We start from the raw sequence: 57,671 nt of genomic DNA on the forward strand, positions 1-57,671 counted from the left end.
CTTGATTTTTTGATCAGCTGATTGCCTGCAACCACTCCAATAAAAACAACACAACCCCTACAGGAATCGACTCATGATCCGAAAGACCCTGACTCTGGCCCCCTTGGCACTCGTAGCGACCCTCGGCCAGGCGGCCGAAACCGTCAAGATCTACAACTGGTCGAGCTACATCGCCCCGGACACCACGAAAAACTTCCAGAAGGAAACCGGCATCGGGTTCAGTTACGACGTTTATGACAGCAACGAAACCCTCGATGGCAAGCTGATGACCGGCAACTCCGGTTACGACGTGGTGTTCCCGTCCAATCACTTCATGGCGCGGCAGATTCAGGGCGGGGCGCTGAAGACGCTCGACAAGAGCCAGTTGCCGAATTGGAAAAACCTCAATCCGGTGCTGCTCGACGCCTTGCAGACCAACGATCCGGGCAACGAGCACGGGTTCCCGTACCTGTGGGGCAGCACCGGCATCGGCTACAACATTGCCAAGGTCAAGGCGGTATTGGGTGATGACGCGCCAGTGGATTCCTGGGACCTGATCTTCAAGCCGCAGTACATGGAAAAACTGCAGAAGTGTGGCGTGGCCATCCTCGACAACGGCCCGGAACTGCTGCCGGCAGCGCTGAACTACCTGGGGCTGCCGCATCACAGCAAGCACCCGGACGACTATAAAAAGGCCGAAGCGCTGTTGATCAAAGTCCGGCCGTACGTCAGCTACTTCCACTCGTCCAAGTACACCGGCGACCTGGCCAATGGTGACATCTGCGTGGCCGTCGGTTTCTCCGGCGACATCCTGCAAGCGGAAAGTCGTGCCAAGGAAGCCAACAACGGCATCGAGATCGGCTATTCGATTCCCAAGGAAGGCTCGGCCATCTGGTTCGACATGGTGGCCATGCCTGCCGATGCTCCGGATGAGAAGGCCGGCTATGCCTTCATGAATTACCTGTTGCGGCCGGACGTCATGGCCAGCATCAGTAACCATGTGCGCTATGCCAACGGTAACCAACAAGCCGATAGCCTGATCGACCCGGCAATCAAGAACGACACCAAGGTCTATCCGAGCCCGGAGATGATGGGGAAATTGTTTGCGCTGGAAGCGATGCCGCTGAATGTCGACCGGATTCGCACGCGTGTCTGGAACAAGATCCGGTCGGGGAGCTGACGATCGCGTACACCATCGAAATCCCGGTCGGCCGTCAGACCGCCATCGCTGGCAAGCCAGCTCCCACAGGTAATCGGGTCGTACACCAATCCCGAGGCCGGCAAAGGTGCGCTGTGGGAGCGCTTGGCATCAGCAAAAGGGACCTGCGGTTGTCTTCAAGCGATCAACGCCGATCCAGCCACACCGTCTGGGCATTGCAGAACTCGCGGACGCCGAAATGCGACAGCTCCCGGCCAAAGCCGCTTTTCTTCACGCCGCCAAAGGTTACGCGCGGGTCGCTGGCACAGTAGCCATTGATGAACACACCGCCGGTTTCCAGTTCTCCGGCCATCTGCTGCGCCAGCTCGACGTTGCGCGTGTAAATGGTCGCGGCCAGTCCGAACTCACTGTCGTTGGCCAATGCCAGGGCATGGGCGGCATCTCGCGCGGTAATGATCGAGGCGACCGGGCCGAACAGCTCCTGTTTGAACGAGGTCATCTGGTCGGTGACATCGGCGAATACCGTAGGCTCGTAATAGTTGCCAGGACCTTCAGCCTTCTTGCCGCCCATCAGCAAGGTCGCGCCTTCTTCCAGGGTGTCGCGCACTTGTTGATCCAGTTCGTCGCGCAGATCAAAACGGGCCATGGGACCGATATAGGTCTCGGCCGCCAATGGATCGCCGACCACCAGTTGGCGGGTGGCTTCGACGAACTTGCGCGTGAATTCCTCGACGATGTCCTGCTCGACAATCAGGCGCTTGGCCGCCGCGCAGACTTGCCCGGTGTTCTGGTAACGGCCAATGACGGCGGCTTTGACTGCTTCATCCAGGTCGGCGTCGTTGAGCACGATGAACGGATCTGAGCCACCCAGTTCCAGCACGCACTTCTTCATGGCGGCACCGGCCTGGGCACCAATGGCCATGCCGGCGCGCACGCTGCCGGTGAGGGTCACCGCGGCGATGCGGGGATCGGCGATCGCCGTGGAGACACCGTCCGGCGTGACATTGATCACCTCGAACACGCCTTGCGGGAAGTTGGCGCGCTGCAAGGCATCACGCAGCAAATAGGCTGATCCCATTACGTTTGGCGCATGCTTGAGGACGTAGGTGTTGCCGGCGATCAAGGCTGGTACCGCACCGCGCAGCACTTGCCAGATCGGGAAGTTCCACGGCATCACCGCCAGAATCGACCCCAGCGGGCGATATTCGATGCGCGCCTTGCCGCCTTCGACCAGCGTCGGCTCGGCGGTCAGCATGGCCGGGCCGTGTTCGGCATACCATTCACACAGCTGTGCGCACTTTTCGATTTCGCCGCGCGCCTGGGCGATGGGCTTGCCCATCTCCACGGTGATCATGTTCGCCATTGTGGCGGCGTTGTCGCGCAGTGTCCGGGCGAGAACGACCAAGGCCTGGGCACGTTGCTCGACAGGCGTACGGCGCCAGATCGAGTATCCGGCCGCGGCGCGGGCCAGGGCGGCGTCCAGGTCCGATGCGGATTGGAATGGGTAGTGGCCGACCTGCTCGCCGTTGGCGGGGTTGATCGAAATGGCATGGGTGAGGCTGGAAATCTGGCTCATGGCACCGTCCTGCTGGGTGGGTATAGGCTCAGATTAAGCTGGCGAGCTGGTTCTGGAAACTGAATAATACTGAGTATATCGTTCACGTTTGGAGAATGACTTGGATCTGGTACAGCTCGAGATTTTCAAAGCCGTGGCCGAGCACGGCAGTATCAGCGTGGCCGCCCAGCACATACACCGGGTGCCTTCGAACCTGACGACGCGGATCAAGCAGCTGGAGCTGGACCTGGGCGTGGACCTGTTTATCCGCGAGAAGAGCCGTCTGCGCTTGTCTCCGGCCGGGTGGAGTTTTCTCGACTATGCCCGGCGTATCCTCGACCTGGTCCAGGAAGCCCGTGCCACAGTGGCGGGCGAGGAGCCGCAAGGCTCGTTCCCCTTGGGCTCGCTGGAGAGCACCGCGGCGGTACGCATCCCCGAACTGTTGGCCGCCTATAACCAGCGCTACGCCAAGGTCGAACTGGATCTGTCCACCGGACCTTCCGGGACCATGATCGACGGCGTGCTGTCGGGCCGGCTGGCCGCCGCCTTTGTCGACGGTCCGGTGTTGCACCCGGCCCTGGAAGGGGTGCCTGCCTTTGAGGAAGAGATGGTGCTCATCGCGCCGCTGAACCATGGCCCCATTCTTCGCGCGCAGGACGTCAACGGCGAGAGCATTTATGCATTCCGCTCCAATTGTTCCTATCGGCATCACTTCGAAAGCTGGTTCGCCAAGGATGCAGCGGTGCCCGGGCGGATTTTCGAGATGGAGTCTTATCACGGCATGCTGGCCTGCGTCAGCGCCGGAGCCGGCCTGGCGCTGATGCCCCGCAGCATGCTCGAGAGCATGCCCGGGTGCGCCACGGTGAGTGTCTGGCCATTGTCGGAGTCGTTCCGGTTCCTGCGCACCTGGCTGGTGTGGCGCCGGGGCACGGTGTCGCAAAGCCTGACCATGTTCGTGCGCCTGCTGGAGGAGCGAGGGGTGGTGCGGGAAGAGGCGTAAGCAAACGGGAGCGGGTGCTGCTCCCGTTGGTGAATAACCTTGTGCTAATTCGCGCGCCCGAGGATCGCTTGAGCGCGCGCAATGACCGGCGCATCGACCATTTGCCCATCCAGCACGAAAACCCCTTCGCCCAAGGTCGCGGCCTCCATGATGCGCTGCGCCCAGTGCCGTTCTTCAGGGCTGGGTGTCAGCGCTTGATGGATGATCGCCACCTGGCTCGGATGGATACACAGCGCGCCGCCAAACCCCATGTCGCGGGCAAACTGTACGGCGTCATGCAGACCTGCGGTGTCCTGGATCGAGGGGAAGACACCGTCCAGCGCCGGGGCCAGGCCGGCAACCCGGGTGCCGAGCAGTACCGCGTAGCGGGCATGGCTGAGGAACGCTTCGGCGGCGCGGCTACCGGTGGTCAGGTTCAGGTCCAGGCCGAGATCAAGGCTGCCGAACGATAAGCGCTCGACACCCGGGGCGCCGGCAATGTCGTGGAGTGCAGCCAGGCCTTTGGCGCTCTCGATGATCGGCCAGACCGGTTTGCCAGTGCTGGCCGCTGCATGCACCTGTGCCGCGCTTTCGGCCTTGGGCAGCAAGACTCCGATCACGCCGGCATGCTGGCGGCATAGCTGCAGGTCCGCAGCATGCGCCTGGTGATCCGGGGCATTCACTCGCACCAGAATCCGCGCCTGCCGGTTTTCACTCAAGAAGCGCTGCAGATTGTCCCTGGCCTGATCCTTGAGGTTTTCCTGCACGGCATCTTCCAGGTCGACAATGACCCGATCCGCGCCAGTCGCGATGGCTTTGGGGATGCGCTCGGGGCGCGTGGCCGGGACAAACAGGGCGGAGCGAACGATCGACAGGTTCATGGTGTTTCTCCCTCGCTGAACTCGACTTCCCCGATCTGCGCGGTGCCGTCCTGATTCCCGGCCCAGACCTGCGCCTTGCCGTTGCCGAGCAAACGCCCGCCGACCTCGAAGGGCTGGGGTGCAAACAGCGGTCGAAGCCCTCGGAAGGTAAAGCGCTCCAGTCGCGCGCGAGGGTGCGCCCGGGTAAAGGCACGCAGGTTCAGGGTAGCGATCAATGGCCCATGCACCACCAGCCCCGGATAGCCTTCGGCCTCGGTGACATAGGGCCAGTCATAGTGAATCCGGTGGCCATTGAAGGTGACTGCGGAATAGCGGAACAGCAACGTCGGGGAGGGTTCGACCTGCTCCTGCCATTGGCCTTCGGGGAGCACTTCGGTGCCGATCAGTTTGGGTGGAGTCGGTTCGCGGTAGACGATGTCCTGCTCGTCCTGCAGGGCGCGCTGGCCGTCCTGGAAATACTCATGGCGTACCGTGACGAACAGCAACGACCCGGTGCGGCCGTGCTTCTCTTCGACATTGATAATGGTCGAGACACAGGTCACCTGCGCCTCCACCTTCAGCGGCTGGTAGAACTCGATACGGCTGCCGGCCCACATGCGATTGCGGTTGTGGGCCGGCGGCAGGAAGCCGCCGAGCGCGGGATGACCGTCCGGGCCCAGCTCGCTGGCTGCCACCGGTTCCTGAAAGAACGCCCAGTGCCACAGGGGTGGGAGCGGTTCGCCGGGCTGCGGCGTCATTTCGTTCAATGTCGCGGCAATGCGTTTCACCAGGTTCAGACTGATCCGGTCCTGGCATTCCTGGCGACGTCCAATCCAGGCTGAAAAATCTAAACGGCTCATCGCTAATTTTCCTGTCGGTCAGTGGTCGTGGTCGCGGCTAGATCGCCCCGGCTGCACGCAGTTGTTCGATGCGGTCCGTCCCCCATCCCAGCTCCCTGAGCACCTGTTCGGTGTGTTGGCCAAGGCCCGGTACGGCATCCATGCGTGGCTCGAACGCACTGTTGCTGCCCGGCGGTAACAGGCTAGGCACCGCGCCGGCAGCGGTCTCGACTTGCCGCCAGCGCTCACGGGCCCGGAGTTGTGGATGATCCCAGACCCCTTGCATGTAGTTGACCCGGGCGTTGGCAATCTGCGCATGGTCCAGTCGATCAATGACCGCATCGAAGTTGAGGGTCGAGAACGACTCGACGATCAAGTCCCGCAACGCGTGACGGTTTTCGACCCGTTTGAAGTTGGCACAAAAGCGCTCGTCCTTGGCCAGTTCCGGCGCCAGCAGCACCTTGTCGCAGAACAACTGCCATTCACGTTCGTTTTGCAAACCCAGCATGACCGTGGTGCCGTCACCGATGGGGAAGGGGCCATAGGGATAAATCGTGGCATGGGCGGCGCCGGCGCGTGGGGGCGGCGGCGCACCGTCGTAGGCGTAGTACATCGGGTAGTTCATCCACTCGACCAGGCTTTCCAGCATCGACACATCGAGGTGACTGCCTTCACCGGTTCGCCCGCGCAGCAGCAGTGCGGAGAGGATGCCGGTGTAGGCGTACATGCCGGCCGCGATGTCGGCGATCGAGCATCCGGCCTTGGCCATTTCTGCTTCGCCCGAGCCGCCGGTCACCGACAGAAAGCCGCCTTCGCTTTGGATCAACAGGTCGTAGGCTTTTTTCTTTTCATAGGGGCCTCCCGCGCCATAGCCTGAGATGTCACACACAATCAGCTGCGGAAAACGTTGATGCAGCGCCTCGAACGAGAGGCCCATTCGCGCAGCGGCACCGGGTGCGAGGTTCTGCACGAACACATCGGCGGTGGCCAGCAGACCGTCCAGCACCTCGGTAGCCGGGTCTTGTTTGAGGTCGAGGGTCAGGCTTTCTTTCGAGCGGTTGGTCCAGACGAAGTGCGAGGCCAGGCCGTTGACGCGCTGGTCGTAGCCCCGGGCGAAATCGCCGACGCCTGGACGTTCGACCTTGATCACACGGGCACCGAGATCGGCCAGTTGTCGAGTGCAGAAAGGCGCGGCAATGGCATGCTCGAGACTGACGACGGTGATGCCATCGAGTGGGCGGATGCTTTTGGGCTGGCTCATGATTTATCTCTCTTGTTATCAGAAAGAGCGCGGCAGTTCGAGCAGGTGTTCGGCAACGTACGACAGGATCAGGTTGGTGGAGATGGGGGCGACCTGATACAGGCGGGTTTCGCGGAACTTGCGCTCGACGTCGTATTCGCAGGCGAAACCAAAACCACCGTGGGTCTGCAAGCAGGCGTTGGCGGCTTCCCAGGAGGCCTTTGCCGCCAGGTACTTGGCCATGTTCGCACTGGCTCCGGCGTTCTCGCCGTTGTCGTATTCCTCGCAGGCACGCCAGCGCATCAGGTCGGCGGCCTCGATCTCGATATGCGCTTCGGCAATGGGGAATTGCACGCCCTGGTTCTGCCCGATCGGTCGGCCGAACACCACGCGGTCGCGGGCATAGGCACTGGCCTTCTCGATAAACCAGCGACCGTCGCCGATGCACTCGGCGGCGATCAGGGTGCGTTCGGCATTCAGGCCGTCGAGGATGTACCGGAAGCCTTTGCCTTCCTCGCCGATCAGGCTGTCCACGGGGATCTCCAGGTTGTCGAAGAACAACTCGTTGGTCTCGTGGTTGACCATGTTCGCGATCGGTTGCACGGTCAGGCCGTTGCCGATGGCTTCGCGCAGGTCGACCAGGAAGATCGACATGCCTTCGGACTTTTTCGTCACCTCGGCCAAAGGCGTGGTGCGCGCCAGCAGGATCATCAGGTCGGAATGCTGGACCCGCGAGATCCAGACCTTCTGGCCGTTGATCACGTACTTGTCGCCGCGCTTGACCGCCGTGGTCTTGATCTTGGTGGTGTCGGTGCCGGTGGTGGGCTCTGTCACGGCCATCGATTGCAGGCGCAATTCACCGCTGGCCAGTTTCGGCAGGTAATAGCTTTTCTGCGCCTCGCTGCCGTGGCGCAGCAGGGTGAACATGTTGTACATCTGCCCGTGAACGGTGCCGGAATTGCCGCCGCAGCGGTTGACTTCCTCGAGGATCACCGAGGCTTCGGCCAGACCGAGGCCGGAGCCGCCGTATTCGACAGGGATCATCGCCGCCAGCCAGCCAGCGTCGGTCAGGGCCTTGACGAAGGTTTCAGGGAAGCCTTTTTCTTCGTCGACCTTGCGCCAGTAAGCCGCATCGAATTCAGCGCACAGGGCACGTACGCCCTCGCGGATGGAAGTGAGTTCTTCAGAGTTACGGTCAGTCATTATTATTCTCCTCAGCGCGTCACGCACGGTTTCTGCCCTGCGTGAGCGGGTCCGGGCAAAGAGCAATCAGATCGGGTTGAAACCCAGGGCAGCACGAAAGCGATTCTTGATGTAGTGCCCGTCGCGCGGTGGCAGCACCCGTGGCGGGTTTTGCGCTTTGATCTTGATCGTCGCGAGCTTGACGCCATCGCGGGTTGCGAAGCGCTCGCGCAGGTCGTGCACGCCCTCCATGTCGCGGATTTCATTGGTCCAGCTGAAGCCGCAGGTTTTCGCGACCTGGTCCAGGGAAATACCGAAACCGGCGTGACTGACCTGCATGCCGGTCTCACCAAAATGCCCGTTATCCAACACCGCGATGGTCAGGTTGGCAGGCTTTTGCAACGCGACGGTTGCCAGAGCGCCAAAGCCCATGAGCAGCTCGCCGTCACCGGTGACCACCACCACCGACTTGTTCGGCTGCGCATTGGCCAGGCCCAGGCCCACCGTGATTGCACTGCCCATGGCGGCCCACAGGTAATAATTCAGAACGTTGTCACCGGCGGCCATGACGTCGTAAGACGCCGAGCCCAGACCGGTCACCACCAGCACGTCTTTGCGGTCGGCCAGCAACGCCTTGACCACTTCACGGCGGCACAGGGTGTGGTTTGCGCTTACTTGACCCATTTCTTTTCTCCAATCAGGCGCTGACCGAGCAGCAGGGCAGTGGCGCAATCACCGTTGAAGGCCATGGTCGCGGCACCGTGCAGCAGCGGGGCTACATCTTCAGGGGCGTCCGCGCGCCAGGTCAGGACCTTCATCAGGTTCAGCGAGGCTTCGGTGGCCTGGCCCATCGGGTTCTGCCAGGCGTTGAACTCCGCCCAGTCGCCGCGCATGGTGACCACCATCAGCAATGGGAAGCCGGCACAGACTTGAAGCGCCAGGGTGTTGATGCAGTTCCCGACGCCACTGGACTGCATCAACAGCGCGCCGCGCTCTCCGCCCAGCCAGGCGCCGGCGAGGTAGCCGATGCCTTCTTCTTCGGTGGTGAGGACGACGGCCTTGATGTCCGGGTCTGCATACGACATGCGGATGGCCGCCGAGTGGCCTGCATCCGGGACGAAGACCACGTGTTTGACGTCGTGGGCCTTGAGCACGCGGAACACGTCCTCCTGCCAGTCTTGCCCTACGGTGTGTTCAGCTTCTGTTGACATGCCCATCTCCCAAGCAGTGCTGCTTTTGTGTTTTCACACATTCTGGGAGTGCTGGAAGTGAACTGCGACTACCGTTTTTGTCTTTGAGATATGCCCGTTTGGTATAGCTGGGCGGTGATGGGAACGAGCCTGAATTTAAATGTGGCGAGCATCTGTGGCGAGGGAGCTTGCTCCCGCTGGGGCGCGCAGCGGCCCTAAAACCTGCGTGCCTGTTGTGTCAGGCGTACCGCATTCTCAGGTTTTACGACTGCTGCGCAGCCGAACGGGAGCAAGCTCCCTCGCCACAGGTTCTGTGTTCGGCATGTCTACGCACTGTCGGAGCGAGCTAGCTCCAGGCGGTGTTCCGACGATGGACGTCAACGATAACGCGTGTTTTTTGGATAAACGCAGCGCTCTCCGGTTTATCCCGAGCAATAGGGAAAGAGAGGGTTCAACGCAGAACAGAGCAGGGCAGTTCCTTCTCACGTTAGGGTTTTGCCAAATCCCATTGACACTCTTTCAACCTATCTATGTCAGTGCCGCTCCCTCCTCGCATATCAATGTTGCCGTCGGCGTCAAGGTATATGTGCATGTTGGGCCATTGCGGGGTGATGCTGATGCAGTGCCAGCGCTCGTTCTCGGCAGCCCAAGAAAACTCCATGAAGAACTCGGCATCAGGGAATAGAAATCCGTGGTCACTAACGGCGCCACCGGGGGACATCCGTGCCCTGTATATCCGGTCTTGGACGTTCCATGTGTACCGCAGCTCCTTCACCGCATCCTTGGGGTAATGGACGGTTGCAGTGGGTAGTACATAAATATTCCAGAGGACCATTAACTGCAATACCAGCAGCGGCAGCAGTAGTGGCAACAACGGAATCCATAGCCACCACATGCACCGTATACGGGGTTTATTTACAGACAGGGACACGAACTTTTTCCTACATTTTCATCGGAGTGGCGGACAACACTTCATTCGTGATTTTCAGCCTTTTGCATCTTTCAAGGGGGCGCGGTGTCCGTGATGCATTGTTTCAGTCGATCCGAATCCGTACCGCTGCCTTCGCTGTGGTCAATGTCGCCGTTGGCATCGAGGTAGATGTGCGTATCGGGCCACTTCGGGGTTATGTTGACGCAGTGTCGGAGAGCGCCATCGTTCCACCAGGAAATTTCCATGAAGAACTTCTCATCTGGAAACAAGAAGCCATGATCCCTTGTGCTGGTGCCTGGGGGCAGGCCGCCTTTGTATATCCGGTGTTGCACGTTCCAGATGAACCGCAGTTCGTCTACGCCATTCTTGGAGTAATGGATGGTTGCCGTGGGCAGCACAATGATTTGCCAGAGGGCGATTAGCAGAAGCACCAGCAGTGGCAGCAGTAGCGGTAACAACGGAATCCACAGCCACCGTATATAACGTGATCGAGGTTTATTTGCAGACGTGGACACGGACACCATCTCCCCAGTTTTCTGGAGCAACTGCCAACACTTCATTCATGATCATCTGCGCGGTTATTCCGCCATTGGGGTGCTGGTTGGCAAGCTTCGTGCCGATGCTGATCGATACTCTATCAGCCACATCATCCCATGATCGCAACTTCGTCCAAGGACTGCCTGTAGGACGGGGGCCGAGGCGTTTTCTTTCTTCTTTGGGTTTTGTTAGTAACTCATCAACCTTGCGCAGGGAGTCCGAGGCGATTTGTTCAGCCCCGGCACCGTCCAGTAGCAAACTTTCTGAAAGCCCTCCTGCAATGCCAATGTACCCATAGTGAATGTTCGACCAGATATCGTAGTAGTACTCGTACTTCCCTTGCTTGTGACGCACGACACCGTTGTACATCGCCTCCAGCTTCGGCTTGTGATCCCACTCCATATTTTGACCCACTTGCTTAGTCCAGATCGCCATCGCCTCCAGCTTTTTCGCCAATGCGATGCTGTTGAAATTCGGTGGCCCGGCCAGTCTGGCGTACCAGGGTAACGCCTGAAATTTCCTGGCCTGTGCGCTGCTGTCGTAGTTGATCAGCTCCTTCATTTTCAACACGGCTGGATGCTGGATGTTTCGATTCATCTCGCCAGCGATGTAGGCGGCAAGTTCTTCCATCTGGTCAGGATGATTGCAGTCCGCAGGACTTGTTGCTGCGCCGGAGTTGGCGAAAGGAGCAGCGGCTTTCTCTGCTAGCGTTGAATCGGCCGGTTGGGCCCTTGTCGTTGGGCTGCTATCTGGCTGGGCTGCTGAGCGAGCGGCTGCCCCTGGAGCTCGCGATCGTTCGATCGGTGCAATAAGCCGGTTGCTGCCTGGCGGGCAGTCGCAGTGGATTAGCGCCCCGTCCAGTACGGTCGGTATCCCATTCCATTTCATCGCGGGCAGACTGTCGATGATGACGCCGGCTTTGCCGCATTGCTTGCAAGGGGTGGTTTTATCCCCGAGCCGCAACACCCCGCGTCCGCCTTGTGCCGCATTGGGCAAGCTGCTGATGCACACCGCTCCGGTGGTCGTCAGGTCACCGTGAAGCCCTTGTCCAATTCCGTTGGCAGCGCCACGTCCCATCATTCAGTCCTCGATGGGAGCTGTTCGCTGAAGCCGGCAAGCTGCTGCGAGAACGGTGATTTATTCAGAGTGAGGAGCAATGCAGAGGAGACTTCGTTGGTATACGACAGGTGCGAGGGTGAACTCATTTCCATGATCCTGATCCTTGGGAGTTTTGGCTGCTTTTCCCTTATCGCCTGGGCGTGCGTGCTGTGGCGCTTGCCTGTCAGGGCAATGACATTGAATAAGAGGATGGAAAATCAGCAGGCCGTACCCTAGAACCATGGTCATCGGAAGTAAGTAGGGCGTTTCCCAAAACCACGTAATCCCAAAGAATTTAACGGGTAGGAATTTTCAGTTCGCTTTGGCGCTGTTACTCAGTGACGCAAGAAAGGGCCCATGGATGACAGGGGCCCTTTCAAGTTACACCATCGGGCATCGTCAGGCCCTGACAGCGTCCGGCCTTGCACATCCCTTCAACCCGGTCCGCTCTTCGATCTCCCCGGAACCGCTGATGTATCCATAACGCGACAGGTTCGGCATCAGCATCGAGGCGATGAACGTAATGGTCACGATTGCCGCGACATAGAAGAAGAAATACTCCTCGATCCCCTGGGATCTAAGCGACAAGGCCACGTATTCCGCTGTCCCGCCGAACGCCGCATTGCCTACGGCATATGGAAAGCCCACGCCCAGTGCGCGCACCGCAGGCGGGAACAGTTCGGCTTTGACGATCCCGGCAATCGGGGTGTAGAGCGACGCAATGGCCAGGCCGCCGAACACCAGCAAGAACGCCATGAACGGACTACTGACCGACTGCAGCGAATAGAGCAGGGGGATCACCAGCAGCATGGCCAACCCGGAAAACATCAGCATGTGCGCCTTGATCCCGATGCGGTCGGCGAGCAAGCCAAACAGGGGCTGGCAGAACATGAAGCCGACCAGGGCGGCGGTCATGATGAAGCTCACCGTCTCCGGGCTGAAGCCGGCGGAGATCACCAGGAACTTCTGCATATAGGTGGTGAAGGTATAGAAGTACAGTGACCCGCCGATGGTGAACGCCACCACCAGGGCAACAGCGCGCTTGTGCTTGAACATGCCGCGCAACGAGCCGGCATCTTTGCGGTTCATGTCTTTCTTGGTCGCGGTTTCATGCATGGCGCGCCGCAGATACACCACGACGATCGAGCTCAGGGCGCCGATGAAGAACGGAATCCTCCAGCCCCATTCGCGCAACTCCTCACCCGTGAGGGTTTGCTGGAGAATGACCACGGTCATCAAGGCCAGCAGTTGTCCGGCGATGATGGTGAAGTACTGGAAGGAGCCATAGAAGCAGCGCCGACCCGGTGTGGCGATTTCACTGATGTAGGTAGCGCCGGTGCCATATTCCGCACCCACGGACAGCCCTTGAATCAACCTGGCGACCACCAGCATCACTGGCGCTGCGACCCCGATCGTTTCATAGGTCGGCATGACGGCGATCAGCAACGAGCCGGCGCACATCATGAACACCGAGATGATCATCGAGACCTTGCGGCCGCGAGTATCGGCAATCCAGCCGAAAATCCAGCCGCCGAGAGGGCGCATGAAAAAGCCGACAGCGAAGACGCCGGCGGTGGCGAGCAACTGGGTGGTTGTATCCCCCTTGGGGAAAAACGAAGCCGCAAAATAGATGGCGGTGTAGGCGTAGATGAAAAAGTCGTACCACTCCACCAGATTGCCTGAGCAGGCGCCCATGATGGCCCTGACGCGATTCTTACTGGTCAACGCACCGGTCGTGGAAGCGTGGTCGGTTGAGTTAGTAGTTGATGCGGACATGATGTTCACCCTTTTCTTCAAGGCGAGACGATACGAGGAGCACCCTGGGGCGTCTGCGACGTTGCTGGCTCGATGGGGTAGATACGCTTAGCGTCGCGGCATTGACCCATTGACGATCAAGGCTGAAGAGGGGGGATGCAAACGAGCGATCAGCTGCTCGCTGACCGGATGAGCCAGATAGCTCAGGCAAAGAGTAACGGTGTAGATCATGGCGCAAGCCCTCGAATCTTATTCTTGTAGTAAGTCGAGCGCTCTGGCGTCGACGTTGAATGCACGCTACCGCAGAGTGAGGAGGTTAATAAGCCGTCAGCCAGGCCTAACTGATATACCGAAATTTTATAGCTGGCCTTGCAACCCCAGTGGGCGGGGGTTACAGCCGGCTCGAAAGTCGCAAAGGCCCCGGCGATGCGGGTCCCTTGGCATACCAGACAACGCCATTGCGTTTACACTGACGCCACGTTCGACACATTTCGCGCCGAACCCGACTTTGACTGGCCAGGTAATGGATGTCGTTCAACTCAAAACCCTGATTCACGTGGCCGAACTGGGCAGTCTCAGCAAGGCCTCCGACCGGCTGCACATCGCGCAACCGGCACTTAGCCGCCAGATTCGATTGCTGGAAAAAGAACTCGGCACCTACCTGTTTGACCGACATGGGCGCGGCATGGAAATTACCGATGCCGGCCGCGAAGTGTTGGCGCATGCCACCCGGATCATGGAAGAAATGGAGTCCATTCGAAGCTCGGTGGTAGGGGGAAAGGCTTCTTTTCGCGGAACGGTGGTCATCGGTACGACACCGACGGTAGCCGAAATCGTCACCGTGCCCCTGGTGCGCAAGATCAAGGAGGCGCACCCGGATCTCGCCATCAGGTTTTCCTCTGCCTTCAGCGGCTACCTGCTCGATTGGGTGCAGCGTGGCGAACTGGAGCTGGCGATATCCTACGATCCGCAACCGTTGCATACGCTGCGGATCGTGCCGGTGATGATGGAAAACCTGCTACTGGTAGGTCCCGCCAGCGCCAGCCTGCGGCTGGATACGCCGGTGACGTTCGAGTCTTTGGCCGAGCAAGCATTAGTGTTGCCGAGCGCCAGGCACAGCTTGCGGGTGATTCTGGATAATTGTGCGCGTGAAGTCGGGATCAAGCTCAACACCAGCGTTGAAGCCGACTCCTTCGGCGCCATGATCGACCTGGTCGGCAATGGCTTTGGTTTCACCGCGTTGCCTCTGGCATCGATTTACCGGCAGATCGAAGCGGGCGTGCTCAGTGCCGCGCCCCTGGTCGACCCCGTTCCGATGCGCAAGCTGGTCCAGGTCTTTCCCGCTGACAGGCGAGTCAGTCCGGCGGCAAAATTTGTCGGCGATGCGTTCATCGAGATTGCCGCCGATCTGGTCAATCGCAACATCTGGGCGGGGCACCTGCTTTGAACATGCTGCCAATTACGCTGATAGGGCTGCAGAGTTTGGGCGGTGGAGGGATTGTTGTCGCCCGAGGGTGATGCGGTGCCCGTAAGGGCCTCATCTTCGGAACGCCGCCCGGGGCAAGCCCGCGATGAACGATAACGCGGTCTCAGTCTTCCTTGCGCACCGTGGCCACTTCAGCAGCCCTGACCTTCACCTTCGCCCCGGAAATATCTTCAAACTCGTAAAAACCGTACTTGGTCTCGGTGTCCGGCATGTCCTTGGTCAAATACTGGGTGCCGTTCTGCAGGGTCACCACCGTCGGCGTCGAGCAACCGGCCAGGGCCAGAAAGGCCGCCACGGCCAAGGGCAAACCCAGAGTCTTGATATTCATACCCACCTCTCATCCTTTTAAAAGAAAACAGCCCACGGTCTCGTTCGAGCGTTATCGCAACTGTACCTCTAAGGCAGTTGGTGCGATGGATCGGCAGAAAGTTCGACAGGCGGCAAAAAAACACGCCGATTGCCCGCCGCTGATCCTTTTCCATTTGCACCGCACCGGCTGTAGCTGGTATCTGTACGCATAACCAGTACTCGCTCGCCATGGCCCTTTTTCCTGTGACTGCAAATCCCCTCGACGACCCGTTCTACTACTTGAACAACTTCATGCAAGTGCTTGATTGGCTTGAGCATCGCTATGCCGATGTGTTGAGTGTCGAGGAGCAGCGGTTCATCGGCGATTTCTATCAGCTGCCCCGGCCCTCCAGGGCGCTGCTGGTGCGGATGGTGATGCGCAGGGGCATACACTTCCGGGCGAGCAAGCTGCAGTACGCCGAGATCGGCGACACCGCGAGCGCTGCCGGCCCGTTGCTGGCGCTGGGCTGGATCGACGAGCAGGCGCCGCTGTCGGTCGCGGAACTGTTCGAGGTGCTGCTCAAGGCGGAAATCCTCCAGTGCCTTGGCGCGGCCATCGATCAGCCCAAGGGCAAGAAGACCGATTGGCTGCCGGCATTGAGCGAGCAGTTTGCCGAAGCCCGATGCTTCAGCCACTGGTGCGAGGCATTGGATGATCGACTGTTCAGCCTGACCATCATGGGTCTGTGTGATCGCCTGCGCCTGATGTTCTTTGGCAATCTCTACCAGGACTGGTCGGAGTTCGTGCTGGCCGACCTGGGAATTTTTACTTATGAAAAAGTCGAGTTCTGCGCCGACTCCCGGGGCTTGCGCAGCCGCGAGGATGTGGATGCCTGCGTTTTCCTGCATGACTGTCAGCAGCGTTTCGAAGCGGGCGAAGCGCTGGCCGGCATTGTCGAGCAGGTCAACGGGCTGGCGCTGGACAATCCCTGGCTGCAACGTCGTCGCGACAAACTGCTATTTCAGATGGGTCAATATTGCGAACGCACCGCCGATTTCGCCACGGCCCTGGGCATCTACCGCGAGTGCGCCTGGCCCGGCGCGCGGTTGCGCCTGATTCGCGTGCTGGAGCGCTGCGGCGAGTATCAGTTGGCGCTGGACCTGGCCAGCCATGCCGAGCAATCCGCGCAAAGCGCCGCCGAACAGCAACACTTGCTGCGGGTGTTGCCCCGACTGCGGCGCAAGCTCGGCGGGCCGCCCATCAAGCGTTCGTCCCCGCGGGAAATGCTGCGCCTGGACCTGCAACTGCCCAGGACCGATCCGGCGCTGTCGGTGGAATATCATGTCCAGGCTCACCTGGCACACGCATCGGCACCGGTGCATTACGTGGAGAACAGCCTGATCAACTCGCTGTTCGGGCTGCTGTGCTGGCCAGCGATCTTCGCGCCCTTGCCGGGAGCGTTTTTTCACCCGTTCCAGCGGGGGCCGGTGGACCTGCTCAATGAAGACTTCCATGTGCGTCGGGCAGACCTGTTCCAGGCCTGCCTGGCCGAACTCGACGACGGACGTTACCGCCAGACCATCCGTGACCGTTATGCCGCCAAGTGGGGCGTGCAATCACCGTTCGTGTTCTGGGGCGTATTGAGCGAGGAGTTGCTCGATCAGGCCCTCGATTGCCTGCCGGCCGATCACCTCAAGCACTGGTTCCATCGCCTGCTGCTGGACATCAAAGCCAATCGCGCCGGCATGCCGGACCTGATCCAGTTCTGGCCGCACGACAAGACCTACCGCATGATCGAAGTCAAAGGCCCCGGCGATCGCCTGCAGGACAACCAGTTGCGCTGGCTGGAGTTCTGCCATGAGCACCAGATGCCGATTGCCGTGTGCTACGTGCAATGGGCGGAGCAGAGCGCGTGAGCTACAGCATCGCGGTGCGCGCGTTGTGCGAGTTCACCGCCAAGGTCGGCGACCTTGACTTGCGCTTCACCCCGTCGCCGACCGCACTGGAAGGCATCGTCGGGCATCGCACCGTGGCGTCCCGGCGCAGCGAGGGTTACCAGAGTGAAGTCGCGCTCGAAGGCCGGTATCAAACGTTGAAGATCAAGGGCAGGGCGGACGGCTACGACCCGGTGCAAAATTGCCTGGAAGAAGTCAAAACCTATCGCGGTGACTTGAGCAAACAGCCCGCCAACCACCGCCAGCTGCACTGGGCGCAGGCGAAGATCTACGGCTGGCTGATGTGCCAGAAACTGGAACTGGCGCAGATCAACCTGGCGCTGGTGTACTTCGACATCGTCAGCGAAAAGGAAACCTGCCTGGTCGAGGCCTTCAGCGCGCCAGAGCTGGGACTGTTTTTCGAGCACCACTGCCGCCTGTTCCTGCAGTGGGCCGAGCAGGAAATGGCGCACCGCGAAGGACGCAATCGTGCGGCGCAACAACTGGCGTTTCCCCATGCCGACTTTCGTCCGGGGCAGCGTCATCTGGCTGAATCGGTCTTCAAGGCGGTCAGTACCGGTCGCTGCCTGATGGCCCAGGCACCTACGGGGATCGGCAAGACCGTCGGCACCTTGTTTCCAATGCTCAAGGCCCTGGCGCCGCAGCAACTGGACAAGGTGTTCTTCCTGACCGCGAAAACCCCGGGCCGCAAACTGGCGCTGGATGCCGCGCAAGTCATCCTCGACAGTGCCGAAGCGCCACCCCTGCGGGTTCTGGAAATGATCGCCCGGGACAAGGCCTGCGAGCATCCGGACAAAGCCTGTCACGGCGAATCCTGCCCGTTGGCCCAGGGTTTCTATGACCGCTTGCCCGCGGCGCGCCAGGCCGCCAGCGAGCTGACCCTGCTGAACCAGAGCGCCTTGCGCGAGGTAGCACTTGAACATGACATTTGCCCGTATTACCTGAGCCAGGAAATGGCCCGCTGGGCAGACGTGGTGGTTGCCGACTACAACTATTATTTCGATTTCAGCGCGCTGCTGTTCGGGCTGGCCCAGGCCAACAACTGGAAAGTCGCGGTGCTGGTGGACGAAGCGCATAACCTGGTGGAGCGGGGGCGGCAAATGTACAGTGCCAGCCTCGATCAATCGACCCTCAACGCTGTGCGCAAAACCGCCCCGCCAGCGCTGAAGACAGCCTTGCAGCGGGTCAACCGGCAATGGAATGCCCTGCATGACCTGCAGCTCGGCGCCTATCAGGCGTACGACAAGGCGCCGGAAAAATTGCTCCAGGCCCTGTCGTCCTGCAGTGCGAGTATCGGCGATTACCTGAACGATCATCCGCAAGGCCTGGACAGCGCCTTGCAGGGTTTTTACTTCGACATGCTGCAGTTTTGCCGGGTCGCCGAACTGTTCGATGAACAGTTCCTGTTCGACATCAGCAAGCGCGACCTCGAGCGCAAGAAAAACCTTTCACAGCTGTGCCTGCGCAACGTGGTGCCCGCTGGCTTCATCCGCCCGCGCCTGACGGCTGCGCGCAGCACCGTGTTGTTTTCCGCGACCCTGAGCCCGCGCCATTACTACGCCGATCTGTTGGGCACGCCGGCGAACACGGTATGGATCGATGTCGAATCACCCTTTCACGCCGATCAGCTGCAAGTGCACATCGTCAGCCAGATCTCCACCCGGTTCGTTCATCGCCAGTCGTCCCTGGCGCCGATCGTCGAGCTGATCGCCAGGCAGTTCAGCCAGCGTCCCGGCAACTACCTGGCGTTTTTCAGCAGCTTCGATTATTTGCAGCAAGTGGCGCAGTTGCTGGCGCAAAGACATCCCCATATCAACCTGTGGGCGCAGTCTCGAGGCATGGCGGAAGGGCAGCGCCAGGGTTTTCTCGATCAGTTCACCGCCGACAGCCAGGGCATCGGTTTCGCGGTGCTGGGCGGGGCGTTTGGCGAAGGCATCGACTTGCCCGGGGCGCGCCTGATCGGTGCGTTCATTGCCACCCTCGGGCTGGCGCAACTCAACCCGGTCAACGAGCAGGTGAAACATCGCATGGCGGCGATTTTCGGTGCCGGGTATGACTACACCTACTTGTTCCCCGGGGTGCAGAAAGTGGTCCAGGCGGCGGGCCGGGTGATTCGCACCCAGCAGGATCAAGGGGTCGTCATGCTGATCGATGACCGGTTTGGCGACAGCAAGGTCAAGCAACTGCTGCCGCGCTGGTGGACGATTGCGCCCGCGACTTATGTCGCGCGGCAACCCCCCGAGCAAGCAGTCATCCAGGACACCGCCCAGGGTTGCGCACAGCCCGCGTTGTTTTGAGCTTTCCAAATTTTCCGTTTGTCCCATAATCCACAGAAACATCCACGACGTGAGTGATCAATGAGCGAAGATCGAAGCAAAGCCACCGCCATCGATGACAGTCGTTTTCGCCTGTTGATCGATGCTGTGATTGACTATGCGATCTACATGATTGATCCCGATGGCATCATCACCAGCTGGAACGCCGGCGCCAGGCGTTTCAAGGGGTATGAGGAGGCCGAGATTCTCGGCCAGCACTTCTCGCGTTTCTACACCGAAGAGGATCGACGCGCGGGTATGCCCCAGCGCGCGCTGAACACGGCAATCAACGAAGGGCGTTTCGAAGGCGAGGGCTGGCGGGTGCGCAAGGACGGTACGCACTTCTGGTCGCACGTGGTCATCGATCCGATTATCGACCCGTCGGGCAAGTTGCTGGGGTTTGCCAAGATCACCCGGGACCTGACCGACCGCAAGATGGCCGAAGAGACCCTCAAGCAAAGCGAGCAGCAATTCCGCCTGCTGGTGCAAAGCGTCACGGACTACGCGATCTATATGCTCGCCCCGGACGGCCGCGTGACCAACTGGAATCTCGGGGCCCAGCGCATCAAGGGCTACTTGCCCGAAGAAGTGATCGGGCAACATTTTTCGATGTTTTATACCCCGGAGGACCGCGAGGCTGGCGAACCGCAACGGACCCTGTCCGTTGCCACCCGTGAGGGGCGATTCGAAAACAAAGGCTGGCGCGTGCGCAAGGACGGTACGCGGTTTTTGGCGCATGTCGTGGTCGATCCGATTTGGGGTGAGACCGGCACGCTACTCGGCTTCGCCAAGATTACCCGTGATATCACCGAAGTCACCCAGGCCCAGCAGGTCCTCGAGCAAACCCGCGAGGCGCTGTTCCAGGCGCAGAAGATGCAAGCCATCGGCCAGCTCACCGGAGGCATTGCCCACGATTTCAACAACCTGTTGACGGTGATCCTCGGTAACCTGGAAATTGTGCGCAAGCGCGTGGGTGACGACCCGCGCATTACCCGGCTGGTGGATAACGCCACCCAGGGCGCTTTGCGTGGCGTATCGCTGACCCAACGCATGCTGGCGTTTGCCAGGCGCCAGGAACTCAAGGCCGAACCCGTCGAGATACCAGCGCTGGTACAAGGTATCTCCGGCTTGTTGCGCAGCTCCCTCGGACCTTCCGTGGTCCTTGAAACCCGCTTTTCCCCCGAACCTGAACCGGTCCTGGCCGACGTCAATCAGCTTGAACTGGCAGTGCTGAACCTGGCGACCAACGCCCGGGATGCAATGCCCCATGGCGGGAAGATGGTGATCAGCGCCAGAACGGAAGAGGTTCACGACCAACTCCAGTTCACCCCGATGAAGGGCCGCTATGTCTGCCTGAGTATCAGTGACACGGGGGAAGGCATGGATGAGACCACGCTGGCCTCGGCGATGGACCCGTTCTTCACCACCAAGGGGGTGGGTAAAGGCACGGGCCTGGGGTTGTCGATGGTGCATGGTTTTATCGAACAACTGGGCGGGCGCTTCATACTCAAGAGCCAGAAAGACGCGGGCACGACGGCAGAACTGTGGATACCCGTTGCCACGACCGGTTCGGTTGCCATGCCCGCTACCGACGAAGAAACCGCACCGCCGGTGCCTCGCCTGTGTGTGCTGGTGGTGGACGACGACAGCCTGGTGTTGACCAGTACCTGCCTGTTGCTCGAAGACCTTGGGCACCGGGTGGTCAGCGCGGTGTCCGGGGCGCTGGCGCTGAAAGCGCTCGATGCCGAGCCCGCCATCGACCTGGTCATTACCGACATGGCCATGCCGCAGATGAATGGCGCGCAACTGGCGCAGGCCATCCGAACCCTGAAACCAGACCTGCCGATCATCCTCGCGACCGGCTACGCCGAACGACTGGAAGGTTTTGCGATGCAACTCCCGCGCCTGTCCAAACCCTATACCCAGCTCAATCTGGTGGAGATCATCGCCTCGACCATGAAATGATCACCGCACGACCTGCATACCGCTGGATTGTGGAAAACGCCAAACCCCTTTGTAGGAGCCGGCTTGCTGGCGAAGGCGTCTGCATGGGCGATGCATGGCTTGAGGCCGTTTTCGCTGGCAAGCCAGCTCCTACATGGATCACCGGTGTACCGAACATCAGGTCGCGGAGTGCGCATTCTTCCTGAAGCCGCGCAGGTTCATGGCGCACAGGCAAAACTGCAACACGATCAGGGCATAGGCCTGGGTGTGGTAACCCCATATCACCCACAACACATTGCTCACGATAAAACAGATGAAGCCCGAGACCCGGCGTTCGGGGTTTTGCGAACCGATCAGCCACGCGGCCAGCACCGTGACCACCATGGCTGGCCATTGCACCCAATCGAGATAGTCCATTGCTGACCCCTTGTGTTGTCAATCCGGCTGAACTTGTCGGCAGCGGTTTCTTCTAAAGGTCTTTGTAGCCCTCGGGTGATTCCTGTGCCAAGAATACTGACCGAGGCCCCGGCCGAAGAAACCCTCACCGAACACAATGCCAAAATGTTTGGTTCGCCCAAGGAGCGCCTGGATTTCTATCGCCGGGAAATCCAGTACGAAACCAGCATTCTGGCCAATCGCACCGACGCCTACCTGGCCGCGCAATCGTTTTTGCTGATCGCCTTTGCCTCCTGCATGTCCAACCTCAATCCGGAATGGGGCAAGCTCTTCACCCTGGTGGTGCCGCCATTCCTGGCGTTGTTGGGGCTGCTCAGTTCGCTCAACGCCTGGCCGGGTATTCGAGCGGCCTACGACATTATTGATCATTGGCATTTCAAGCAGAGTGAGTTGTTGCGCAGCGAGCCCTTGATGGGCCTCGCCTACGATGAATCGCCGTTGTTCAGTGAGATGGAATCGTCCCATAAGGGCTATCGCAAGTCCCTGTTGTTTTCGGTGCGTACGCCGTGGATTTTCGCCACGTTCTGGGTGTTGCTGGGCAGCTATGCGGTTTATATCCAGGTGACCAATCCCGGTGGGTGAGTCAGTGGCAAACCTGTGGCGAGGGAGCTTGCTCCCGCCTGAGTGCGTAGCACTCACAAAAAATCGGCATTGTTGCCATATTTTTGGGGCCGCTACGCAGCCCAACGGGAGCAAGCTCCCACGCCACAAAGGTCGGTGTGCCGCAGTGTCGCGCTAGACCCGCATCAAGCAGCCATGTTGCCTGCACTCATTTCTTTCTTGTACTGAGCCTTCAAGGTTTCCATCTGCGCCCCCAGTTCTTCGAGGGTGGCTTTACCCAACAGCTTTTTCGCCTGAGGAAACATTTCCGTCTCTTCCTCTTCGATATGGTGCTCCAGCAGTTCCTTGACCACTTTCACCCGACCGGCGAATTCCGGAGTGGAGGGGTCGGTGACTTTCAAATCGGGCAGCACCAGCGAATCGACCGTGCGATGTTCTTCCTTGGCTTCGTAATACATCACGTCCTGCTCCTTGCCCCCGGCTTTCTTGTACGCCGGGTACAAGACTTCTTCTTCAAGACGGGTATGAATGGTGATTTCCATTTCCAGCTTGGCCAGCAGTTCGCCGCGTTTTTTGATACCCCGCTCGGTGGATTCGCTTAATTGAGTCAGGATGCCTTTTACGCGTTCATGGTCAGCTTTCAACAGGTCTATGGCGTTCATGGTCGAGTCTCTCAACTAGTCAGGGAATGAGCGCGAACGGTCTCAAGGCCGAAGGTCGCTCCTCGTTCAGGAGCATTTGTCGTGCCGGTTCTTTCGCTGGAACAACATCCATATGAATCAATAGCTTGAGATCCTTGATGGCAAACCGGAGTCGTGCAGGCTGCATGAGTCTGGACATTGACTCATGCAGTTCGCGGCGTCGCCGTTTACCCTGTGCAATACCTCGATTTTCAGCCTTGACCGCTGATCAGATTCGCCCCGCATGCAACTGAACTCGCGGTTCTGCCTCGTTCCCTTAATACAGACAATCGATGTCTTTATTGACCAGTGAGGATGCAGCCATGCGTGCAATGACTTACCACGGAGCCCATGACGTCAAAATCGAAACGGTGCCCGATCCTGCTATCGAAGCAGCCGACGACATCATTTTGCGGGTGACGGCTACCGCCATTTGCGGATCGGATTTGCATTTGTATCGAGGCAAGATTCCAACCGTGGAGCACGGCGACATTTTTGGTCATGAGTTCATGGGCATCGTCGAAGAAACCGGCTCGGCAGTGACGGCCGTGCAGCGCGGTGATCGGGTGGTGATCCCGTTCGTGATCGCGTGTGGCGAGTGTTTTTTTTGCCAGCGTGACCTGTTCGCCAGTTGTGAAACCACCAATACCGGTCGTGGCGCCATCATCAATAAAAAGGCGATTCCACCACCCGCTGCCTTGTTCGGCTTCAGTCGGCTGTATGGCGGCATCCCGGGTGGGCAGGCCGAACTGGTCAGAGTGCCCAAGGCCAACACCGGGCCTTTCAAGATTCCCGGGCTGCTCGCGGACGAGAAAGTGCTGTTCCTGTCGGACATCCTGCCCACGGCGTGGCAAGCGGTACTCAACACCGGGATCGGGCCGGGTTCCAGCATTGCGATCTATGGCGCCGGGCCGGTGGGGCTATTGAGTGCGGCGTGCGCGAAGATGTTCGGTGCCGAGCAAATCTTCATGGTCGACCATCACGACTATCGGCTGGCTTATGCCCAGCGCACCTATGGCGTGATTCCGATCAACTTTGATGACGATGATGATCCGGCTGACACCATCATTCGCCAGACGGCGGGTAGCCGTGGGGTGGACGCGGTGATCGATGCCGTAGGCTTCGAAGCCAAGGGCAGTACCACGGAAACGCTGCTCGCCACGCTGAAACTCGAAGGCAGCAGCGGCAAGGCGTTACGTCAGTGCATCGCCGCCGTGCGCCGTGGTGGGGTGGTGAGTGTGCCGGGCGTCTATTCCGGGTTTATCCACGGTTTCCTGTTCGGCGATGCGTTCGACAAGGGCCTGACGTTCAAAATGGGCCAGACCCATGTGCAGCGCTATTTGCCGGAACTGCTCGGGCACATCGAAACTGGACGCCTGCAACCGGAGGCGATCATCACTCACCGCATGTCCCTGGAGCAGGTGGCCGAGGGGTACAGGATTTTCGACAAGAAACAGGAGGAGTGCCGCAAGGTGATTCTCACGCCGGGTTCCAGTGATGTGCCTCTGACCGAAACTGTGGAGACTGCGCCTATCCCGGCGTTATAGACCCCGTCAGCTCCAGGTACTGATCACCTGTGTAATTGGATGGACTCGCCCAAGCCGAGGCGTCAATGCGCCACGGTGTCAGTCGCTATAGATGTCGACTGTGCAGCCCTCATCGCGGGCAAGCCCGCTCCCACAGGAATCGTGCCATGCACGAATTGTGTGCCCGGCGCAACACCTGTGGGAGCTGGCTTGCCTGCGATGGCGTCCTTTGGATCGCTGCCGCATGCACCTGCTGTTACACCCTGGATTCAGCTTTCTGGTGCAAACGTTGCGCGTTTTGCGTAGACATCGACACCGGAGGGAAATCGGCGTTGAGTACGCGCAAGTGTTCGATCGCTTCCTTGAACTTCAGGTTGGCCTTCCTGCGTATGTCCAGATAGCGATCAAACAGTTCCCCATCCATTTCGCTGCCATCGAGCAGCTCGAAGGCGCTGCGGCTGAGCGCCTGGGCCTCGGCAAACATCTGACGGTTGCGTTCCAGGGCGAATGCCCGGCAGGCTTTGATTTCTTCGCAGGTTGAATAGTGAATCATGACCAGCACCTTATTTTTCGAGGTCCTTTTTAATAGGCTTGGCGCCGCAGGGGAGCCGAACCTGAACCATCGCGCCATATAAAAGCCGGGCGGGATTAAGCGTATGACCCGCCGGATCGCCCAAGGATTTCAAATTTATGAAGGCGAAAATTCGATGATTCCGACAGTAAAAACCCAGAGATAAAATCAACTATCCTGTTTTTTACGCCGTTCATATCGAGCCAGGATCGGTTGGGTACTGATCCCGTGGAGCAGGATGCTCAGCGCGACCACGGACAGGGTCAGATCGATGCACAGCGTTGCTACAGACGGCGCCAGCCCGTGGTTCAATGCATAAAACAGATAAAACAGGCTGCCGATGCCGCGTATGCCGAACCAGCCGATCAACAGGCGCTGGCGACTGTCCAGCAAACCACCCCAAGGCATGGCGACCACGCTCAACGGTCGAATCAGGCAGAACAACACGCCGGCAACCGCCAACGCGCGCCAGTCCCAGTGAGCGATCAGCACCACGCCGAGCAGCGTCACCAGGAAGACTTCCATGGCCCGCTCCACCAGCCCGCCGAAGGCGAGCATGTCGCCCATCATGATGCCCGCTGCCACCTGCGTGTCTTCAAGGCTTGCGGTATCGCCATGCACGGCGTCCTGCGGCTCGCTGTTCTGGTGCCCGACCACCGGCTGTACCAGATGCTCGGCGGGAAGCTCATCGGTGCCCGTGGATTTGACCTCTGCCTGACGCAGACCCAGGCCCGCGGCGAACACCGACAGAAAGCCGTAGCCGTGAATCGACTCGGCCACTACATACGACAGGGCGATCAACGCGAGGGCCAGGTAATCATTCGGCGAAAGCGTGCTGTCGTCGTTTTTGATCCGCAGCAACAAGGTCACGCGGCCAATACCGCGTCCCATCCAATAGCCGGTGAGCAGGCCGGCCGGCACTGCCCACAGCACGCTGCGCAACAGCCAATCACCCAGCCAGCCGGGGTTGCCGTCGAGTTGCACCAGCAGCAGGCCAAGAATAACGAAGGGAAAGGCGATGCCGTCATTGAGCCCGGCCTCACCCGACAGTCCGAAGCGCACGCTGTCGTCATCCCGGGCATCGTTGACTTGCACCAGCGAGGCGAGGACCGGGTCGGTCGGCGCCAGAATCGAGCCGATCAGCACCGATGGCCCCCAGGTCAGCTGGAACCCGTAGTGCAGCAACAGACTGACGCCGGCAATGGTCAACAGCATCACCGGACCGGCCAGCCCGAATGCAATCCGCCAGTTTTTGTCCCTGAGCGGCGAGCGCAATTTCAGGCCGCAGACGAACAGCGAAAACAGCACCGCGACTTCAGTCAGGTGCTCCATCCAGATGGACGCGTCAGTCGTATCCAGTTTCAACAGCCCGAGTCCCGACGGCCCGATGGCCACCCCTAGCACCAGGCACACGGCGGAGGTGGTCACCGGCATCCAGCGCAGGTACGACGACGTCAGTGCCAGCGTCAGCAGCACAGCTCCCAATACCGCCACCCAGACAATGAAACTCATGATCGGGATTCACTGCGGGCGGCGCGGGCCCCAAGGGCCGAGGTCATCAACCGACAGTCGCGCGCAGGTATTCAGGCGATAACACGTTGAACCAGATCACGATCATTTCCACCAGGATGGTGACCAGTACCAACAAGCCGACACCCCAGACGCAAGCCGCATTCAACAGGCCTTGTTCCTTACGCTCGTGCATGAAGGTCGGCAGGCCGACAAACAGCAGGAAGGTCGAATAGAGTGAGGCGGCGCCCAGCACGGTGATCGCCAGCCAGCGGCTCGGGTATAGGCCGGCAATGCCGGCGAGGAAAAACGGGGTCACGGTATAGGCTGCAAAACCGATGCATTGATTGACGGTAGGCCGCGCGTCGAACGTGCGCGACATCCAGCGGATGAACAGTCCCATCAGCGCCACGCCAGCGATGATGGTCACGTAGAGCAATCCGCACAACTGCAAGGCACTGCCGGCGCTGAGCTTGACGATTTCATTTTCGGCCAGGCTCCAGCCGACGTAGGTGGTCCCGATAAACAGGCACACGGCGGGGATCAAGGCCAGCAGCAACAAATGGGCGAGGTAATGACGCGGATGCGCTTCCTCTTCCTTGCGGATATCCGTCCACGCGAAGTTCGGTTGGGTAAACAGCTTGACGATAGGTGCGGACATGACGACCTCCTGAGCTGGAGCGGCCCGTGACAGGGGCCCCTAAACGTATTGAGGGGCAAATTTTGCCAGGGGTTCATTTTTTCTCCGCAGGCCTGGGGCAGGCGCCGATAGAGGGAATGTTTGCAGGTGGCCAAGGTCAACCGAGCAGTTCCCTGCCTGGATGATTTGCCATGAACGTCAGCCAATCGGTGGTCGAGTATCTGCGTCAAAACGACTTGCTGCTGACCACCGCAGAGTCCTGTACGGCCGGCAAGATCATCACACTGCTGGCTGAAGTGCCGCACAGCGGGGATCTGATCGAAAGCGGGTACGTGGTCTATTCCCCCGAAGCCAAGCAACGATTGCTCAACGTCAGCCCCGAGACCATCGAAACCTTCAACCTGACCAGTTGTGAGGTTGCCCGGGAAATGGCCTCGGGTGCACTGCGCGACAGCACGGCCAATGTCGCGGTGGCGACCACCGGCATTCTCGGGCCGGAAGACGTCGATGGCATTCCCGCCGGCACCATCTGTTTCGCCTGGGCCTTCCAGACCGCGCAGGGACGCCGTGTTTTCAGCCAACAACTGCGGTTTTGCGGGACACGTACCGAGGTCCAGTTATTGGCCGCCGAGCATGCGTTGAAACGGCTGCCGCATTTTCATCAGCGGGTATTGGCCGGTGAGCAAGGCCAGGAGAGCGCTCGATGAACGATGAATCCGGCCATACCGATTACCGCAGCCGCGACTATCCGGTGCGTGAAGACATGGCGCATCAGGTCAAGGTCTGGCGATTCGAGCGTTGGGGCTGGTACGTCCTGGTGTTGTTGGTGGTGCTGGCCCTGCTCGGGCTGTTTTCACGCGGGCCACTGAGCACCCGGGACGTGCAGGGCAGCGATGGCAAGCTCAGGGTGCAATACGAGATGTTTCACCGTAACGGATCGACCAACCCGATGCAGCTCAGCGTATTCGGTTCGCCCGATGCCATGGTCGAGCTGGAACTGACCGGAGCGCTGCTGGACGGCTTCAGTATCGAAAGCCTGCAGCCGGAGCCCATCCGTGCCGTCAGTGCCGGGCAAGGTATGAAGCTGTGGGTACAGACCGACGCTCAAGGCCAGGCCAACCTGCATCTGACCTTGCGCGGGGAGGGGCTGGGGCTGTTTCACAGCCGTATCGCTTCGCCCGGCGCCACCGCGGTGAACTTCGATCAATTCATTTTCCCTTAGGTGACCTATGGACTCGGTATTGCGCGCGGCCGCGATGTATCTGGCACTGATGGTGCTGTTCAAGATTGCCGGCCGGCGCTCCCTGGCCGAGTTGACGACATTCGATTTCGTGCTGTTGATGATCATTGGAGAGGCAACGCAGCAGGCGTTGCTGGGTGACGACTTTTCCCTGACCAATTCGATGCTGGTCATCGTCACGCTGATTGCCATCGACGTCGGCCTGTCGCTGCTCAAACAGCGCTCGCACTGGATATCGCAGCTGATCGATGGCGGGCCGACGATCATCGTCGAGAACGGCAAGCTGCTGCACAAGCGCCTGCGCCACGCGCGATTGATCGAGGCCGACGTCATGGAGGCCGCACGTTCCAGCCAGGGAATCGAAACCCTGGATCAGATCAAATTCGCGATCCTGGAGCGCAACGGCAAGATCTCGGTGATTGCCGTGTAGGAGCGAGCGGTGCGGCGATCCGACTTGCCCGCGAATCGGGCGCTGCGGTGTACCTGTTGTACCGCGTTATCGTTCTTCGCCGGCAAGCCTGGCTCCTACAGGGGCCAGGCGTGGCATTGACCCAAGTACGGTGTTCAGAGCATCGGTTTACCGCCGGTAATCCCATACCGCTGCCCGGTGATGTAACTGGCTTCATCCGACGCCAACAGCACATAGATCGGCGCCACCTCCACCGGCTGGCCCGGCCGCCCGAGCGGGGTCTGCCCACCAAAGTTCTGCACTTCTTCATCGGGCATGGTCGAGACGATCAACGGCGTCCAGATCGGCCCCGGTGCCACGCAGTTCACCCGGATGTTCCTCTCGCCCAGCATCTGCGCGAGGCCGGCGGTGAAGTTGGCGATTGCGCCCTTGGTCGTGGCGTAAGGCAGGAGAGTCGGTTTGGGCATGTCCGAATTGACCGAACTGGTGTTGATGATCGAACTGCCGGGTTGCATATGCTTCAGTGCGGCCTGGCAGATGCGGAAAATCGCAGTGATGTTGACATCGAAGGTCATCACCCATTCTTCGTCGGGGATGTCTTCGAAGTGTTCGTGGGTCATCTGGAACGCGGCGTTATTGACCAGCACATCGATCCGGCCGAAGCGTTCGACCGTCTTGTCCACCAGGGCCTGGCAGTGCGCTTTTTGCGCCAGGTCGCCGGACAGCAGCAGGCATTGACGGCCGGCCTGCTCGATCCAGCGTGCGGTTTCCTGCGCATCTTCATGTTCGTTGAGGTAGGCCACGACGACATCCGCGCCTTCACGGGCGAAGGCAATGGCGACGGCGCGACCGATGCCGCTGTCGGCGCCGGTGATCAGGGCGATCTTGCCCTCCAGTCGGCCCGAACCTTTGTAGCTCTGCTCGCCGCAGTCCGGGTAGGGGTCCATTTTCTTCTGGGAACCGGGGACGGGCTGGCTTTGTTTCGGGAAGGGTGGTTTTGGATAGTCATTCATTGGGAAATCTCCGTTCTCGAGGCAGAAGAGTCAAAGGGTTGACCCTGGTGTTTTGCCTTGAGTTCGGTTGGATTTCAGAGGCTGTCGAATCTCTCAATCCCAACAGATTACCTTGTGGGAGCGGGCTTGCCCGCGATGATGCCGTCACATTCAACATAATTGTTGACTATAAGGCCGCCATCGCGGGCAAGCCCGCTCCCACAGGGGATTTGCGTTGCCTTCAGGGGCGTGTCAGGCATTTCGATTGCGTAAACTGCGCTCCATCCGCGCAATGCCTTCTTCCAGCAACGCCCGCGGGCAGCCAAAATTCAGGCGCACGAACTGTTGGCCGTCATCGCCGAAATCCAGGCCGGCGCTGAGCCCGACCTTGGCCTGTTCGAGGAAAAATTGCTGCGGGTTGTCCAGCCCCAGCGCCGAACAATCGAGCCACGCCAGGTACGTGCCCTGCGGCACATTCATGATCACGCCCGGCAATCGGGTGTGAACGGCGTCGACCAGGTAATCGCGGTTGCCTTGCAGATAAGTCATGAGCCCGGCCAGCCAGGGTCCGGCTTCGCTGTAGGCGATGCGGGTGGCTTCCAGGCCCAACGGGTTGACGCTGTCGACCAGGCCGCAACGCGCGTGGTTGACCCGCTCGCGCACGGCTTTGTCCTGAATGATCATGAACGAGGTTTTCAGCCCGGCAATGTTATAGGCCTTGCTCGCCGACATCAGCGTGATGGTGCGCCTGGCGATGTCCGGGCTCAGGGTGGCGATCGGCACATGCACCCGTCCGTCGAAGCACAGTTCGGCGTGGATCTCGTCGGAGATGATCCAGGCGTCCTGCTCCAGGCAGATGTGCGCCACCGCTTGCAGTTCTTCCCGCGGGAAGACCTTGCCCAGCGGATTATGCGGGTTGCTCAGCAGCAATGCGCCGCCGCCTTCCAGGGACTGGCGCAAAGTCTGCAGCGGCGTGGCATAGGTACCGTCAGGCAAGGCATCGAAACCCAGTTCGACCTTGTTCAGCCCCCAATGCGCCGGTGCGTGACGCAGCGGTGGGTAGTTGGGAGTCTGGACCACGACAGTCTGTTGTGGCTGCACCAGTGCATGCAAGGCCATGTTGACGCCCGACTCCACCCCCGGCAGGAAGATCAGCTCCTGGGGCTCGACGCGCCAGGCGTACTTCTTCCACAGGTCGGCAACGATGGCATTGCGCAAGTCGTCCTGAGGCACGCTGTAGCCGAGCAATGGGTGTTCCAGACGTTTTTGCAGGGCCTGGATGATCACCGGCGGCGCGGCGAAGTCCATGTCGGCGACCCACATCGGCAATACGTCGGCCGGGTAACGGCTCCATTTGGTACTGCCGGTGTCGTGGCGGTCGAACACCTGATCAAAATCGAAAGTCATGCTCATCTCATAAGGGCCGGATTAATTCGGCAGACATGATAAGCGCCAAGCCCTTGTGGGAGCGAGCCTGCTCGCGAGCGGGCGAGCGGGATTGTCCAGGACACCAAAAATCCCTGTGGGAGCGGCGGTGCGACGATTCGACTTGCCCGCGATGACGGCCGCCCATTCGACATGGATGGCGACTGACCCGCCGCTATCGCGGGCAAGCCCGCTCCCACAGGTCTCGTGCCTGTCGATTCATGACCGACAAATGCCCGACGGTCGGTTTTCACACAACTGGCGACAACATTGTCTACAGTTTCCAGTGTCGGTAGCTACGCTGCCGGCACCGTGATCGTCCAGAAAACCCGGCAAAAGTACCGGGTCTCCACCTGATCAGGAGTGCACGATGGACCTCAACCGTCGTCAGTTCTTCAAGGTCGCCGGTATCGGCCTTGCAGGCTCGAGCCTCGGCGCGCTGGGCATGGCCCCCGCGACTGCCTTTGCCGAGCAGGTGCGCCACTTCAAGCTTGCCCACACCCATGAAACCCGCAACACCTGTCCGTATTGCTCGGTCGGCTGCGGGTTGATCATGTACAGCCAGGGCGATGCCGCCAAGAACGTTGCGCAAAACATCATCCACATCGAAGGCGATGCCGACCACCCGGTCAATCGCGGCACCCTGTGCCCCAAAGGCGCTGGTCTGCTGGATTTCATTCACAGCCCCGGTCGCCTGCAATACCCGCAGGTGCGCAAGCCCGGGAGCGGCGAGTGGACGCGGATCTCTTGGGATGAAGCGCTGGATCGCGTGGCCGACCTGATGAAGGCCGACCGCGATGCCAACTTCATCGAGAAGAACGAAGAAGGCAAGACGGTGAACCGCTGGCTGACCACTGGTTTCCTGGCGGCCTCGGCGGCGTCCAACGAAGCGGGCTACATCACCCACAAGGTCATTCGCAGTCTCGGCATGCTGGGGTTCGACAACCAGGCGCGTGTCTGACACGGCCCGACGGTGGCAAGTCTTGCCCCGACGTTTGGCCGTGGTGCCATGACCAATACCTGGACCGATATCGCCAACGCGAACCTGATTCTGGTGATGGGCGGCAACGCAGCAGAAGCGCACCCGTGCGGCTTCAAATGGGTGACCGAAGCCAAGGCGCACAACGCCGCCAGGCTGATCGTGATCGACCCGCGATTTACCCGGACCGCTTCGGTGGCCGACTATTACGCGCCGATTCGCACCGGTACCGACATCGCCTTCATGGGCGGGCTGATCAATTACCTGCTGACCGAGGACAAGATTCAGCACGAGTACGTGCGCAACTACACCGATTTGTCGTTTCTCGTCGACCCCGGCTTCAGTTTCGAGGACGGGATCTTCAGTGGCTATGACGCGGTGAAACGTCGCTACACCGACAAGACCACCTGGAATTATCAATACGCTGAAGACGGCTTTGCCAAGGTCGACCCGACCTTGCAAGACTCGCGCTGCGTCTATCAGTTGCTCAAGCAGCATTACAACCGTTACAACCTGGAACTGGTGAGCCAGATCTGCGGCATGCCGACCGAGTCGATCCAGAAGATCTGGGAAGAAATCGCCACCTGCTCGCAACCGGGCAAGACCATGACGATTCTCTACGCACTGGGCTGGACCCAGCACTCGATCGGCTCGCAGATCATCCGCAGCGCGGCAATGGTGCAATTGCTGCTGGGCAACGTCGGCATGCCCGGCGGCGGGGTCAACGCCTTGCGCGGGCACTCCAACATCCAGGGCCTGACCGACCTCGGATTACTGTCGAATACCTTGCCCGGGTACCTGACCCTGCCCAGCGACAGCGAGCAGGATTATGACACCTATATCTTCAAACGGGCGTTGAAGCCATTGCGTCCAGGGCAGATGTCCTACTGGCAGAACTACGGCAAGTTTCATGTCAGCCTGATGAAATCCTGGTACGGCGCCAATGCCACGGCAGACAACCATTGGGGCTACGACTACCTGCCGAAGATCGACATCCCCAGCTACGACATCCTGAAAATGTTCGACCTGATGGGGCAGGGCAAGGTCAACGGCTACATGTGCCAGGGTTTCAACCCGATCGCCGCGCTGCCGGACAAAAACCGGGTGACGGCGGCACTGGCCAAACTGAAGTGGCTGGTGATCATGGACCCGCTGGCCACCGAGACCTCGGAGTTCTGGAAAAACGTCGGGCCCTATAACGATGTGAAGAGCGCCGAGATCCAGACCGAAGTGATTCGCTTGCCCACCACCTGCTTTGCCGAAGAGGACGGCTCGCTGGTCAACAGCAGTCGCTGGCTGCAATGGCACTGGAAAGGCGCCGACGGCCCGGGATTGGCGCGGACCGACATCCGCATCATGAGCGAATTGTTCCTGCGCCTGCGCCAGCGTTATCAGGCCAATGGCGGCGCCTATGCCGAGCCGATGATGAAATTGTCATGGCCCTACAAGGTGCCTGAAGAACCGTCGCCGGAAGAACTGGCCAAGGAAATCAACGGCAGCGCCACCGCCGAATTTACCGATGCCACGGGCGCGACGATCAAGAGTGGCGCGCAACTGGCCGGGTTCGGTCAGCTCAAGGATGACGGCAGCACCGCGTCCGGTTGCTGGATTTTCTGCGGTAGCTGGACCGAGGCGGGCAACCAGATGGCCCGGCGCGACAACAGCGACCCGTACGCCATGCACCAACACCAAGGGTGGGCCTGGGCCTGGCCGGCGAACCGGCGGATTCTCTACAACCGCGCCTCGTGCGACCCGCAAGGCAAGCCCTGGGCCGAGAACAAGCGCCTGGTGTGGTGGAACGGCAAAACCTGGGCCGGCACCGACATCCCGGACTACAAGGCCGATTCGCCACCGGAAGCCGGGATGAATCCGTTCATCATGGCGCCCGAAGGTGTAGGGCGGTTTTTCACCCGGGACAATATGGCCGAAGGGCCATTCCCCGAGCACTACGAACCGTTCGAAACGCCGATCGGCATCAACCCGCTGCACCCGAACAACAAGAACGCGACGAGCAACCCGGCGGCGCGGATCTTCGATTCGGTGTGGGACACCCTCGGCGTGGCCAAGGACTATCCATACGCGGCCACCAGCTACCGGCTGACCGAGCATTTCCACTTCTGGAGCAAGCATTGCAAGCTCAACGCCATCTCCCAGCCCGAGCAGTTCGTGGAGATCGGCGAGGTGCTGGCCAAGGAGAAAGGCATCGTTGCCGGTGACAAGGTGCGAGTCAGCTCCAAGCGCGGCTTCATCGAAGCGGTGGCGGTGGTGACCAAGCGCATCCGGCCGTTGCAGGTCAACGGCCAAGTGGTGCACCACATCGGGATTCCGTTGCACTGGGGCTTCACCGGCCTGACGCGCCACGGTTACCTGACCAACACCCTGGTGCCGTTCCTCGGCGATGGCAATTCCCAGACCCCGGAATCCAAGTCATTCCTGGTCAACGTGGAGAAAGTCTAAATGGCCAGCCAAGACATCATCGCCCGTTCGGCCACCACCACGGTTTCGCCCTCGGTGCGCACTCAGGACGAAGTGGCCAAGCTGATCGACACCACCAAGTGCATCGGCTGCAAGGCCTGCCAGGTTGCCTGCTCGGAATGGAACGAGCTGCGCGACGACGTCGGCCATAACCTCGGCACCTACGACAACCCCCAGGACCTCAGCGCAGACACCTGGACCTTGATGCGCTTTACCGAGCATGAAACCGATGCCGGCAACCTGGAGTGGCTGATCCGCAAGGACGGCTGCATGCACTGTGCCGAACCGGGTTGCCTGGCGGCGTGCCCGAGTCCGGGGGCGATCATCAAGCACGCCAACGGCATCGTCGATTTCGACCAGGACCATTGCATCGGCTGCGGTTACTGCATCACCGGTTGTCCGTTCAATATTCCGCGCATCTCGCAGAAGGATCACAAGGCCTACAAATGCACCCTGTGCTCGGACCGGGTGGCGGTGGGCCTGGAGCCGGCCTGCGTGAAAACCTGCCCCACCGGGGCGATTGTGTTCGGCACCAAGGACGACATGAAAGAACATGCCGCCGAACGCATCGTCGACCTCAAAAGCCGCGGCTTTGAAAACGCCGGTCTGTACGACCCTGCCGGTGTCGGCGGCACTCACGTCATGTATGTGTTGCATCACGCGGACACGCCGGTGCTCTACGCCGGCTTGCCGGATCATCCGACGATCAGCCCCCTGGTGGACCTGTGGAAGGGTGTGAGCAAACCCCTGGGGTTATTGGCCATGGGCCTGGCGGTGCTGGCCGGGTTCTTCCACTACGTGCGCGTCGGACCGCAGCTGGTCGAGGAGGAAGAACTCCCGACTACGGTCGATCCTGCGGTGCATGAGGTCGATCCGTCGGTGCATACCTTTGATCCGCGCGGGGAGGACAGACCATGATCCGCAGACAGATCCTGCGCTACACCTCGAACCAGCGCACCAACCACTGGCTGGTGGCGATCTTCTTCTTCATGGCGGCGCTGTCGGGGCTGGCGTTGTTTCATCCGGCGCTGTTCTGGCTCAGCCACTTGTTCGGCGGCGGCCCCTGGACGCGCATTCTGCATCCGTTCATGGGCGTGGTGATGTTCGTCCTGTTTCTGGGCCTGGTGCTGCAATTTTTTCGGGCGAACTTTTTTATCACCAATGACCGGCTGTGGCTGCGGCGCGTCGGGCGGGTGATCCGCAACGAGGAGGAGGGCGTGCCGGCGATCGGCAAGTACAACCCGGGGCAGAAGCTGCTGTTCTGGACCTTGCTGCTGTGCATGCTGGTGCTGCTGTTCAGCGGGCTGGTGATCTGGCGCGCGTACTTCAGCGTTTACTTTGGCATCACGGCGATTCGCTGGGCGATGCTGCTGCACGCGTTGGCCGGTTTGATTCTGGTGCTGAGCATCATCGTGCACATTTACGCCGGCATCTGGATCAAGGGTTCGGTCAGCGCCATGTTGCATGGTTGGGTCAGCCGCGCCTGGGCGAAAAAGCATCACGAACTCTGGTACCGGGAAGTGACCCGGGACGAGCACCCCGAGCGACCGGCCAGCAAAAAAGGATAACCCCTTGGCGACTATTCTTGAGCCTGGCGACATCGAAGCGGCGGCGAGTTCTCCGCCGTTTCTGCACCTGCCACCGAACAACTTGTTCACGTTGCGGGCACAGCGCCTGGAACGGTTCGCCGAAGGGCATCCCTTGGCCGATTACCTGCGGTTGGTGGCCGGCCTGTGCCATGTCCAGCAGCAACTGATGGACGATCCTCCGGCCACTGCACCGCCGGACCCCGAACGCCTGCGGGTCTGCCAGCAACATGGCCTGCCACCGTTCGCCGCCGACAGTCTGGTGCGCGAGGGTGGTTGGTTGCCGTTCCTCGAAGCGCTGTTGCAGCGGTATCCGCCACCTGCACAACCTGCGGTCGTAAAAGCCCTGGCGACTTTGCGCAATGCCAACGCCGGGCAGCTCAAGGCCTGGGCGATTGCCTTGGTCAGCGGCCAGTTCACGTTGCTGCCAGCCGCGCTGGTGCCATTTCTCGGCGCGACGTTGCAGGCGGCCTGGAGCCATTGGTTGTTGAGTACACCGAACCTGCAATTGAAACCCGGCGACAGCCTCAGCCAATGCCCGGCCTGCGGTTCGCCGGCCATGGCCGGGGTGATTCGCCACCGAGGCAAATACAACGGCCTGCGTTATCTGGTGTGCTCGCTGTGTGCCTGTGAATGGCACGTGGTGCGGGTCAAATGCGTGTACTGCGAGCAAAGCAAAGGCCTGGAATACGTCAGCCTCGACGATGACCGCCACACCGCCGACCAGGCGCCGCTGCGCGCGGAAACCTGCCCCGGCTGTCACAGCTATCTGAAGCTGCTCTACCTGGAAAACGACGCCGAAGCCGAAGCGCTCTCGACCGACCTGAGCAGCCTGATGCTCGATATGCGCCTGGAGCAGGAGGGCTATCAACGGCTGGCGCCGAATCTTTTGTTCGCCCCGGGAGGCGACTGAACCTGTGATCCTGTGATCCTGTGTAGGAGCTGGCTTGCCAGCGAAGGCGTCTTCATGGGCGCTGCAGGACTCGAGGCCGCCTTCGCTGGCAAGCCAGCTCCTACAGGGGTTCAACGGCTACACTCAGGCGGTCAGCGTTTGCGGGGAGCCCCTGATGTCTTCCAGATCCGCCAGCCCGGCCTTGCGGCTACCTTCCATCGACAGTTTGCTGCGTCATCCGGCGTGCCAGCCACTGGCCGAGCGCTATGGGCGCGACGCGCTGCTGGCCAGCTTGCGCCAATTGCTCGACGACCTGCGTGAACCGGTGCTTGGCGGCCAACTCGACGCCGTTGAGATCGCACCCGAAATCCTCGCGGGCAGGGCGGGCGAGCGCCTGGCCCTGCAGCATCGCAGCCATGTCCGCCGAGTGTTCAACCTCACCGGCACGGTGCTGCACACCAACCTTGGTCGCGCGCTCTTGCCAGAGGAGGCAATTGACGCCGTGCAGCTCGCTGCGCGCTACCCGCTCAACCTGGAATTCGACCTGGACAGCGGCAAGCGCGGCGACCGTGACGACCTGATCGAAGGCCTGATCCGCGAATTGACCGGGGCCGAAGCCGTGACCGTGGTCAACAACAATGCCGCCGCGGTGCTACTGACGCTCAACAGCCTGGGCGCGCGCAAGGAAGGCATCATTTCCCGGGGCGAGCTGATCGAGATCGGCGGCGCATTCCGGATTCCCGACATCATGGCCCGGGCCGGGGTAAAGCTGCACGAAGTCGGCACCACCAATCGCACCCATGCCCGCGATTATGAAGCGGCCATTGGTCCGCGCAGTGGCCTGGTGATGCGGGTGCACGCGAGCAACTACGCCATCGAAGGCTTCACCGCCCGGGTGCCGACCGCCGAGCTGGCGCAACTGGCCCACAAGCACGGATTGCCGTTGCTGGAAGACCTCGGCAGCGGCAGCCTTTTGGACCTGACGCGCTGGGGTTTGCCTGCCGAACCGACGGTGCGCCAGGCGCTGCTCGATGGCGTGGACATCGTAACCTTCAGCGGTGACAAGTTGCTTGGCGGCCCGCAAGCCGGGTTGATCGTCGGCCGCAAGGACCTGATCGCGCGAATCAAGAAGAACCCGCTCAAACGCGCCTTGCGGGTCGACAAACTGACCCTGGCCGCCCTCGGAGCGGTGTTGGGCCTGTACCGCGATCCGGACCGACTGGCCGAACGCCTGCCCAGTCTGCGCCTGCTGACCCGGCCACAAGCGGACATCCTGGCCCAGGCCGAGCGCCTGCAGCCCGCGCTGGCCAGGGTGCTCGGCGACGGCTGGAGTGTCAGCGCAGTGACGGCACTGGGCATGATCGGCAGTGGCAGCCAACCGGTGGCGCGTTTGCCGAGTGCCGCGTTATGCATTCGGCCCGACACGTCCAAGCGTCTGCGCGGACGACGCTTGCACGGTCTGGAAACCGCGCTGCGCGGCTTGCCGATCCCGGTGCTCGGACGCATCGATGACGACGCCCTGTGGCTCGATCTGCGACAACTGGACGACGAGGCGGCGTGGCTGGCGCAACTCGATCAATGGCCGCAGGAGGGCGTACCAGGGTGATAGTCGGTACCGCAGGACACATCGACCACGGCAAGACAGCATTGCTCCAGGCCTTGACCGGCCAGGCCGGCGATCGTCGCCGGGAAGAACGCGAACGCGGCATGACCATCGACCTGGGTTACCTGTACGCGGCGCTGGAACCCGGAGCGGCCCTGACCGGTTTTATCGACGTGCCCGGTCATGAGCGCTTCACCCATAACATGCTGGCCGGGGCGCAGGGCATCGATCTGGTGCTGCTGGTGGTGGCGGCCGACGACGGCGTCATGCCGCAGACTCGCGAACACCTGGCCATCGTCGAACTGCTGGGCATTCCTCGGGCACTGATCGCGATCACTAAATGCGACCGGGTCGATCCCTCCAGGGTGCAGGCCGTGCGCGACCAGATCGAAGCGTTGCTGGCGCCCGGACCTTATGCCGGCGCACCGCAGATTGCGTTATCGAGTGTGACCGGGGCGGGGGTCGAGACCCTGCGCCAGGCCTTGCTCCAAGCGCAACATGAAGTGCTGCAACGCAGCACCCACGGCGGTTTCCGCCTGGCCATCGATCGCGCGTTCAGCGTGGCCGGCGCCGGTGTCGTGGTGACTGGTACCGCGTTGTCCGGGCAGGTTGCGGTGGGTGATACGCTGATGCTCGGCCCCCAGGGAAAACCGGTACGCGTGCGTGGCTTGCATGCGCAAAATCAAGCCGCCGCCAGCGCGTCTGCCGGCCAGCGCGTGGCGTTGAACCTGAGTGCCGAGCGTCTGGCGCTGGAACAGATTCACCGGGGGCACTGGCTGCTGGCCGAGTGGTTGTATGCGCCGACCCGGCGCCTGGATATCGAACTGCGGTTACTGGCCAGCGAAGACCGGCCCTTGGAGCACTTTCAATCCGTGCATGTGCATCTGGCTACCCAGGACGTGACGGGACGGGTGGCGTTGCTCGAAGGCACGAGCCTCATACCCGGTGAGCGGACGCTCGCGCAACTGCTGCTCAACGCTCCGGTGCAGGCCGTGAAGGGCGACCCGCTGATTCTTCGCGACCAGAGCGCCCGACGCACGCTTGGCGGTGGCCGGGTGCTCGACCCGTTTGCGCCGAGCCGACACCGCCGCAGTCCCGAGCGCCTGGCGCAGCTGCAGGCACTGGCCAGCAGCCATGGCCTGGAACAGGTTCTGCCAGTATTGCTGGCCAACAGCGACACCGGCCTCGATCCGCAACATGTGGAGCGGCAGTTCAACCGTCCGCGTGATAGCTGGGTGTTGCCTGGCGACGTGCGTCTGATCGATACGCGGCAGGGCTCACTGTTGTTCAGTGCGGCCCGCTGGGAAGCCCTGAAAACACCGGTGCTGGAACATCTCGCACGTTTTCATCGACTTGAACCGGATCAAATGGGCCCGGACCGGGATCGCTTGCGTCGATTCACCGGCACGGCACTGGAGCGCCCGACCTTCATCAGCCTGCTTGAAGAGTTGCTGGCCAGCGGCGCGATGGCGGCCAGCGGTCCGTGGCTGCACCTGCCCGATCATCAGGTGCGCTTGAGCGAAGACGACGAAGCCCTGTGGCAACAATTGCAGCCGTTGTTCGAGCAGGCCGGCTTCGATCCGCCGTGGGTGCGCGACCTTGGTCATGACCCGGTCGCGGTACGCTTGCTGCTGCGCAAGATGGCGCGGCTGGGGTTGTTGCACCAGGTCGTCCGGGATCTGTTCTACACCGATGCGATGCTGCGTCGATTGGCGGCTATGCTGGTGCAACTGGCGGCCGAAAACCCGCTGATCCAGGTCACGGCGTTTCGCGATAAGGTGGGGCTGGGGCGAAAACGCAGCATCCAGATTCTCGAATACTTCGACCGCATCGGCCTCACCCGACGATTCGGCGACAGGCGTCATATCCGACTCGACAATGCACTGGCTCAGCCGGACGAGCCCTGAGTTCAAGGAAGGCAATCGCGCCCGGTGGCGCGGCCGGGCTTCAAACCCGGTTGGGGACGGCATCCGTTCCCGGGCAGGTTCGACTCCCGCTGCCTTCCGCCATTTTTAATCTCCCAGGCACCCCCAACCCCTGTAGGGGCGGGTTTGCCCGCGAAGGGCGGGGCGTTTTTTTTCGCTTTTGATCTTATCCGCGAGCCTTGGCGATCAACTGCGGCGGCCCATTCAACATCGCAGTGACAAACCGACCGCTTTCGTCGGAACGCCGCCCGGAGCAAGCTCGCTCCCACATTGGCACGGTGCCAGGCACAAACCTCCCAGACACCAGCGATACCCTGTGGGAGCGAGCTTGCTCGCGAAGACGGCGGCAGATTCAACATCGCAGTGACAGACCGACCGCTTTCGCGAGCGGGCGGGCTCCCACAGAGGCGGTCATTGCTTTACATAACGCCCGGGTGCCGGTTCCAGTGGCGGGTACTGCTCGCTACCGGTGTGCAGCACCGAAGGCTGGCGTTCCCCGGCGTGCCCGGCCAGCCAGGCGAACCAATCGTTCCACCAACTGCCTGGAGTCTGTTGGGCATTGCCGAACCAGGTTTCAGGGTCCTGGGTGACTTGGTCGTTGGTCCAGTAGTGGCGTTTTTCCTTGGCCGGTGGATTGATCACGCCCGCGATATGCCCCGAGGCGCCCAGCACGAACCGCTTGGTTCCGGAGAGCAATTCGGTGCTGGCGTAAGCGCTCCTCCATGGCACGATGTGGTCGTCATGGGTGGCGAGGATGTAGGCCGGGGCGTCGATGGCGCGCAGGTCCAGCTTGACCCCGCAGCAATCCAGCTCACCGGATTTCAGGTCGTTCTGCAAATAGGTATGGCGCAGGTACCAGCAGTACATCGGCCCCGGCAGGTTGGTGCTGTCGTTGTTCCAGAACAGCAGATCCAGCGGGATCGGTTTCTGCCCCTTGAGGTATTTGTCGACGTTGTAGTTCCACCACAGGTCGTTGGGGCGCAGCAGCGAGAAGGTATTGCCCATGTCCTCGCCCTTGAACAGGCCGATGGGGCCGTTCAGGCCGCCAATGGTGCGCTCGCGTTGGGCGACCAGTTGTTCGTCGACGAAGATATCGATCGCACCGGTATCGCGGTAATCGAGGAACGTGGTCAGCAGGCTGACGCTGGCGATGTCCTTGTCACCGCGGGCCGCCAATACGGCCAGCGCGGAACCCAGCAGCGTGCCACCGATGCAGAAACCCATGCAATTGGGCCGTTGCTCGCCGCTGATCTCGCGGGTCACCTGCAGGCCTTTGATAATGCCGGTTTCGACCAGGTCATCCCAAGTGGTGCCGGCGAGCGACTGGTCGAAGTTGCGCCAGGACATCAGGAATACCGGGTGGCCTTGCTGCAACAGATGGCGAACCATCGAGTTGTCGGGGCGCAGGTCGAGGATGTAGTACTTGTTGATCGCCGGCGGAACGATAAATACCGGGCGCCGGTATTGGGTTTCGCTTTGCGGATAGTACTGGATGAGCTGGAACAGCTCGTTCTCGAAGACTACTTCGCCGGGGGTATTGGCCAGGTCGACACCCACTTTGAAAGCACCTGCGTCGCACTGGCGCATCTTGCCTTCCTGCAGGTCGGCGGCCAGGTGCATCAGGCCGGTGACCAGGCTGCTGCCCTGGGTATCGACCACCCGTTGCAGCGCGTCGGGGTTACTGGCCAGGAAATTGCTCGGGGAAGCGGCGGCGATGGCTTGCTCCACCAGATACAACAGGCGCTGGCGTGGTTTCTTGTCGTTGATCGGCAGCAGATCGAGCAGCTTCAGTAGAAAACCGGCATTGAGCAGGTAAAACGCGGCGAGGGAACCAAACAATGGCTGGCCCCAGTTACCGCTCGCAAACCGTCGGTCGTCGAAGGTAAAGGCCTGGCCGGTCAGCAGACGCTGGCCGAGTTCAGCCCATTGTTGCTGATAATCTGACTGAAGGCTGTCCAGGGTGCTGCGTGGCACATCGAACCAGGCGTTGTGGTCCTGCCCGGTGAACCACGGATTGGTGGCGACCCACAGACGCAACTGTTGCACTGCAAAAGAGGCAGCGAACGGAACCTGGCCGGACCAGAAGGTGTTGAAAGTGTGTGCGTTATTGTCCATGGAACTCCTTGCCCACATGAAAAAAAACCAGACAGAAAAAAACCGCGGCGCCGGACTTCGGCGCCGCGGCTGCAGCCAAGAAAGCAGTTCGGTGTGTCTAGCGCTCGATGGCCAGGCTGACGCCCTGGCCGCCACCGATGCACAAGGTGGCCAGACCTTTTTTGCCATCGCGACGAATCAGTTCATGCACCAGCGACACCAGGATTCGCGCGCCCGATGCGCCGATCGGATGGCCGAGGGCAATCGCGCCACCGTTGACGTTGACCTTGTTCATGTCCCAGCCCAGTTCCTTGCTGACGGCCAGTGATTGCGCGGCGAACGCTTCGTTGGCCTCGATCAGGTCCAGGTCGTCCAGGCTCCAACCGGCTTTGGTCAGGGCCAGGCGGGTGGCAGGCACCGGGCCGATGCCCATGATCGACGGGTCGACACCGGCACTGGCATAAGCCTTGATGCGCGCCAGTACCGGCAAGCCCAGGGCCTCGGCCTTGGCGGCGCTGGCCAGCATCAGCACGGCGGCGCCGTCGTTGAGGGTCGACGCGTTGCCGGCGGTGACGGTGCCGGTTTTCTGGAACGCCGGCTTGAGGTTGCTCAAGGCCTGGAGTGTGCTGCCCGGGCGCGGTTGTTCGTCGGTGTCGAAGACCAGCGGATCACCCTTGCGCTGGGGAATCAGGATCGGGGTGATTTCAGCCTTGAAATAACCGCCTTCGATGGCGGCAGAGGCTTTCTGCTGCGAGGCCGCGGCAAAGGCGTCCTGGTCTTCGCGGCTGAGCTCATACTTGCTCGCCAGGTTTTCGGCGGTGATGCCCATGTGGTAGTCGTTGAACGCATCCCACAAGCCATCCTGGATCACGCTGTCCTGCAGTTGCGCATGACCCATGCGCAGGCCGGTGCGTGCCTTGGGCAGCACATAAGGGGCCAGGCTCATGTTTTCCTGGCCGCCGGCAATCACCAGTTCGGCGTCGCCGCAACGGATGGCCTGGACCGCGAGCTGGACCGCCTTGAGGCCGGAGCCGCAGACTTTGTTCAGGGTCAGGGCAGGGACGGTATGGGGCAGGCCGGCCTTGATCGCCGACTGGCGTGCCGGGTTCTGCCCGGAGCCTGCTGTCAGCACCTGGCCGAGGATCACTTCATCGATCTGTGCAGCATCGACACCGGTCTGTTCGAGCAGGCGACGAATCACTGCTGCGCCCAGTTCAGTGGCGGGAATGGCGGAAAGGGAACCTTGAAAACTGCCAATGGCGGTACGCGTAGCGGCAACGATTACGACTTCGTTCATGCAAAACCTCATCAGGATTGTGTCAAGCGAGAGCAGGGCGTCCTTGCCCTGACAGACTTATTGCATGTTCATGCCGCCATTGACCGAGAAGTCGGCGCCGGTGCTGTAGCCCGATTCATCGGACGCCAGCCAGGCGACGATCGAGGCGATTTCTTCGGGTTGGCCGAGGCGACCGACCGGTGTGGCCGCGATCATGGTGTCGAGAATGTCCTGGCGGATGGCCGCGGTCATGCTGGTCTGGATATAGCCGGGGGAGACGGTGTTGACGGTCACGCCCTTTCCTGAAACTTCACGGGCCAAAGCCATGGTGAAGCCATGGATGCCGGCTTTGGCCGCGCTGTAGTTGGTCTGGCCGAACTGGCCACGTTGACCGTTGATCGAGGAGATGTTGATGATCCGGCCCCAGCCCTTGGACAACATGCCTTCAATCACCTGTTTGGTGGTGTTGAACATGCCGTTGAGGTTGGTGTTGATTACGGCGTTCCAGTCTTCCGGAGTGATTTTGCGGAAGGAGGCGTCACGGGTGATGCCGGCGTTGTTGACCAGTACATCCACCGGGCCGAATTGTTCACGGGCCATCTCGAAGGCCTTGCGGGTGGACTCCCAATCGGTGATGTCGCCGTAGATGAATTCGAACTGATAACCCGCCGCCAGCTGGCTCGCTGCCCACTCATTCTTGCGGGCGGAATCGGAGCTGCAGCCCACGATGACTTTGAAACCTTCCTTGTGCAGGCGCTGACAAATTGCCGTGCCGATCCCACCCATACCGCCAGTAACCAACGCAATACGACCAAGCGATTTCATACAGTCTTTCCTTTCTATATTTTGCGTTGCAGGATGGGGTGTGATTGTTCGGTATTGGCGAGGTATGCGGAAGTGTTGGGAGGTGACTGTCTGGTGTCCAACGGTGCCACGCTTTTTTTTTCGATCCGCTGGCAAAAGGTGAGCAGAACCTATACTGAGATCAATAGTTCAATTTTAAACACCGGTTAATATTTACTGTAACGTAGGTAAGTCATGGCTCCGGACAGGATGTTCGGTTCCACAGGTCAATGAGGACGCCATGTATAGAATGAGTTCCGGTTACGCCAACGTGCTGGTCAATACGCTGTCAGCGGAAGGACTGGATGTCGCCCACCTTTGTCAGGAGGCTGGACTGGACTTGAAAATCGCGCACACGCCAGGAGCGTTATGTGAGCGAAGGGCGATCTATCGGCTTTGGCAACTGGCGGCACAGGCCAGCGGCGATCCCGACATCGGTTTGAAAGCCTACGGCCATTTTCACCCCGGCAGTTTTCAGATTGTCGGTTACACCATGATGTCGAGCCTTAACCTGAAAAGGGCGCTTGAACGCCTGGTGCGGTTCAGCCCGTTGATCGGCGGCGGTTTCAGCCTGTTTTTTGTCCCGGAGCAGGAGCATTACCGAATGGCTTCGCTCGATCATCAACAGTCCGGCTCGATCAAGCCTCGGCAATTTGCCGATGCCGGGCTGGCTTCCCTGCTGGGCTTTTGCCGCTGGCTGGGTGGCGGTACGTTGCCGCAGCCCCTGAGTGTGGAGTTCAGCTATCCGGAACCGCGAGACACGTCCGAGCATCAGCGGCTGTTTGGCTGCGACCTGCATTTTGGTTCGGCCTACGACAGCATCCTGTTTGACGGCCAGGAACTGCTGCGTCCGTTGAGCATGGCCAACGAGGCGTTGGCGGTACTGCATGACAGTTTCGCCGAGGCGCAACTGGATTCGCTTTGTGGCTTCTCCATTGTCGGCAAAATCCGCGCGCTGCTCACCGAGCGTTTGAGTCACGGCCAGGGCCAATGCGACATGGAGTCGATCGCCGCTGCGTTGCACCTCAGCAAGCGCACCCTGCAACGCGCCCTGGAAAAGGACGGGACCCAATTCAAGGACGTGCAGAACGCCGTGCGCCGGCAGCTGGCCGATTTCTACCTGCGCCATTCTCACTTCAACATGAAGCATGTGGCGTATCTCCTTGGTTTTCATGACCACAGCAGCTTCAACAAAGCCTGCAGCCGCTGGTTCGGCATGACCCCCGGTCAGTACCGGACAAATGAATCGTTCGCGTTCGAGGGGACCGCGCCGGTGTGACGCGGCGCTCGTGTGATCAAGGCTTTTTGGTCGAAGGTTTTTTCGCGCCTTTTTTTCCTTTGGAGGAGGGGCTCACCGGGCTCACAGTGTTGGCGATGGGTTTGGGCAGCACTGCCGGGACTTTTTGCGCGGTAGGACTGGTGGGTATCGGCTTGGCCGCTACGACCGGGACTTCCTGATTGATCGGCTCAGGTGTCGCTACCGGGTCTTTTTGCTTGGCTGGCTCAGGTGTGGCCAACGGTGCTTTTTGCTCGGCTGGCTGAGGTGATACCCCAGCAGCTTTCTGCTTGATTGGCTCAGGTGTGACTACGGGCGTTTTTTTCTCGGCTGGTTGCGTTTTTACCCCTGCGGCTTTTTGCTTGACTGGTTCAGGTGTGGCCACGGGCGCCTTTTGCTCGCCTGGCTGAGGTGATACCCCAGCAGCTTTCTGCTTGATAGGCTCAGGTGTGACTACGGGCGTTTTTTTCTCGGCTGGTTGCGGTGTTACCCCTGCGGCTTTTTGCTTGACTGGCTCAGGTGTGGCCACGGGCGCTTTTTGTTCGGCTGGCTGAGGTGTTACCCCAGCAGTTTTTTGCTTGACTGGCTCAGGTGTGACCACGGGCGCTTTTTGCTCGGCAGGCTGAGGTGTTACCCCAGCAGCTTTTTGCTTGACCGGCTCAGGCGTTACCACGGGATCTTTCGGCTGGACTGGCTGTGGTGTGACCACGGGAACCTTGATCGGCTCAGCTATCACCACCGGCATTTCCTGCTTGATGACTTCGGCTGTGGCTTCACTCGGCGCCTGGGTCGCGCTGAAAGCTGGCAAAGAGACATCCAGTAGCGTGTGCAGCTCACGCCAGAACGGATGTTCAGCGCCGTTGATGGTCAGCAGTTCCGGCAGCAGATTGGCCGCCGCCGCCAACACTTGTTGGCGTTCTTCGGCTTCGGGCAGCAGCAACGGCAGGCTTTGCACGCTTTCCTGCGGATAGGTGGCCACCAGCAATTTTTGCAGGCTCAAGGTTTCGCGCAGGTCAACCGACCCGGCACTGTGATCCGGCAGCGGCGCCTGCAATTGCCGGATCAGCTTCTCGACACTTTGCTGGCCGGGCTCGTTGATGTTGCGGCCCAGCAGAAACAGGATGCGGATCAAGGCTTCCATCAAGCCGCCCAGGGGCAGGGCATCCTGCAGGCGTTCGATCAGGAGCTTGTCGTGCTGCTCGGCATGTGCCTGCAGGTTTCGTCCGGTGACATTGCCGGTGAGGCTGTTCAATACGCCATAGATACCGTAGAAACACAGCTCCTGGGTGGCATCGCGCAGATCGCGGTAACCGTCCAGGGCATCCTGGATCTGGTTGGAGAACAACGCCTGCCAGGCCAGGAGAGGGTTGTCCGGGGTCGCTGGCTGACGATCCTTGCTCACCTGGGAGGCACTGGCGGATAGCCACCACAAGGCCGGGTTCATGCTGCTCCACATCACTTGTTGCTGATGGAAGGGGTGCGAGCGGCGGATCAGTTCGGCGGCCGGTTCATTGATCCACTGCCGCAACCACGGGCGTATGAAGCCGTCGTAGAGGCTGTTGTTGAGGGCGGAAGCGCGTTCGACCAGGGCGAATTCGCGATCGTCGTCACGGCGCGGCGGCTCGTCGCCATGAATGTCGGCGATCCGCCGCGGTTCGAAACGCACGGCATAGGGTGTTGCCGAGTTTTCCGGAAGGTCTTCGATCAACATTTCATACAGTCCGGCCGGCAAGGCATTGATGATGTCGACCGCACCGAGCAGCTCCCGGTGCTCGCGCCGGGCCACTTCACCGGACACGAAGATACCCAGGTGCCCGATGCTGGCATGGCGCAGGTAAACGATGGTGCGCCCGGCACGTTGCAGGGCGAGATCGCTGGGGTAGACGTCGGTGATCCAGTCCAGCGCCTGTTGCGGCGGCGTGATGTTGTCGCCATAGGAGCAGAACACCACCACCGGCACTTCGATGCGCTTGAGGTCCAGCCCGCTGCTCTTGCGCCCCAGGCCGCCGGACAAGCGATTGCCGATGAACAGGTCATCGACAATCATCTCGATTTCTTCGCCGTTGAGCAGCGTCGGGCTGCCCCACCAGCGCTCGAAGTCCAGAAAGCGCGGGGCCTCGCTGTCGACTTCGCTGAACAGGTGGTAGTACTTGCCCCACCAGCTGTGTGCCGGGTCGAGGCTTTCGAAATTGCTCACCAGCCAGGTGCCGTCGAAACGGTCGTTGCCCAGGTCGCTGCCCAGGCGCGCCATCCAGCCGCCCCCCAGCAAGCCGCCGGTGTAGCGCATCGGATTTTTTCCATTGACGCCGGCCCAGTAGGACAAGGGCGCGCCATTGACGATGATCAGCCCCGGCAACTCCGGCCGGGAGGCTGCCAACCCCATCAAGGACCAACCCGCCTGGCAGTTGCCGATCACCACCGGTTTGCTGCTGGCGGGATGCCGGGCACTGACGACTTCGATGAACCGGGCCTGGGCGGCGGTAATGTCCGCAAGGGTTTGCCCGGGTCTTGGCGAGTGACTGAAGGAAATGAAGTAGGTGGGGTGACCGGCCCGCAGGCTTTCGCCGATGACCGAATCCTGTTTGAAACCACCGATACCCGAGCCATGCCCGCCCCGTGGATCGATGATGATCACCGGCGGTTTATTGCCGTCGATCGCTTTGCCGGAGCCGCCAAACACCTGCAACAGCGAGTAATTGACCGGGCGGGGCAGGTCTGCACCGGCGACCAGGGTTTCATGATCGAATTTGAGCAGCAGCGGATACCCGGCCCGTTCGTGCGCCAGGGTGTTGTCGCCGCGCTGACGCAAGGTGTCCCAGAACAGCACGCTGCGTTGGCCAAGATCAGTGAAATATTCCTGCCATTGCTTTGCGGTAGGTTGTCTCAGTTGCCCGAGACTTGCGGGTGCGAAGGTTTTTGCCTGGCGCTTTTGCACGGCGTCGAGCACGTTGCGGGTATTGAGGCGTTGCAGGTGATTCAGGTGTTCGAACAACCCGGAGGTTGCTGCAAGCCCTTCATCTTGCAACGCAATATTCTTTTCCTGGCCCATGGTGAACTCCTGATGCCTTATAGGGACGCGGCGCATCCAACCCTTTTATTGAACAAGACTGGGCCGGCCGTCTGATGGTCAGGAGTTTAGCGCTATTAAGGGCAGGGCTGACAAGGTTTATTTTGCGCTGCACAAAATAGGGGTTGCGAAAATCTTTTGTGCACTGCAATATCAAGGCTAACGCGATGACTGGCAGGATCGCTATCGCGTCCTTCGGCCCATTTGGGCCTTCCAGTACCAGGAGATTCAAGCATGTCTTTTTTCAACTCGGAAAAACTGCAAGCCACTCAGAAAGCCAACCTTGACCTGATCCAGCAAATCAGCGGCAAAGTCTTCGCCAGCGTTGAGCAGCTCAGCCAGTTGCAGTTCAAGGCCCTGCGCGAGTCGACCGAAGAGCAGTTCGAAGGTGTTCGCAAGCTGCTGGCCGTACGCGGTCCACAAGATTTCGCCGAGCTGCAGGCTTCTTTCACCCAGCCGAACAAGCAGACCGAACGCCTGACCGAGTTCAATCGCCAGGTTCAGGCGCTGATCGCGGACACTCAGTCGGACATCGCCAAGCTGGCCACCAGCCAGGTAGAAGCCGGCACCCAGCAAGTGCAAGAGTTCGTTGAAGCGATCAGCAAGAACGCACCAGCTGGCTCCGAGCCAGTAGTGGCCGCGTTCAAGTCGGGCCTGGCGAATGCCAGCACCGCGTTTGCAAATGCACAGCAAGCCGCGAAACAGGCTTCCGATACGGCTCAGAGCACTTTCGCCGAAGCCACTGCCGCCGCCACCAAAGCAGCTCCAGAAGCAAGCGCCAAGACCGGTAACAAGTAAGTCTTGTCAGGCCGGCTGCACCGATGGCGATGGGTTTATTCCCCATCGCCATTTTTTTTGGTTTGAGAAAACTGATCGGCAGGGCTCGGGCCGACTGCAGGCGCTTGATCCATTCGAGCAGCACGCCGGGCAGCAGGGGCTTTCTGGTCCAGGGATGCAGGATGTCTGCATTCGAACAGCTGCGAACCCGCGCTAAAGATTGATGACTTCACCAGGCCTCAAGTGCCTTGGTTCGGTTGGGGAGGCAGGATGACTGTGAGCCGGGTAGGCGTCGCACACCTGTCAATGACCAGGCAGTGCTTCACTCACCGTCTTTCTTTGGCGGCTTGGCGCCAAACAGGCCGAACATGTTCTGGGTGTTGAGATAAAGCGCCTTGGATTGATCGACATACTGCCGCATCAGGTCCTGCATCACTGGCGCCTGTTGGTGCATGAACGTGGTCCAGGCTTCTGACGATTGCGCGCCGGTCTGGGACTGGATGTCGATCACGGTCTGAATGCTCTTGTCCAGGTAGCTGCCGAGCACGCCCTGATAAGGGCCGTAGAACTGGATGATCCCCATCAGCATCTCGCTGGAGAAGATCGGCTCGCCGCCGCTTTCAGCCTCCAGAATCACTTGCAGCAGAATACTGCGAGTCAAATCCTCGCCGCTCTTGGCATCGACCACCTGAAACGAAACCTTGTCGACGACCAGCTGGCGGATATCGGCCAGGGTCAGGTGACTGCTGGTATGGGTGTCGTACAGTCGGCGATTGGGGTATTTCTTGATCAGGCGGGGGGTGGTATCGGTCATGCGGGCGTCTCGCGGCGGGCCTGGTTAGCAGGCATCTTACTCTACTATGACCACTGCCGCGGGTTGGTGTCGGGGAGGGGAACCCAGGCCCGACATGTTTGTTGCTCTGGAGGACGCCATCGCGAGCAAGCTCGCTCCCACAGTGTTTGTCGGTGAATGCAGTATTTGCGAACAACAGAGATCCCTGTGGGAGCGAGCTTGCTCGCGATGAGGCCCGCCATCACAGGGCAAATCCAGCAGCAAAAAAGGGACTGCGCCATCCAGCGAGTCCCCCCTTGTGCAGCCGGATCGACTTACCAGATCGGCAAGCTATAGCTGACAATCAACCGATTCTCATCCAGATCGCTGCCAAAGTTGCTCGAGCGCACCGTGGCGTTACGCCATTTCACCCCGACATTCTTCAACGGCCCGCTCTGCACGACATAGCCGATATCGGTATCGCGCTCCCATTCCTTGCCTTCCGGGCGGTTGTTGCCCAGGTCGATATCGGAACCGGTGAGGTAGCGGGTCATGAAGGTCAGGCCCGGAACCCCAAGGGCCGCGAAGTTGTAGTCGTACCGGGCTTGCCAGGATTGTTCATCCTTGCTGGCGAAGTCGCCGATCTGCACGAAGTTGACCAGGAACGCATCGCTACCATTGATGTAGGCGTAGCCGGTGTCGCCGCTCATGCCTTGATAGCCGAGGCCGAACGCATGCCCGCCGAGGCTGTAGGTGAACATTGCGCCAATCGCGTTATTGTCGACGTTGCTGCCGCCATCGTCCGTGGAGCGGGCGTAACGCAGATCAGTCTTGAGCGACTGGCCGGTGGTGACCGGCAGCACGTAGGTCAGGTTCACCAGGTGCTGACTGTAGAGATTGTCGAGGTGGCCGTAGCTGTAGCCGGTGGCCAGGTTGCCGGTCCATTTGTAGTTGAGGCTGGCGAAATCGAAGCTGTCGCTGGCCGCATGGCGGGTAACGATGCCCTTGGCGCCGGTGCGGGTGATGCCCATGTCCTCGTAGTCCGAGGAGTCACGCTGGTTGACCTGGGTCAGGCGCCCGGCGTCCAGGGTCAGGCCTTCGACTTCCAGCGAGGTCAACTGACCGCCTTCGAAGGTTTGTGGCAACAGCCGCGAATCGTTGGCCAGCACCGTGGGCAGCTTGGGCAGCAGGGTGCCGAGTTTCAGCGTGCTCTTGGAGGCGCGCAGTTTGGCCGTCAGGCCCAGTTCGCCGTACTCGTCCTGGGCACCTTTACTGATGTCGCTATGGCGCTTGAGCAGGCCGGAGCCGGCGCGGTCGGGGCTGGAGTCGAGTTTGACGCCGACCAGGCCAATGGCATCGAAGCCGACGCCGATCAAGCCTTCGGTGAAGCCCGATTCGTAGCGCAGCAGAAAGCCCTGGGCCCATTCCTCTTGTTTGGATTGCGCAGCGTTGTCCTGGCGATAATCGCGATTGAAGTAGAAGTTGCGCAGCTCGAGGCTGGCCTTGCTGTCCTTGATAAAGTCAGCAGCGGCGGGGGCCGAGAGGCTGATGACGCCACCGGCCAGCAGCAGTCGGGTTGTGAGAGTGCGGGTGTTACGGTCCATGGTGAAGCCCCTTTGTTTTTATTATGCAAAGACAGGTCCCGCGGCCCTCGCCGGACGGGCGAGGGCTTATCGATAAAAACGCAGGCGCCGAAAAGAGAGGAGCGTGGCGCCGCGTGGGTTCAATCGTTAAAACTGTTCGGCAGACAGGCCATAGAGGGAGCCACTGCCGGCGCGGATGGATTGCTCCAGGCTCAAGATGCGCGGCAGCAGGCGATGGATGTAGAAGTCGGCGGTAGCGATCTTCGCGCCGTAGAACGCCTCGTCTTCGCCGCGTTTCTGCCCGGCGACCTGAGCCATGCGCGCCCACAGCCAGGCGTAGGCGACGTAGCCGAACAGGTGCAGATACTCCACCGAGGCGGCGCCGATTTCGTTGCGGTTGGTCGCCGCCTGGTCCTGCAGCCAGTCGCTCAGGTCTTCCAGGCGCTGCACGGCATCGAACAACTGAGCGCTATAGGGCGCGTCGGGCTGCTGGGCGAAATGAAGGATCTGGCCGGTGAACTGACGCAGGGCGAAGCCGTTATCGGCCAGCACTTTGCGACCGAGCAGGTCCAGCGCCTGAATGCCGTTGGTGCCTTCGTAGATCTGCGCGATGCGCACATCGCGAACCAATTGTTCCTGGCCCCATTCGCGGATATAGCCATGGCCGCCGAATACCTGTTGGCCGTTGATGCAGCTTTCCAGGCCGGTGTCGGTGAAAAACGCCTTGGCCACCGGTGTCAGCAGCGCGACCAGGGTTTGCGCGGTGTCGCGCTCACGGGCGTCATCGGAAAATTTCGCCAGGTCCAGTTGCTGCCCGACGTAACTGGCAAACGCACGGCCACCTTCGGTCATGGCTTTCATGCCGAGCAGCATGCGCCGTACATCGGGGTGGACGATGATCGGGTCGGCCGCGTTGTCCGGGGCGATGGCACCGGTCGGTGCGCGGCTCTGCACCCGTTCACGGGCGTAAGCCACGGCGCTCTGGTAGGACGCTTCGGCGCAACCGATGCCCTGGATGCCGATGGACAGGCGTTCGTAGTTCATCATGGTGAACATCGCCGCCAGGCCTTTGTTGGCCTCGCCGACCAACCAGCCGCTGGCGCCGTCGAAGTTCATTACGCAGGTCGCCGAGGCCTTGATGCCCATCTTGTGCTCGATCGAACCGCAGCTCACGGCGTTGGGATTGCCCAGGGAACCATCGGCATTGACCAGCACTTTGGGCACCACGAACAGCGAGATGCCTTTCGGGCCAGCCGGCGCGTCCGGCAGTCTGGCCAGCACCAGGTGCACGATGTTTTCGGTCAGGTCCTGATCGCCACCGGTGATGAAGATCTTGCTGCCGGTGATGCTGAAGCTGCCATCGGCCCGGGCTTCGGCACGGGTGCGAATCAGCCCCAGGTCGGTGCCGGCGTGGGCTTCAGTCAGGCACATGGACCCGGCCCAGCGGCCTTCATACATCGGCGGCAAATACAGGCTTTTCAGGGCCTCGCTGGCATGGGCGTCCAGCGCCAGGCAGGCGCCGGAACTCAAGGCCGAATACAGGGCGAAGCTCGAGTTGGCGCCGTAGAGCATTTCCTCGAACTGCACGGCAAGCATCTTGGGCATGCCCATGCCGCCGAAATCGGCGTTGCCGGACAGGCCGACCCAGCCGCCTTCGATGTAGGTGGCGTACGCCTGTTTGAAACCGATCGGCGTACTGACCTGGCCGTCTTGCCACTGGGCACCTTCCTCGTCGCCGCTGCGATTCAAGGGGGCGATCAGGTGCGAGGTGACTTTGGCGGCCTCCTCGAGAATCGCGTCGGCGGTGGCGGCGTCGACACTGTCGGCCAGGGCCGGCAGGCGCGCCCACAGGGCCGGGGCGTCGAACACTTCATGCAGCACAAAGCGCATGTCGCGCAGCGGGGCGTTGAATTCGGGCATAACGTGAACCTCAATGGAACGGTTGGGCACGGCGCCGCTGTGGCGGGCCGTGCCTTGTCTGTCAGTGGCTGGAAGCGCTGGCGGCACCGAGGCCGGTCTGGGCGCGAACGAACTGGTCGGCGTAGGCGTCACGCTCCTTGTCGGCGCGCACGCTGCGGTCAAGCCGGGAGACGACCACGATCACCAGGAACGCCAGCGGCATGGAGAACAATGCCGGGTGGTCGTAAGGGAAGATCGCGTGGGCATTGCCGAGCACGGTGACCCAGACGGCTGGCGACAGGATCACCAGCACCAGCGCGCAGATCAGGCCGGAGAAACCGCCGATGATCGCGCCCTTGGTGGTCAGGCCTTTCCAGTACATGGCCATGATCAGCACCGGGAAGTTGGTAGACGCGGCGATGCCGAAGGTCAGGCCCACCAGGAACGCGACGTTCATCTTCTCGAACAGAATGCCCAGCAGGATCGCGATGATGCCTAGGCCGACAGTGGCCATGCGGGTCACACGCATTTCCTGCTTCTCGCTGGCCTTGCCTTTCTTGAACACGGTGGCGTAGAGGTCGTGGGAAATCGCCGAAGCACCGGCCAGGGCCAGCCCGGAGACCACCGCGAGGATGGTGGCGAAAGCCACGGCGGCGAGGAAACCGAAGAACAGGTTGCCGCCCACCGCTTTGGCCAGGTGCATGGCGACCATGTTGCCGCCACCGATCAGGGCACCGCCGACTTCACCGTTGACGTAGTACTGCGGGTCGGTGCCGATGATCACCATCGCGGCAAAGCCGAGGGTGCAGACCACCAGGAAGAAGAAGCCGATGAAGCCGGTGGCGTAGAACACCGATTTGCGAGCTTCTTTGGCGTTAGGCACGGTGAAGAAGCGCATCAGGATGTGCGGCAGGCCTGCAATGCCGAACACCAGGCCCAGGGACATTGATGCGGTGTTGATCGGGTCGGCCAGCATTGAGCCAGGGCCCATGATGTTCCAGCCACTGGCGTGAGCCTCGACGGCCTTGGTGGCCAGGGCTTCGTAGCTGAAACCGAACTGCGACATGGCCATGACCGCCAGCGTCGTGCCGCCGGCGAGCAGCAAAACCGCCTTGATGATCTGCACCCAGGTGGTGGCGATCATGCCGCCGAAAATCACATACACCAGCATCAACGCGCCGACTATCACGACGGCGACCGGGTAGTCGAGACCGAATAGCAACTTGATCAACTGGCCGGCACCGACCATCTGCACGATCAGGTAGCAGCACACCACCGTCAGCGAGCCGAAGGCGGCGAAGATCCGCACTTTGTTCTGGTCCAGGCGATAGGACACGATGTCGGCGAAGGTGTAGCGCCCCAGATTGCGCAGGCGCTCGGCCATCAGGAAGGTGATGATCGGCCAGCCGACGAAAAAGCCGATGGTATAGATGAAGCCATCGTAGCCTTTGGCAAACACCAGGCTGGACAGCCCGAGCAGAGTGGCCGCGGACATGTAGTCACCGGCAATCGCCAGACCGTTCTGGAACCCGGTGATACCGCCGCCGGCGGTGTAGAAGTCCGAGGTGGATTTGGTCTGGCGCGCCGCCCACCAGGTAATGGCCAGTGTGCCGAGGACGAACACAAAGAACATGCCGATGGCATGCAGGTTCAGCGGTTGTTTTTCCACCACGCCCAGTGCGGGCGCGGCAAGTACCACGGAGGCCGGCAACAGGCAGGCCGCGGCGAGGATCAGTTTACGCAGCGCAGTCATCACTTGCTCTCCTCGAGAATGGCGGCACCCAGTGCATCGAAGCGGGTGTTGGCGCTGTAGACGTACCAGCCCGTCAGCAGCCAGGAAAAAATGATGATCGCCGCGCCAACCGGCATGCCCAGGGTCAACATCCGATGCTCGGCGAGTGGTGCATGCAACCATTGCGGGGCAAACGCGACCACCAGCATGAAGGCGTAGTAAGTACCGAGCACCGTGGCACTCAGCGACCAGGCCAGGCGCGATCGGCTGCTCACCAGTTGCAGGAATTTCGGGTTGGCCCGAATACGTTCACAGCGTTGGGTATCGGTTGAATGGATGTCGATCATGGGTGGCTCCACCTTGTTTTTGTTATCGATGCTTTGGGCATTCAACAGCGGGGGGCATGGCAGGCCGAATTCGGCCTGCACGAGCCCGAGGCGGCAGGTAAAAACACCTGCCGCCTGACGGGTACAGCATTGATTCGGGTTAGAGCGCCTTGGCCCTGTCGCGCAGGACGTACTTCTGGATCTTGCCGGTGGACGTCTTCGGCAACAGGGTGAAGACCACCGTGCGCGGGACTTTGAAACCGGCCAGGTGTTCGCGGCAGAAACTGATGATGTCGGCCTCGTGCACGTCCTGGTGATCGGCCTTCAAGGTGATGAAGGCACAGGGGGTTTCCCCCCATTTTTCATCGGGACGGGCCACGACGGCCGCTTCCATCACGCCCGGATGGCGATAGAGCACGCCCTCGAGTTCAATGGTGGAAATGTTCTCGCCGCCGGAAATGATGATGTCCTTGAGCCGGTCCTTGATCTCGACATAACCGTCGGGGTGACAGACCGCCAGGTCGCCGGTATGGAACCAGCCGCCTTCAAACGCTTCGGCGGTGGCGGTCGGGTTTTTCAGGTAGCCCTTCATCACGGTATTGCCGCGCATGAAAATCTCGCCGATGGTCTGCCCGTCCCGCGGGGTCGGTTCCAGGGTCTTCGAGTCCGCGACCATCACGCCTTCGAGCGTCGGGTAGCGCACGCCCTGGCGGGATTTGACCTGCGCCCGCTCCTCCAGCGGCAACGCGTCCCATTCGGCATGCCAGGCACAGAGGGTCACCGGGCCATAGGTTTCGGTCAGGCCATAGACGTGGGTGACCTTGATGCCCATTTCTTCCACGGCACCGATCACCTTGGCCGGCGGTGCGGCGCCGGCGACCATGGCGTTGACCGGGTGATCGATGGCCGCCTTCGCCGACTCCGGCATGTTGACCAGGGCATTGAGCACGATCGGCGCCGCACAGAGGTGAGTGACCTGGTGCTCACGGATCAGCGTGAGGATTTTCTGCGGATCGACCCGGCGCAGGAACACATGCACACCGGCCAGCGCGGTGATGGTCCACGGGTAGCACCAGCCGTTGCAGTGGAACATCGGCAGGGTCCAGAGGTACACCGGATGGTTGCCCATGGCCCAGGTCATCTGGTTGCCCAAAGCGTTCAGGTACGCACCGCGATGGTGATACACCACGCCCTTCGGGTTGCCGGTGGTGCCGGAGGTGTAGTTCAGCGCGATGGCTTGCCATTCGTTCACTGGCCAGTGCCA

At 60.8% G+C, this 57,671-nt stretch carries 49 protein-coding genes and 1 tRNA gene (2 of these 50 cut by a window edge); 22 read left to right on the forward strand and 28 right to left on the reverse strand.

The features are described from left to right. On the forward strand, positions 1–13 hold the 3' end of the coding sequence (locus ACA062_RS15000) for a cupin domain-containing protein (protein WP_497457089.1). The gene continues 329 nt to the left of window position 1, outside the view; only the last 13 of its 342 coding nucleotides appear in the window; its start codon lies off the left edge, out of view; its stop codon occupies positions 11–13. Positions 14–73: 60 nt separating this feature from the next. Beyond that, complete coding sequence (locus ACA062_RS15005; RefSeq protein WP_497457090.1) at positions 74–1,159, forward strand: polyamine ABC transporter substrate-binding protein; 1,086 nt, start codon at positions 74–76, stop codon at positions 1,157–1,159. Positions 1,160–1,322: 163 nt separating this feature from the next. On the opposite strand, the gene ACA062_RS15010 is transcribed toward ACA062_RS15005, so the two are convergent. Continuing rightward, on the reverse strand, positions 1,323–2,714 hold the full coding sequence (locus ACA062_RS15010; RefSeq protein ID WP_497457091.1) for an aldehyde dehydrogenase family protein: 1,392 nt from the start codon (positions 2,712–2,714) through the stop codon (positions 1,323–1,325). Between the two features lie 100 nt (positions 2,715–2,814). Between ACA062_RS15010 and ptrR the strand changes: the two genes are divergently transcribed. Further along, complete coding sequence (gene ptrR / locus ACA062_RS15015; RefSeq protein WP_497457092.1) at positions 2,815–3,693, forward strand: putrescine utilization regulator PtrR; 879 nt, start codon at positions 2,815–2,817, stop codon at positions 3,691–3,693. A 44-nt stretch (positions 3,694–3,737) separates the two neighbouring features. On the opposite strand, the gene ACA062_RS15020 is transcribed toward ptrR, so the two are convergent. From ACA062_RS15020 to ACA062_RS15050, 7 genes are all read right to left on the reverse strand, one after another. Then, the gene (locus ACA062_RS15020; RefSeq protein ID WP_497457093.1) at positions 3,738–4,553 is read right to left on the reverse strand and encodes an HpcH/HpaI aldolase/citrate lyase family protein; all 816 of its coding nucleotides are present in this window, start codon (positions 4,551–4,553) and stop codon (positions 3,738–3,740) included. Then, positions 4,550–5,392: an HTD2 family dehydratase gene (locus ACA062_RS15025; protein ID WP_497457094.1), complete on the reverse strand. Its 843-nt coding sequence runs from the start codon at positions 5,390–5,392 to the stop codon at positions 4,550–4,552. Before ACA062_RS15025 ends, ACA062_RS15020 begins: the two co-directional genes overlap by 4 nt. Positions 5,393–5,429: 37 nt before the next feature. After that, the gene (locus ACA062_RS15030) at positions 5,430–6,632 is read right to left on the reverse strand and encodes a CaiB/BaiF CoA transferase family protein (RefSeq protein WP_497457095.1); all 1,203 of its coding nucleotides are present in this window, start codon (positions 6,630–6,632) and stop codon (positions 5,430–5,432) included. An 18-nt stretch (positions 6,633–6,650) separates the two neighbouring features. Further along, entirely contained in the window at positions 6,651–7,814 is a 1,164-nt protein-coding gene (locus ACA062_RS15035; RefSeq protein WP_497457096.1) for an acyl-CoA dehydrogenase family protein, read from the reverse strand. 66 nt (positions 7,815–7,880) lie between these two features. Beyond that, positions 7,881–8,477 (reverse strand): thiamine pyrophosphate-dependent enzyme, encoded by a 597-nt coding sequence (locus tag ACA062_RS15040; RefSeq protein WP_497457097.1) that lies wholly within the window; start codon positions 8,475–8,477, stop codon positions 7,881–7,883. Next, on the reverse strand, positions 8,465–9,004 hold the full coding sequence (locus tag ACA062_RS15045; protein ID WP_497457098.1) for a thiamine pyrophosphate-binding protein: 540 nt from the start codon (positions 9,002–9,004) through the stop codon (positions 8,465–8,467). Before ACA062_RS15045 ends, ACA062_RS15040 begins: the two co-directional genes overlap by 13 nt. Before the next feature lie 466 nt (positions 9,005–9,470). After that, complete coding sequence (locus tag ACA062_RS15050; RefSeq protein ID WP_497457099.1) at positions 9,471–9,854, reverse strand: hypothetical protein; 384 nt, start codon at positions 9,852–9,854, stop codon at positions 9,471–9,473. Here ACA062_RS15050 and ACA062_RS15055 point away from each other — a divergent pair. Further along, on the forward strand, positions 9,848–10,336 hold the full coding sequence (locus ACA062_RS15055) for a hypothetical protein (protein ID WP_497457100.1): 489 nt from the start codon (positions 9,848–9,850) through the stop codon (positions 10,334–10,336). The genes ACA062_RS15050 and ACA062_RS15055 overlap by 7 nt on opposite strands. 73 nt (positions 10,337–10,409) lie before the next feature. On the opposite strand, the gene ACA062_RS15060 is transcribed toward ACA062_RS15055, so the two are convergent. Further along, positions 10,410–11,531: a polymorphic toxin type 44 domain-containing protein gene (locus ACA062_RS15060; RefSeq protein WP_497457101.1), complete on the reverse strand. Its 1,122-nt coding sequence runs from the start codon at positions 11,529–11,531 to the stop codon at positions 10,410–10,412. Between the two features lie 417 nt (positions 11,532–11,948). Beyond that, on the reverse strand, positions 11,949–13,325 hold the full coding sequence (locus tag ACA062_RS15065; RefSeq protein ID WP_497457102.1) for an MFS family transporter: 1,377 nt from the start codon (positions 13,323–13,325) through the stop codon (positions 11,949–11,951). A gap of 502 nt (positions 13,326–13,827) precedes the next feature. Between ACA062_RS15065 and ACA062_RS15070 the strand changes: the two genes are divergently transcribed. Continuing rightward, complete coding sequence (locus tag ACA062_RS15070) at positions 13,828–14,751, forward strand: LysR family transcriptional regulator (RefSeq protein WP_497457103.1); 924 nt, start codon at positions 13,828–13,830, stop codon at positions 14,749–14,751. 142 nt (positions 14,752–14,893) lie between these two features. On the opposite strand, the gene ACA062_RS15075 is transcribed toward ACA062_RS15070, so the two are convergent. Then, on the reverse strand, positions 14,894–15,118 hold the full coding sequence (locus ACA062_RS15075) for a YgdI/YgdR family lipoprotein (RefSeq protein WP_497457104.1): 225 nt from the start codon (positions 15,116–15,118) through the stop codon (positions 14,894–14,896). 209 nt (positions 15,119–15,327) lie between these two features. Here ACA062_RS15075 and ACA062_RS15080 point away from each other — a divergent pair, with 209 nt between their 5' ends. The 3 genes from ACA062_RS15080 to ACA062_RS15090 are packed head-to-tail and all read left to right on the forward strand — an operon-like array spanning position 15,328 to position 21,314. After that, positions 15,328–16,995 carry a VRR-NUC domain-containing protein gene (locus ACA062_RS15080; protein WP_497457105.1) on the forward strand — a complete coding sequence of 556 codons (1,668 nt, stop codon included), beginning with the start codon at positions 15,328–15,330 and terminating at the stop codon, positions 16,993–16,995. Then, on the forward strand, positions 16,992–19,331 hold the full coding sequence (locus tag ACA062_RS15085; protein WP_497457106.1) for an ATP-dependent DNA helicase: 2,340 nt from the start codon (positions 16,992–16,994) through the stop codon (positions 19,329–19,331). The genes ACA062_RS15080 and ACA062_RS15085 overlap by 4 nt, the downstream gene beginning before the upstream one ends. 60 nt (positions 19,332–19,391) lie before the next feature. Further along, positions 19,392–21,314: a hybrid sensor histidine kinase/response regulator gene (locus ACA062_RS15090; RefSeq protein ID WP_497457107.1), complete on the forward strand. Its 1,923-nt coding sequence runs from the start codon at positions 19,392–19,394 to the stop codon at positions 21,312–21,314. Positions 21,315–21,470: 156 nt separating this feature from the next. On the opposite strand, the gene ACA062_RS15095 is transcribed toward ACA062_RS15090, so the two are convergent. Then, positions 21,471–21,710, reverse strand: coding sequence for a hypothetical protein (locus ACA062_RS15095; RefSeq protein ID WP_497457108.1), 240 nt, complete (start codon positions 21,708–21,710; stop codon positions 21,471–21,473). A gap of 84 nt (positions 21,711–21,794) precedes the next feature. On the opposite strand from ACA062_RS15095, the gene ACA062_RS15100 reads away from it, so the two are divergent. Beyond that, positions 21,795–22,331 (forward strand): hypothetical protein, encoded by a 537-nt coding sequence (locus ACA062_RS15100; protein WP_150767772.1) that lies wholly within the window; start codon positions 21,795–21,797, stop codon positions 22,329–22,331. 164 nt (positions 22,332–22,495) lie between these two features. Here the strand turns inward: ACA062_RS15100 and ACA062_RS15105 are convergent, their stop codons facing one another. Further along, positions 22,496–22,972 (reverse strand): PA2171 family ribosome-binding persister protein, encoded by a 477-nt coding sequence (locus ACA062_RS15105; protein WP_064677672.1) that lies wholly within the window; start codon positions 22,970–22,972, stop codon positions 22,496–22,498. A 341-nt stretch (positions 22,973–23,313) separates the two neighbouring features. Between ACA062_RS15105 and ACA062_RS15110 the strand changes: the two genes are divergently transcribed. After that, positions 23,314–24,537, forward strand: a complete 1,224-nt coding sequence (locus ACA062_RS15110; protein WP_497457109.1) for a zinc-dependent alcohol dehydrogenase — start codon at positions 23,314–23,316, stop codon at positions 24,535–24,537. 235 nt (positions 24,538–24,772) lie between these two features. Here the strand turns inward: ACA062_RS15110 and ACA062_RS15115 are convergent, their stop codons facing one another. The 3 genes from ACA062_RS15115 to ACA062_RS15125 all read right to left on the reverse strand — a co-directional run bounded on the left by ACA062_RS15115 (position 24,773) and on the right by ACA062_RS15125 (position 27,257). Further along, the gene (locus ACA062_RS15115; RefSeq protein ID WP_497457110.1) at positions 24,773–25,069 is read right to left on the reverse strand and encodes a hypothetical protein; all 297 of its coding nucleotides are present in this window, start codon (positions 25,067–25,069) and stop codon (positions 24,773–24,775) included. A gap of 186 nt (positions 25,070–25,255) precedes the next feature. Further along, the gene (locus ACA062_RS15120) at positions 25,256–26,599 is read right to left on the reverse strand and encodes a cation:proton antiporter (RefSeq protein WP_497457111.1); all 1,344 of its coding nucleotides are present in this window, start codon (positions 26,597–26,599) and stop codon (positions 25,256–25,258) included. 46 nt (positions 26,600–26,645) lie between these two features. Beyond that, positions 26,646–27,257 carry a Yip1 family protein gene (locus tag ACA062_RS15125; protein WP_497457112.1) on the reverse strand — a complete coding sequence of 204 codons (612 nt, stop codon included), beginning with the start codon at positions 27,255–27,257 and terminating at the stop codon, positions 26,646–26,648. A gap of 170 nt (positions 27,258–27,427) precedes the next feature. Here ACA062_RS15125 and ACA062_RS15130 point away from each other — a divergent pair, with 170 nt between their 5' ends. The 3 genes from ACA062_RS15130 to ACA062_RS15140 are packed head-to-tail and all read left to right on the forward strand — an operon-like array spanning position 27,428 to position 28,906. Next, positions 27,428–27,943, forward strand: coding sequence for a CinA family protein (locus tag ACA062_RS15130; RefSeq protein WP_497457113.1), 516 nt, complete (start codon positions 27,428–27,430; stop codon positions 27,941–27,943). Beyond that, positions 27,940–28,458: a hypothetical protein gene (locus ACA062_RS15135; RefSeq protein ID WP_497457114.1), complete on the forward strand. Its 519-nt coding sequence runs from the start codon at positions 27,940–27,942 to the stop codon at positions 28,456–28,458. The genes ACA062_RS15130 and ACA062_RS15135 overlap by 4 nt, the downstream gene beginning before the upstream one ends. Before the next feature lie 7 nt (positions 28,459–28,465). Further along, the gene (locus ACA062_RS15140) at positions 28,466–28,906 is read left to right on the forward strand and encodes a DUF421 domain-containing protein (protein WP_497457115.1); all 441 of its coding nucleotides are present in this window, start codon (positions 28,466–28,468) and stop codon (positions 28,904–28,906) included. 134 nt (positions 28,907–29,040) lie between these two features. Here the strand turns inward: ACA062_RS15140 and ACA062_RS15145 are convergent, their stop codons facing one another. Beyond that, positions 29,041–29,898, reverse strand: coding sequence for an SDR family oxidoreductase (locus tag ACA062_RS15145; RefSeq protein WP_497457116.1), 858 nt, complete (start codon positions 29,896–29,898; stop codon positions 29,041–29,043). A gap of 231 nt (positions 29,899–30,129) precedes the next feature. After that, positions 30,130–31,284, reverse strand: a complete 1,155-nt coding sequence (locus ACA062_RS15150) for a MalY/PatB family protein (RefSeq protein WP_497457117.1) — start codon at positions 31,282–31,284, stop codon at positions 30,130–30,132. 388 nt (positions 31,285–31,672) lie between these two features. On the opposite strand from ACA062_RS15150, the gene fdnG reads away from it, so the two are divergent. The 7 genes from fdnG (at position 31,673) to ACA062_RS15185 (ending at position 40,846) form a co-directional block, all read left to right on the forward strand. Further along, on the forward strand, positions 31,673–34,738 hold the full coding sequence (fdnG, locus tag ACA062_RS15155) for a formate dehydrogenase-N subunit alpha (protein ID WP_497457118.1): 3,066 nt from the start codon (positions 31,673–31,675) through the stop codon (positions 34,736–34,738). Further along, the gene (fdxH, locus tag ACA062_RS15160) at positions 34,739–35,674 is read left to right on the forward strand and encodes a formate dehydrogenase subunit beta (RefSeq protein WP_497457119.1); all 936 of its coding nucleotides are present in this window, start codon (positions 34,739–34,741) and stop codon (positions 35,672–35,674) included. Continuing rightward, the gene (locus ACA062_RS15165; RefSeq protein WP_497457120.1) at positions 35,671–36,324 is read left to right on the forward strand and encodes a formate dehydrogenase subunit gamma; all 654 of its coding nucleotides are present in this window, start codon (positions 35,671–35,673) and stop codon (positions 36,322–36,324) included. The genes fdxH and ACA062_RS15165 overlap by 4 nt, the downstream gene beginning before the upstream one ends. Positions 36,325–36,328: 4 nt before the next feature. Then, entirely contained in the window at positions 36,329–37,255 is a 927-nt protein-coding gene (fdhE, locus tag ACA062_RS15170) for a formate dehydrogenase accessory protein FdhE (protein WP_497457121.1), read from the forward strand. Between the two features lie 154 nt (positions 37,256–37,409). After that, entirely contained in the window at positions 37,410–38,840 is a 1,431-nt protein-coding gene (selA, locus tag ACA062_RS15175) for an L-seryl-tRNA(Sec) selenium transferase (protein ID WP_497457122.1), read from the forward strand. Next, entirely contained in the window at positions 38,837–40,744 is a 1,908-nt protein-coding gene (selB, locus tag ACA062_RS15180; RefSeq protein WP_497457123.1) for a selenocysteine-specific translation elongation factor, read from the forward strand. The genes selA and selB overlap by 4 nt, the downstream gene beginning before the upstream one ends. 6 nt (positions 40,745–40,750) lie before the next feature. Continuing rightward, positions 40,751–40,846, forward strand: a tRNA-Sec gene (locus ACA062_RS15185). 327 nt (positions 40,847–41,173) lie between these two features. Here the strand turns inward: ACA062_RS15185 and phaC are convergent. The 3 genes from phaC to phbB form a co-directional block, all read right to left on the reverse strand. Continuing rightward, complete coding sequence (gene phaC, locus ACA062_RS15190) at positions 41,174–42,877, reverse strand: class I poly(R)-hydroxyalkanoic acid synthase (protein ID WP_497457124.1); 1,704 nt, start codon at positions 42,875–42,877, stop codon at positions 41,174–41,176. A 97-nt stretch (positions 42,878–42,974) separates the two neighbouring features. Continuing rightward, positions 42,975–44,153 carry an acetyl-CoA C-acetyltransferase gene (locus ACA062_RS15195; protein WP_497457125.1) on the reverse strand — a complete coding sequence of 393 codons (1,179 nt, stop codon included), beginning with the start codon at positions 44,151–44,153 and terminating at the stop codon, positions 42,975–42,977. Between the two features lie 57 nt (positions 44,154–44,210). Then, a complete protein-coding gene (phbB, locus tag ACA062_RS15200; RefSeq protein WP_150797894.1) occupies positions 44,211–44,957 on the reverse strand; it encodes an acetoacetyl-CoA reductase in 747 nt (248 codons plus the stop codon). A gap of 259 nt (positions 44,958–45,216) precedes the next feature. On the opposite strand from phbB, the gene ACA062_RS15205 reads away from it, so the two are divergent. Next, positions 45,217–46,254: an AraC family transcriptional regulator gene (locus ACA062_RS15205; protein WP_497457126.1), complete on the forward strand. Its 1,038-nt coding sequence runs from the start codon at positions 45,217–45,219 to the stop codon at positions 46,252–46,254. A gap of 16 nt (positions 46,255–46,270) precedes the next feature. Here ACA062_RS15205 and ACA062_RS15210 read toward each other — a convergent pair whose 3' ends face one another. After that, positions 46,271–49,300 (reverse strand): DUF3141 domain-containing protein, encoded by a 3,030-nt coding sequence (locus ACA062_RS15210; RefSeq protein ID WP_497457127.1) that lies wholly within the window; start codon positions 49,298–49,300, stop codon positions 46,271–46,273. A 252-nt stretch (positions 49,301–49,552) separates the two neighbouring features. Between ACA062_RS15210 and phaP the strand changes: the two genes are divergently transcribed. Further along, positions 49,553–50,116, forward strand: coding sequence for a TIGR01841 family phasin (phaP, locus tag ACA062_RS15215; protein ID WP_497457128.1), 564 nt, complete (start codon positions 49,553–49,555; stop codon positions 50,114–50,116). Between the two features lie 301 nt (positions 50,117–50,417). Here phaP and phaR read toward each other — a convergent pair whose 3' ends face one another. From phaR to ACA062_RS15245, 6 genes are all read right to left on the reverse strand, one after another. Then, on the reverse strand, positions 50,418–50,909 hold the full coding sequence (gene phaR, locus ACA062_RS15220) for a polyhydroxyalkanoate synthesis repressor PhaR (protein ID WP_497457129.1): 492 nt from the start codon (positions 50,907–50,909) through the stop codon (positions 50,418–50,420). A gap of 293 nt (positions 50,910–51,202) precedes the next feature. Beyond that, positions 51,203–52,471: an OprD family porin gene (locus ACA062_RS15225; RefSeq protein WP_497457130.1), complete on the reverse strand. Its 1,269-nt coding sequence runs from the start codon at positions 52,469–52,471 to the stop codon at positions 51,203–51,205. A 126-nt stretch (positions 52,472–52,597) separates the two neighbouring features. Beyond that, entirely contained in the window at positions 52,598–54,370 is a 1,773-nt protein-coding gene (locus ACA062_RS15230; protein WP_497457131.1) for an acyl-CoA dehydrogenase C-terminal domain-containing protein, read from the reverse strand. 61 nt (positions 54,371–54,431) lie between these two features. Further along, positions 54,432–56,102 carry a cation acetate symporter gene (locus ACA062_RS15235; protein ID WP_497457132.1) on the reverse strand — a complete coding sequence of 557 codons (1,671 nt, stop codon included), beginning with the start codon at positions 56,100–56,102 and terminating at the stop codon, positions 54,432–54,434. Next, entirely contained in the window at positions 56,102–56,428 is a 327-nt protein-coding gene (locus ACA062_RS15240; RefSeq protein WP_497457133.1) for a DUF485 domain-containing protein, read from the reverse strand. Before ACA062_RS15240 ends, ACA062_RS15235 begins: the two co-directional genes overlap by 1 nt. Positions 56,429–56,567: 139 nt before the next feature. Further along, on the reverse strand, positions 56,568–57,671 hold the 3' portion of the coding sequence (locus ACA062_RS15245; protein ID WP_497457134.1) for an acyl-CoA synthetase. It continues 519 nt past the right edge of the window; only the last 1,104 of its 1,623 coding nucleotides appear in the window; its start codon lies off the right edge, out of view; the stop codon is at positions 56,568–56,570.

The sequence above is a fragment of the Pseudomonas sp. LBUM1679 genome (assembly GCF_059695565.1).

What these genes read in the sequence shown, in the direction of transcription:
- ACA062_RS15130 (WP_497457113.1), top strand. Translation starts at nt 27,428, where the DNA reads ATGAACGTCAGCCAATCGGTGGTCGAGTATCTGCGTCAAAACGACTTG.
- phaP (WP_497457128.1), top strand. Translation starts at nt 49,553, where the DNA reads ATGTCTTTTTTCAACTCGGAAAAACTGCAAGCCACTCAGAAAGCCAAC.
- ACA062_RS15235 (WP_497457132.1), bottom strand. Translation starts at nt 56,102, where the DNA reads ATGACTGCGCTGCGTAAACTGATCCTCGCCGCGGCCTGCCTGTTGCCG.
- ACA062_RS15125 (WP_497457112.1), bottom strand. Translation starts at nt 27,257, where the DNA reads ATGTCCGCACCTATCGTCAAGCTGTTTACCCAACCGAACTTCGCGTGG.
- phaC (WP_497457124.1), bottom strand. Translation starts at nt 42,877, where the DNA reads ATGGACAATAACGCACACACTTTCAACACCTTCTGGTCCGGCCAGGTT.
- ACA062_RS15010 (WP_497457091.1), bottom strand. Translation starts at nt 2,714, where the DNA reads ATGAGCCAGATTTCCAGCCTCACCCATGCCATTTCGATCAACCCCGCC.
- ACA062_RS15070 (WP_497457103.1), top strand. Translation starts at nt 13,828, where the DNA reads ATGGATGTCGTTCAACTCAAAACCCTGATTCACGTGGCCGAACTGGGC.
- ACA062_RS15090 (WP_497457107.1), top strand. Translation starts at nt 19,392, where the DNA reads ATGAGCGAAGATCGAAGCAAAGCCACCGCCATCGATGACAGTCGTTTT.
- phaR (WP_497457129.1), bottom strand. Translation starts at nt 50,909, where the DNA reads ATGACCGATACCACCCCCCGCCTGATCAAGAAATACCCCAATCGCCGA.
- fdxH (WP_497457119.1), top strand. Translation starts at nt 34,739, where the DNA reads ATGGCCAGCCAAGACATCATCGCCCGTTCGGCCACCACCACGGTTTCG.
- ACA062_RS15230 (WP_497457131.1), bottom strand. Translation starts at nt 54,370, where the DNA reads ATGCCCGAATTCAACGCCCCGCTGCGCGACATGCGCTTTGTGCTGCAT.
- ACA062_RS15210 (WP_497457127.1), bottom strand. Translation starts at nt 49,300, where the DNA reads ATGGGCCAGGAAAAGAATATTGCGTTGCAAGATGAAGGGCTTGCAGCA.
- ACA062_RS15150 (WP_497457117.1), bottom strand. Translation starts at nt 31,284, where the DNA reads ATGACTTTCGATTTTGATCAGGTGTTCGACCGCCACGACACCGGCAGT.
- selA (WP_497457122.1), top strand. Translation starts at nt 37,410, where the DNA reads ATGTCTTCCAGATCCGCCAGCCCGGCCTTGCGGCTACCTTCCATCGAC.
- ACA062_RS15145 (WP_497457116.1), bottom strand. Translation starts at nt 29,898, where the DNA reads ATGAATGACTATCCAAAACCACCCTTCCCGAAACAAAGCCAGCCCGTC.
- ACA062_RS15140 (WP_497457115.1), top strand. Translation starts at nt 28,466, where the DNA reads ATGGACTCGGTATTGCGCGCGGCCGCGATGTATCTGGCACTGATGGTG.
- ACA062_RS15105 (WP_064677672.1), bottom strand. Translation starts at nt 22,972, where the DNA reads ATGAACGCCATAGACCTGTTGAAAGCTGACCATGAACGCGTAAAAGGC.
- ACA062_RS15045 (WP_497457098.1), bottom strand. Translation starts at nt 9,004, where the DNA reads ATGTCAACAGAAGCTGAACACACCGTAGGGCAAGACTGGCAGGAGGAC.
- ACA062_RS15060 (WP_497457101.1), bottom strand. Translation starts at nt 11,531, where the DNA reads ATGATGGGACGTGGCGCTGCCAACGGAATTGGACAAGGGCTTCACGGT.
- ACA062_RS15225 (WP_497457130.1), bottom strand. Translation starts at nt 52,471, where the DNA reads ATGGACCGTAACACCCGCACTCTCACAACCCGACTGCTGCTGGCCGGT.
- ACA062_RS15025 (WP_497457094.1), bottom strand. Translation starts at nt 5,392, where the DNA reads ATGAGCCGTTTAGATTTTTCAGCCTGGATTGGACGTCGCCAGGAATGC.
- ACA062_RS15195 (WP_497457125.1), bottom strand. Translation starts at nt 44,153, where the DNA reads ATGAACGAAGTCGTAATCGTTGCCGCTACGCGTACCGCCATTGGCAGT.
- phbB (WP_150797894.1), bottom strand. Translation starts at nt 44,957, where the DNA reads ATGAAATCGCTTGGTCGTATTGCGTTGGTTACTGGCGGTATGGGTGGG.
- ACA062_RS15030 (WP_497457095.1), bottom strand. Translation starts at nt 6,632, where the DNA reads ATGAGCCAGCCCAAAAGCATCCGCCCACTCGATGGCATCACCGTCGTC.
- ACA062_RS15095 (WP_497457108.1), bottom strand. Translation starts at nt 21,710, where the DNA reads ATGGACTATCTCGATTGGGTGCAATGGCCAGCCATGGTGGTCACGGTG.
- ACA062_RS15065 (WP_497457102.1), bottom strand. Translation starts at nt 13,325, where the DNA reads ATGTCCGCATCAACTACTAACTCAACCGACCACGCTTCCACGACCGGT.
- ACA062_RS15020 (WP_497457093.1), bottom strand. Translation starts at nt 4,553, where the DNA reads ATGAACCTGTCGATCGTTCGCTCCGCCCTGTTTGTCCCGGCCACGCGC.
- ACA062_RS15135 (WP_497457114.1), top strand. Translation starts at nt 27,940, where the DNA reads ATGAACGATGAATCCGGCCATACCGATTACCGCAGCCGCGACTATCCG.
- ACA062_RS15075 (WP_497457104.1), bottom strand. Translation starts at nt 15,118, where the DNA reads ATGAATATCAAGACTCTGGGTTTGCCCTTGGCCGTGGCGGCCTTTCTG.
- ACA062_RS15035 (WP_497457096.1), bottom strand. Translation starts at nt 7,814, where the DNA reads ATGACTGACCGTAACTCTGAAGAACTCACTTCCATCCGCGAGGGCGTA.
- ACA062_RS15005 (WP_497457090.1), top strand. Translation starts at nt 74, where the DNA reads ATGATCCGAAAGACCCTGACTCTGGCCCCCTTGGCACTCGTAGCGACC.
- ACA062_RS15205 (WP_497457126.1), top strand. Translation starts at nt 45,217, where the DNA reads ATGTATAGAATGAGTTCCGGTTACGCCAACGTGCTGGTCAATACGCTG.
- ACA062_RS15240 (WP_497457133.1), bottom strand. Translation starts at nt 56,428, where the DNA reads ATGATCGACATCCATTCAACCGATACCCAACGCTGTGAACGTATTCGG.
- ACA062_RS15115 (WP_497457110.1), bottom strand. Translation starts at nt 25,069, where the DNA reads ATGATTCACTATTCAACCTGCGAAGAAATCAAAGCCTGCCGGGCATTC.
- ACA062_RS15080 (WP_497457105.1), top strand. Translation starts at nt 15,328, where the DNA reads ATGGCCCTTTTTCCTGTGACTGCAAATCCCCTCGACGACCCGTTCTAC.
- ACA062_RS15040 (WP_497457097.1), bottom strand. Translation starts at nt 8,477, where the DNA reads ATGGGTCAAGTAAGCGCAAACCACACCCTGTGCCGCCGTGAAGTGGTC.
- ACA062_RS15165 (WP_497457120.1), top strand. Translation starts at nt 35,671, where the DNA reads ATGATCCGCAGACAGATCCTGCGCTACACCTCGAACCAGCGCACCAAC.
- ACA062_RS15110 (WP_497457109.1), top strand. Translation starts at nt 23,314, where the DNA reads ATGCGTGCAATGACTTACCACGGAGCCCATGACGTCAAAATCGAAACG.
- ACA062_RS15120 (WP_497457111.1), bottom strand. Translation starts at nt 26,599, where the DNA reads ATGAGTTTCATTGTCTGGGTGGCGGTATTGGGAGCTGTGCTGCTGACG.